Origin of the sequence: Kitasatospora sp. NPDC085879 (assembly GCF_040686255.1) — a bacterium.
In the GTDB taxonomy this organism is placed as follows: Bacteria; Actinomycetota; Actinomycetes; order Streptomycetales; family Streptomycetaceae; genus Kitasatospora.
The window spans coordinates 1-57671 of the sequence record NZ_JBFBJZ010000025.1; the positions used below are offsets into that span (position 1 = coordinate 1).

A 57671-nucleotide genomic window follows, 5' to 3' on the forward strand; every position below is an offset into this window, starting at 1 on the left:
CCGCCGGTGGGGGGGGGCCCACCACCGGGGGGGGGCGCCGGAATCCGTGGATTCCGGCGCCCCACTGCTGCTCGGGCACGTCACGGTGCGTCGGCGAACCTCCCCCGAGGACACGGCCGCCGCCCGCCACGCCCCGGACAGGAGGCCGGGGCGCACGTGCGATGTGGACGATGTGGTGGAACGGCCTACTTCGGCGGCTTCTTGCCCGCGACGCCCATGTAGACCTGAAGAGCGAGGTTGGGCCTGAGGTCCTTGACCTTCACGCCCCAGGAGGTGAAGGCCTTCTGGTGTTCGGCCGCGGACGCGAGCAGGGAGACCAGCGAGCCCGCCACAGCGGCCGGGTCGATCGTCTTGTCGGTCTTGCCCTGGTTCGTTCGAACGGCCTCGGTGAGCGGAGCGACCACCGAGTTGAGTACCTTCATCCGGATCTTGAAGAACCGTTTGTCCCCCTCGGCAGCACCGAGAGTGACCACGCGAAGAATGGCATCGTTCTTGCGCCAGAAGGTGAGGAAACCGTCCACCAGTTCTTCCGAAGTGGTGGCGCCGGTCTTTCCTGCCCAGGACTTTCCTTCGACGAGCTCTTTGAGCCCGCCGCTGTCCTCGGCCATTTCCTCTGCGATCTCGAGGACAGCGCCCTCGACATCCGGGAAGTACTGGTAGAAGGTCGCGGGGGAGGTACCCGCCATACGGGCGACGTCGATGACCTTGACGTCCCGGTAAGGCGACGTGCTGAGCATCTCGCGGAGGCAGTCGAGCAGCTTCTGCCGCGTCTCCTGTCCGCGTCGCCCGGCGACGCGACCGTCGACGGTGCGAACTTGTCCTGTCATGCCGTCAGCTTACCGTGGCACGATCTTGGCGCGATTCGGTGATGCGACAATTAGGCCGCTCGTGGTGGTAATGGAGGGCTCGGACGGATATTCAGCGCTCCCGTTGTAGCCCCCCCGTGCACTGATGACCCCACAGCGTGACGGCCGGTCTGCTGAGGGGTGGTCGGATGACAGGCAGTGATCGCCGGAAGCGGTCGGCGGTCGGCCCGGCCGGGGTCGCGAGCGGGTCGCGTCGGGTCGCGTTCGGGCCCCGCCCCGGCGGCGCCGGGCGCGTATTCGGGGACCGGACGCGGCTCGTCCGGAACGGCCCGCCCGCGCGCCGCGGGCGGGGGAGATTGGCTCCCGGGGGGCAGGCATTGGAGAATCGGGTGCGCACCCCGGACGGGGGGCGGCACAACGGGGAGGTGGCAGCTCAGTGGACCAGCTGACGGCGCACGATCCGAGGCGGATCGGGCCCTTCGAGGTGCTGGGACGGCTCGGCGCTGGCGGGATGGGCCTGGTCTACCTGGCGCGCTCCGCATCGGGCCGGCGGGTCGCCATCAAGACCGTGCGCACCGAGCTGGCCGAGGACGACCTGTTCAGGGTCCGCTTCGCCCGCGAGATCGCCGCGGCCAAGACGGTCGGCGGCTTCTACACCGCCGCCGTGGTCGACGCCGACGCCGATGCCCGGGTGCCCTGGCTCGCCACCGCGTACGTGCCGGCGCCCTCGCTGGAGGACCTGGTCAACCACTGCGGCCCGCTCCCGGTGGACGCGGTGCGCTGGCTGGTCGCCGGCATCGCCGAGGCGCTCCAGTCGATCCACGCGGCCGGCCTGGTCCACCGCGACCTCAAGCCGTCCAACGTCCTGGTGGTCGAGGACGGCCCCCGGGTGATCGACTTCGGCATCGCGGCCGGCGTCTCGCACACCCGGCTCACGATGACCAACGTCGCCGTCGGCACCCCGGCCTACATGTCGCCCGAGCAGGCCCGTGACAGCCGCAGCGTCACCGGGGCCAGCGACGTCTTCTCGCTCGGCTCGCTGCTGGTCTTCTGTGCCACCGGCCACCCGCCGTACCGCGGCGCCAACCCGGTCGAGACGGTCTTCCAGCTGCTGCGCGATCAGCCGGACCTCTCCGGGCTGCCGCTCGAGCTGGTCGACCTCGTCCGGGCCTGCATGCGGCCCGCGCCGGAGCACCGGCCGACACCCGCGCAGATCCAGGCCGAGCTCGCCCCGCACCTGTTCTCCCGCGACGACGCCCTCGGCGACGCCGGGGACTGGCTGCCGAACAGCGGCCTGGAGCTGATCGAGCAGAAGCGCGGCCGCCGCCCGGTCGCGGCCCCGGTCGCCCAGCCGCCCGCACCGCCCGTCGTGCCGCCGCAGCCGGCCGCGCCTCCCGCGGACAGCCGGGGCAGCGGCTCGCTCGGCGGCGAGGCCGCCACCGAGCGGATCGCGCCCCGCCGCAGGCCCGCCGGGGAGGAGGAGGTCCGGCTCTCCGGCGGCCCCGTCCGGATAGGGCCGGGCCCGCGGGCCGACCTGTCCGCGGCCGGGCAGCCCGTCGCCGGGCCGGCCGCGCCCGCCGCCACGGACTGGGTGCGCCGCGCCGCGGTGCCGCCGCCCGCACCGGCGCCCCGCTGGCGGCCCTGGCGGTTCCGGATGTCCAACGACGTCTGGGGCACCCCGGTGGTCGCCGACGGCACGCTCTTCGTCTCCAGCTTCGAGGTGCACGCCCTGGACATCGCCTCCGGCGAGCGCCGCTGGAAGACCCGCGACGTCGCCTGGGCACTCGCGGTGGCCGACGGCCGGGTGCACGCCGCCGACGGCCCGCACCTCTACACGGTGGACGTCGCCGACGGCACCGAGCGCTGGCGCAACTCCCTCGACGGCTGGGTCTACTCGCTGGACGCCGCCGACGGGGTGCTCTGCTGCGGCATCAGGGGCGGCGGCGTCCAGCTGCGTTCGGCCGCCAACGGCGCGGAGCTGTGGCGCGCCGACGACGCCCAGCAGGACTACGAGAACCCGCAGTCCGGCCCCGCCCTGATCGGCGGCGCCGCCTACTACTACGGCGGCGGACGGCTGCGCTGCGTCGACCCGCGCGGCGGCGGGCTGCGCTGGTCCTTCCCGGTCGGCGAGGACGTGCCCTCCCGCCCGGTCGAGCGCAGCGGTGTGCTCTACGTCACCTCGGGCTCCCGGGTGCACGCCCTGGACGCCGCGACCGGCGCCGAACGCTGGCGCTTCGACGCGCCCGTGGTGCTCTTCACCCCGCCCGCGCTGGACGCCGGCGCCGCGTACGTCGCCGACTACCTCGGCACGCTCTACGCCGTCGACCTCGCCACGGGGCGGGAGCGCTGGCGCGGGCGGACGGGCAGCCGGCAGGGCGCCGAGCCGGCGGTGGTCGCGGACAACGCGGTGCTGCTCGGCTCGGGGGAGACCCTGTACGCCTTCGACACCGCGACCGGGCGGGAGCGCTGGCGGTACGCCGCCCGCGGCGAGATCGTCGGGTCCCCGGCCGTCGCCGACGGCCTGGTCCACCTCGGCAGCCGGGACCACTCGCTGCACACCATCGACCTCGCCACCGGTCGGCTCCGCTGGGAGCTCGGCACCAAGGGCGAGCTCACCGGCTCGCCGGTGGCCGTCGCCGGCCGGGTGTTCGCGGGCAGCAAGGACCGCTGCGTGTACGCACTGGACTCCTACTACGGCACCGCGGTGCCGCAGTAGGAGCAGCCGGGGGAGCGGCCCGTCACAGCCCGGGGTGGCGGGCCCGCCAGCCCGCCCAGGCGGACTCGATCATCTCCTCGACGCCGTGCCGGGCCGACCAGTCGAGCTCCTTGCGGATGAGGTCGGCCGCGGCCACCACCCGGGCCGGGTCGCCCGGGCGGCGCGGGGTGACCTCGGGCTCCACCGCGCGGCCGGTGATCCGGGCGATCGCGTCCAGCATGCCGCGGACGGAGACGCCCTCGCCGCGGCCGATGTTCAGGGTGAGGCTGACCGGCTCCCCGGCCGTGTCCAGCCGGCGGACGGCCGCCAGGTGCGCGGCCGCCACGTCCTCCACGTGGATGTAGTCGCGCACGCAGGTGCCGTCCGGTGTCGGGTAGTCGTCGCCGAAGACCAGCGGCGGCAGGCCGTCGGTGAGCCGCTGGAAGACCATCGGCACCAGGTTGGTCACCCCGTCGTCGGCCAGCTCGGGGGAGGCCGAGCCGGCCACGTTGAAGTACCGCAGCGAGACCGTCGACAGGCCGTAGGCCTTCGCCGCCGCGGCGAGCAGCCACTCGCCGACCAGCTTGGTCTCGCCGTACGGGTTGATCGGCGCGCACGGGGTGGCCTCGGTCACCAGGTCGGTGTCCGGCATCCCGTAGACCGCGGCCGACGAGGAGAACAGCACCTTGCGGACGCCGCCCGCGACGGCCGCGTCCAGCACCGTCCGCAGGCCCTCGACGTTCTCCCGGTAGTAGAGCAGCGGCTCCGCCACGGACTCGCCGACCTGCTTCTTGGCCGCGATGTGCAGCACCCCGGTGACGCCGTGCTCGGCGATCGCGCCGTCCAGCAGGTCCCGGTCGAGGGTGGAGCCGACCACCAGCGGTACCCCGGCGGGCAGCCGGCCGGCCGAACCCGAGCTCAGGTCGTCCAGGACGACGACCCGCTCACCGGCCTCCGCCAGCTGCCGCACGACATGTCCGCCGATGTAGCCGGCGCCGCCCGTGATCAACCAAGTCATGCCCGAGATCCTATGCGGCACCCGTTCGAAGCCGCGGTGATCGGCGGCCCGTGCGCGTCGGGCGTGTTCGAGTCGAGTTGTCCGACACCCCGATAAGTACGGTCCGGTACGATCGCAGGCGGTTATCGTCAGCGGGAGGAGCAGGTCGCGGGATGACCGCCAGCACTCCCGGCACGGCGCCCACCGCGTCACCCCAGGTCAGCGTCGTGGTGATCGTCTTCGACGATGCCGCGCACATCACCGACGCGGTGCGTTCGGCGCTCGCCCAGGGGGACTCCGTCGCCGAGGTGATCGTGGTCGACGACGCCTCCACCGATGCCACACCCGAACGCCTGACCAGGCTCGCCGCCGCCGACCCGCGCGTGAGAGTGATCACGCGCACCGAGAACAGCGGCGGCTGCGGCACCCCCCGCAACCAGGGCCTGGCCGCCGCCCGCTCGTCCTACGTCATGCTGCTCGACAGCGACGACGTGCTCGCCCCCGACGCCGTCCGGACCCTGCTGGAGACCGCCGTCGCCGAGCAGGCCGAGGTGGTCGCCGGGGTCTGCGTGCGCCGCGAACTGCCGGCCGGCACCGACACCCCCTGGCAGCGCGACCTCTTCCCCGCGGCCGGCGCCCCGCCCCGCCGCTACGAGGGCATCGGCGAGCGGCCCGAGTTCCTCCGCGACACCCTCTGCGTCAACAAGCTCTACCAGCGGGACTTCCTGGACAAGCACCAGGTGCGGTTCGCCGAGGGCCCGGTGCACTACGAGGACTTCGTCTTCACCGCCCGGCTCTACGCGGCCCGCCCCCGGCTGGTGGCGGTCGGCGACACCGTCTACCTGTGGCACGTCCGCCGGGAGGCCGGCCGCCAGTCGATCTCGCTCCGCCGCGACGAGGTCCGCAACTGGCAGGACCGGGTGGACGCGCACGCCGACGCGGTGCGGATCCTCGCCGAGGCCGGCGAACCGGCCCTCGCGGACGCCGCCCGCACCAAGTTCATCGACCACGACCTGCGGATGTACATCCGCGAGCTGCGGCAGAAGCCGGCCGCCTACCGCGCCGCCTGGTGGGCGATCGCCCGCACCCACCTCGCCGGCTTCGGACCCGCCCCGCTGCTCGGCGCCACCCCCGCCGGCCGCTGGCTGAGCGAGCTGCTGCTGGCCCGCCCCGAACCGGTCGACGGCAGCGACCTGGCCCGCGCCTGCGAGCTCGCCGCCGCCCCGCCCCGGCTCGCCCCGCCCTACCTCACCGACGACGACGGCCGGCCCGTCCTGGTCGACGGCGTGCCGCTCACCGGCCTCGACGCCCTGCGCCCGGCCCGGCTGCCGCTCGCCGTCGACGGCACCGTCCGGCTCGGCCCGGTCTGCACCGTCCGGCTGCGGCTGCACGACCCGTACGGGCTGGCCTCCGCCGCCCGCCCGGTCGGGGCGTACCTGGAGCTGCGCACCCGGCTCGGCCCGCCGCTGGTCGTCCGCCGCCCGCTGGAGCTCGCCCCGCACCCCGACGGCGGCTGGACCGCGGAGACCGCCGTGGACGCCTTCGAACTGCGCGACGTCGGCGAGATGACCGCCTGGTCGCTCCAGGTCCGGCTGGACTTCGAGAACGGCGACCGCGCCGTCACCGCCGTCCGCGCGCCCGGCCTCGGCAAGCGGCACGCGGTCGTTCACAAGCCGCTGCTGCGGCTCGCCCTCGTGCAGGCGTACGGGACCACCAACGGGGAGCTCGGGATGCGCGTCGCCGACGGCGTGCGCGGCGGCTGGGAGGTCGTCCGGGCCCGGCTGCGGCGGGTGCTGGCCCGACTCGGCTGAGGACGAACGGCCCGCCCGGGCCGGGGCGCACCGCCGCCGGGAGGGCGCCCGCGGAACGGGCACTCCCCGCGCGGTGGGAGAATTCATCCGATTCCCATGATGCCGTGGCTCAATCGGCAGAGCCGCCGCGGCAGCGTCGGAGACCCTCAGCACGCACCCTCACGCACCACCCGACGACAAGGACCCCCGCTCCATGCCCTCCAGTCAGGCGCAGCCGCTGGTCAGCGTCATCGTGATCGTCTACAACGACGCCGCCCGGCTGCCCCGGGCGGTGGCCTCCGCCCTCGGGCAGTCGCTGCGCGGCCTGGAGGTGCTGATCGTCGACGACTGCTCGACCGACGACAGCTTCGCCGTGGCCCGGCGGCTGGAGCAGGAGAACCCGGGCCGCGTGCGGGCCCTGCGACTGCCGGCCAACAGCGGCGGCTGCGGCGCCCCGCGCAACCACGGCGTCGCCGAGGCCCGCGGCGAGTACGTGATGTTCCTCGACAGCGACGACGAGCTCGCCGAGCACGCCGCCCGCAACCTGTACGAGGCGGGCACCCGCACCGGCGCCGACCTGGTCTCCGGGCTCAGCGTGCGGCGCTTCCTCGGCAGCCGGCACGGCAAGACCGACGCCTGGTACCCGTGGATCTACTCGCGCACCCGCACCCTGGACTCGATCGCGGAGCTGCCCGACCTGCTGGTCTGGGACACCCTGTCCACCAACAAGGCCTACCGCCGGACCTTCCTCGCCGAACACGCGCTGACCTTCCCGGTCGGCATCCTCTACGAGGACCTGCTCTTCTCCTCGCAGGCGTACCTCGCCGCCGAGCGGATCACCCTGATCCCCAACCGGGTCTACTGGTGGGACGTCGCCCCGCCGAGCAAGGGCGAGCGCTCGCTCTCCAACCGCCGGCACGAGATCCGCAACTTCACCGACCGGCTGGAGATCCACCGCCGGATCGACGCGATGCTCGCCGAGCGCGGCATGGCCGAGCTCAGGTACCGCAAGGACGTCAAGTTCCTCAAGCACGACCTGGTGCTGCACCTGCGCGACCTGCCCTTCCTGCCGGAGGACTTCCGCAAGGAGTTCGCCGAGCACGCCCGCGGCTACCTGGCCGGCCTGGCCCCCGAGGCGTACGAGGAGGTCGGCAGCCCGCAGCGGATCTGCGCCTACCTGCTCGAGCAGGGCGACTGGGACAACCTGCTGCCCGCCGTCGACACCCTGATCAACCGGGACAAGCTCGCCGCCCCGCTCACCGAGCAGGACGGCCGGGTGTACTTCTGCGCCGAGCACCTCGACGACCCCGAGGGCCGCACGGTGCTCGACGTCACGGCGCACGGCTACCACGCGGCCCCGCTGCGCAAGCTCTTCCTGCGCAACCGGCTCACGCACTGCGCGGCCGGCCCGCAGGGCGTCGAGCTGGCCGGCCGGATCGTCAACCCGCTGGGCCGGATCCCGGCCGACGCCAAGCTCGCCGCCCGGCTGGACTTCACGCCGCGCCGCAAGGGCCTGAAGTCGTTCTCCTTCCCCGTCGCCGAGGTCCGGCACGACGGTGACGGCATCAGCTGGCGGGCCGGCGCCGACCTCGCCCGGAAGCTGCGGCCGCTCGGCGTGCTCGACGCGGTCTGGGACGTCCGCTGCGTGCTGACCGCCAACGGCGAGCGCACCACCACCAGGCTCACCGTCGGCGACCTCGACCTCGCGGCGGCCGGCTCCGCCCCGGTGCGGCCCCGGCTGACCCGGCTCACCGGCGACCGGCTCACCCCGCACGCCACCGCCCGCGGCCACCTGGCCTTCGAGCTGACCGCCGAGGGCGCCGCCGCCCGGCGCGGCACCGACCTCGTCGAGCGGGCGCTGCGCGGCGAGGCCTCGGCGCTCGCCAACACGGCCGCCGACCGGGCCCGGCGCACCGTCCGCGGTGCGCTGCAACTGCGGCGCACCCTCAACAGCGGCGACACCAAGCTGAAGGTCTACCACCGGCTGCTGCAGCGGATGCCCGTGGTCAAGGGCCAGGTGGTCTTCGAGAGCCAGCAGGGCCGGCAGTTCAGCGACAGCCCGCGCGCGGTGTACGAGGAGCTGGTGCGCCGCGGCGCGCCGATGAAGCCCGTCTGGTCGTACGCCAAGTCGACCGAAGGCTTCCCGTCCGGCGCGAAGCTGGTGCGCCGCTGGTCGTGGCCGTACCTGCGGGCCCTGGCGCAGGCCGAGTTCTGGGTCGACAACCAGGGCTTCCCGTACCGGCTGCGCAAGCGCCCGGAGACCACCTACATCCAGACCTGGCACGGCTCGGCGCTGAAGAAGATGGGCTTCGACCTGGCCTCGCTGAAGCGGCAGACGCCCGTCCAGCAGGCCGAGTTCCTGGCCGGGCTGAACCGCTTCGACCACTTCGTGGTCCGCTCCGAGCACGACGTGCGCACCCTGGCGCCCGCCTACCGGATCGGCGAGGAGCGGCTGCTGCGGGCCGGCTACCCGCGCAACGACGTGCTGCTGCGCGAGGACGCCGGCAAGGACCGGCAGCTGGCCGGCGAGCTCGGCATCGACCTGTCCAAGCCGGTGGTGCTGTACGCGCCGACCTTCCGCGCGGACGCCCGCGGCACGGTGCGCGCCTTCGAGCTGCCCTTCGACGTCGAGCAGTTCGCCGAGCGGTTCGGCGACCGGATGACGCTGCTGGTGCGCTGCCACTACCTGAACCGGGTGGTGCTGCCGCCGTCCGTCCGGGGCCGGGTGGTGGACGTCTCCGAGGTGCAGGACGTCACCCCGCTGTACCTGCTGGCGGACGCGCTGATCACCGACTACTCGTCCCTGATGTTCGACTACGCGCTGCTCGACCGGCCGATGCTGTTCTTCGCGTACGACTGGGAGGAGTACGCCGAGGACGTCCGCGGCACCTACTTCGACCTGCTGCGCGAGGCCCCGGGCCCGGTGCTGCGGGACGCCGGGGAGCTGTACGCGGCGCTGGACGACCTGGAGGCCGGCGGCAAGGAGTACGCCGACCGGCGGCGGGAGTTCGCCGAGGCGTACGGCGAGTACGACCGGGGCGACGCCGCGGCCCGGATCGCCGACCTGATGTTCGGCCCGGCGGGCCGCGGCGGGCAGCAGGACGGCCAGGACCAGCAGGAGCAGGAGGCCGGCCGGTGAGCCGCGACATCTTCATCGTCAGCAACAGCGTCGACGAGCTGGGCGGCGTCGCCAGCTGGTCGCACCGGATGGCCGAGCTGCTGACCGGCCGCGGCCACCGGGTCGAACTGATCGGCATCTGCCCGGCCGTGCTGCACAAGGACTTCGGCGACGGCCTGCCGTACGGCATGACCACCCTGTACGACGCCCAGCCGCCGGCCGCCTGGACGCCCGCCTACCCGTGGCAGCGGCTGGACGTCGCCGCCCGGCGGCGGCAGGCCGCCCGCGCGGCCGGGATGCGGGAGGCCGCCGAGCGGATGAGCGCGATGTTCCGCGCCGCCCGCCCGGGCGCCGTGGTGATCGTCACCCAGGTGTGGGCGATGGAGTGGGTGGCGCTCGCCGACCTGAAGGGCCTTCAGGTCGTCGGCATGAGCCACGAGTCCTTCGACACCTGCCGCGCCTCCTCCCGCTTCGCCCGGGTGCAGCGCCACTACGCGGACGTGGACCGCCTGGTGGTGCTCACCGAGGAGGACGCGGACGCCTGGATCCGGCAGGGCATGAACTCCACCTGCGGCATCCCCAACCCGCTGCCCTTCCCGGTGCCCGAGGCGGTGGCCCCGGCCGAGCGCACGGTGGTCTCGATCGGCCGGCTCGCCCAGGAGAAGGGCGTCGACCTGCTGCTGGAGACCTGGGCCGAGGCCGTCCGCGGCCGCGAGGGCTGGCGGCTGAAGATCTACGGCCTGGGCGAGGAGGAGGACGCGCTGCGCGCCCAGTGCACCGAGCTGGGTCTGGACGGCTCGGTCGAGTTCTGCGGCCGGACGGACGACGTGCCGGGGGCGCTCTCCGGCGCCGGGGTCTTCGTGCTCTCCTCGCGCGGCGAGGGCTTCCCGATCTCGCTCATGGAGGCGATGGCCTGCGGCGTCCCCTGCGTGGCCTTCGACTGCGCGCCGGGCGTGCACGAGATCGTCCGGGACGGCGAGGACGGGCTGCTCGCCCCGGTCGGCAACACCTCCGCGCTGGCCCGCCAGCTCGGCCGGCTGATGGACGACCGGGAGCTGCGCGACACCATGGGGGAGCGGGCCAGGGAGGCGATCGTCCGGTACGCGCCGGACCGGGTGCTCGACCGCTGGGAGGAGCTGTTCGCCCTGCTGGAGGCGTGAGCCCGGCAGTCGCGAAGTCTCCGGGCGTGCCGTGACGGCGATTCGGACATACAGCTGAAATGCTGACAAAGTCGGCCTGTCCATCGCGCCCGCGCACAGCCTCGGGAGGAGCCCCGGTGCGCCCCAAGAAAGAACCCACCCGCCCGTCCCCGGCCGGCCCTCGCCCCACCGGGCCGAGGCTCCGGGTGCCGTCCGGCGGCTGACCCCCGCCACCGAGGCCGGGCCCGGCGGCCGCACCGCGCAAGGGAGGCGGCCGCCGGGCCCTCCAACGCCCGCAGCCGCCGGACGGAGGCGGGTCAGACCCGGGCGGCCCGGGTACGCCAGGGCAGCTCGACCGTCACCGAGGTCGGGCCGCCGGCCGGGCTCTCCACCAGGAACACCCCGTCCACCGCGCCCACCCGCTCGGTCAGCCCCGCCAGGCCGGTGCCCCGCAGCGGGTCGGCGCCGCCCCGGCCGTCGTCCCGCACCGTCAGCATCAGCCGGTCGCCCGAACGCCAGACGTCCACCGTCGCCGTCCGGGCACCGGCGTGCTTGGAGACATTGGTCAGCAGCTCGCTGACCGTGAAGTAGGCGATCCCCTCCACCGCCGCGTCCGGCCGCTCGGAGCCCTTCAGGTCGACGTTGACCTTCACCCCTCCGGGCACGGTGCAGCGGGCCGCCACGGACGAGAGCGCCGCGTCCAGGCCCCGGTCGGTGAGCACCGCCGGGTGGATGCCCCGGGCGAGGTTCCGCAGCTCCTGCAGGGCGATCTTCACCTCGCCGTGCGCCGCGTCCACCATCCGCGCGGCACCGGCCACGTCCTCCGGTGTCCGGCTCTCGTACAGGTGCTCCTTGGCCAGGCCCAGGTCCATGGCGAGGGCCACCAGCCGCGCCTGCGCGCCGTCGTGCAGGTCCCGCTCGATCCGGCGCAGGTCCGCCGCCGCGGTGTCGACCACCGCGCCGCGGTCCTCCTCCAGCTCCCGCACCCGCTCGGTCAGCGCGTTCGGGCAGAGCAGGGCGCCCACCAGCATCCGCTCGACCGCCGCCAGACCGCGCATCGCCCACGGCAGCACCGGCCAGCCCACCACCACCAGCACCAGCGTGAGGGTGAAGCCGATGATCCCCCAGGGCAGCAGCAGCACCCCGTACAGCACCGAGCGCCAGCTCAGCCCGTCCGTCAGGCAAGCCACCACCCAGCCCGCCACCCCCGGCCGGACGGGCGTCAGCGGGCCCGCCTCCGGCACCTCCGAGCCCAGCGCGGCGCGGGCCCGCCGCCGGGCCAGCGCCCCCAACCACCGGCCGCCCGCCAGGCCGACCGCCAGCAACGGCAGGCCGAGCACCGTCACCGCCAGGCCCAGGCCGACGCTCAGCGTCACCACGGTGAAGACGAACCCGGCGATGCCCAGCGGCAGGTTGAGCAGCATGTGCTGCACCTGCAGCCACAGCTGCCGCCCGTACAGGGAGGGCCGGGCCGCCTTCTCCCCGCGGTCGACCTGGTCCTTCATGCGTGCACCGCCCTCCCGACGGACCTCGTCCCCGTCGCCGACCAGCGAGTGGGCGCCCCTGCGGCACCCCGACACCCGCTGCCCGACCAGCATCGCCGGTCGCGGCAGCCCGCCGCCATGGGGTTGGACGCCCTCCCCGGACGGGGGTTATCCCCACCCCCGGGGCTGGCGGGACACCCGGGGCCGCCGGGGCCGGTGTCCAGCATGCGTCTTGCGGATCGGGCGGGTTCAGGAGTAGACGAGCAGTGCACTTAGACTCACGCCTGAGCAATGGTTATGGGCGCGTAAAGAGATCGGATCCCGCCGCCCGGCGGGTCCGGCCGATGTGGAGGCGAACGCATGAAGGGGCAGCTGGCTGCTGCCGGCGCTGCCGCGGGCAGCGGCTACTTCGACGCGTACGCGGCGGTGGGGCTGCTCGCCGTCGTCGGCGTGCTGTTCGTCGCGGTGTCGTTCACCGCCAACCGGCTGCTGCGGCCGGTGGTGTACTCGCCGGAGAAGCTGCTGGCGTACGAGTGCGGAGTGGACCCGGTCGGTGAGGGGTGGGCGCACACCCACATCCGGTACTACGTCTATGCCTTCCTTTACGTGATCTTCGCGGTCGACGCGATCTACCTCTTCCCGTGGGCGACGGTCTTCGCCGCCGCGGGCTACGGGGCGGCGACGCTGGTGGAGATGTTCGTCTTCATCGGCTTCCTCGCGGTCGGACTGCTCTACGCCTGGAAGAAGGGCGTTCTGGAATGGACGTGACCCACGCCCACGCGCACGGCGGCGACGGCCCCGTGCCGCTCGGCATCCCCGACCCGGCCCGCCCCGGCGCCGTCGAACCGCGCCGGCTGGGCCCGCTGGCCCGGCTCGCGCCGGACCCGGTCAAGGTGGTCCTCAACTGGGGCCGCCGCTACAGCCTCTGGTGCTTCAACTTCGGCCTCGCCTGCTGCGCGATCGAGTTCATCGCCGCGTCGATGGCCAAGCACGACTTCATCCGGATGGGAGTCATCCCGTTCGCGCCCGGCCCCCGCCAGGCCGACCTGATGATCGTCTCCGGCACCGTCACCGACAAGATGGCCCCGGCCGTCAAGCGTCTGTACGAGCAGATGCCGGAGCCGAAGTACGTGATCTCCTTCGGCGCCTGCTCCAACTCCGGCGGCCCGTACTGGGACTCCTACTCCGTCACCAAGGGCGTGGACCAGATCATCCCGGTCGACGTCTACGTGCCGGGCTGCCCGCCGCGGCCCGAGGCACTGCTCCAGGGCATCCTCAAGCTCCAGGAGAAGATCGCCGCCGAATCGCTCCCGCAGCGCTACGCTGCGCCCGCCGCCGCGCTCCGCCGCGGACTGGTCGCCGGACCGGAGGGCGCGAAGTGACCACCCCCGAGCAGCCGGGCACCGAGCCGGTGCCGGGCGCCGAGTCCGTGCCCGAGGCCGCCGCGCAGCCTGCCGCCGAGCCGACCCCGGCCGAGCGGACGGCCGCCGCGATCGGCCCCTGGGCCACCGCCGCCGAGGCCTACGACCTGCTGACGGTCGACGTCCCGGCCGAGCACTGGATCGAGGCGCTCACCGCCGCCCGCGACGGCCTCGGCCTCAGCTACTTCGACTGGCTGAGCGCCGTCGACGAACTCGCCGAGGGCTTCTCCGTCGCCGCCCACCTCGCCGACATCGCCACCCCCGGCGCCGTCCGCCATCTGCTGGTGCGCACCCGGGTGCCGCGCGAGAAGGCCGCCCTGCCCACCGCCGTCGGCGTGTACGCCGGCGCGGGCTGGCACGAGCGGGAGACCCACGAGATGTTCGGCATCGACTTCGCCGACCACCCGCACCTGGTCACCCTGCTGCTGCCGGACGGCTTCGAGGGCCACCCGCTGCGCAAGGACTTCGTGCTCGCCGCCCGGGTCGCCAAGGCCTGGCCGGGCGCCAAGGAGCCCGGCGAGTCCGACCACGGCGACGGCCCGGCGCGGCGCAAGATGCAGCCCCCCGGCGTGCCCGACCCCAACGAGTGGGGCCCGCTCAAGGGCACCCTGCCCCCCGTCGCCGAGCGCCCGGCCCGTGCCGCGCGCACCCCGCGGGCGGCCGGAGCGGGACCGCGGGCCGCGGCTGCTGCGGCCGGCGCCGGACCCGGTGCGGCTGCTGCGGCCGGGGCCGAGGGCGCTCCCGTCCGGGCCGACCGGCCCCGGCGGACCCGTTCGATCAGCGAGGGCTCGGTCAGCCAGGCCGCCGCCCCGGCGGCCCCCGCCGAGCCCGGCACCCCGGTCGAGCCCCCCGAGGAGCGGCCGCGCCGCACCGCCCGGACGCAGTCCTCGGACGCCCCCTGGCACGCACCCGTCCCGGCCCACGACGAAACCCCGGCCCAGCCCGAGCCCGCCGCTCCCGCGGAGCCGGCGAAGCCGGAACCGGCCGAGCCCGCCGCGAAGCCCGAACCCGCGGCAGAACCCGCGGCGCCCGCCGAGCCCGCGGCCCCGCAGGACCCCGACAGCCCGCAGACCCCCGGCCAGGACGGAGACGGAGCGTGAACCTCCTCGACACGCTGCTGCGCTGCGTCGCCACCCTGGTGGTCTTCCTGGTGCTGCCGCTGGTGATCGGCCAGACCGAGCACAAGGTGATGGCGCACATGCAGGGCCGCCTCGGCCCGATGTACGCCGGCGGCTTCCACGGCTGGGCGCAGCTGGTCGCCGACGGCGTCAAGTTCGCGCAGAAGGAGGACGTCGTCCCGGCCGGTGCCGACCGGCGGATCTTCCAGCTGGCGCCCGCCGTCGCGCTGCTGCCGTACCTGCTGGTGCTGCTGGCGATCCCGATCGGCCCGGGCGGCTTCGTCGGCCAGGCGATCGACGCCGGCATCTTCTTCGTGCTCGCCGTCATGGGCATCGGCGTGCTCGGCTCGCTGATGGCCGGGTGGGCTTCCGCCAACAAGTTCTCGCTGCTCGGTGGTCTGCGCACGGCCGCCCAGCTGATGTCGTACGAGCTGCCGATGCTGCTCGCGGCCGCCTCGGTGGCGATGGCCGCCGGCACGGTGGCGCTGCCCGGGATCGTGGACGCCTTCCACTGGTGGTGGATCCCGTGGCAGGCGATCGGCGCGTTCGTCTTCTTCACCGCGGGTCTCGCCGAGCTCCAGCGGCCGCCGTTCGACATGCCGATCGCCGACTCGGAGATCATCTTCGGTGCGTACACCGAGTACACCGGTCTGCGCTTCGCGCTGTTCCTGCTCTCCGAGTACGCGGGCATCGTGGTGGTCGCCGGCCTGACCACGGTGCTCTTCCTCGGCGGCTGGCACGGCCCGTTCTCGGACTCGCTCGGCTGGCTGTGGACCCTGCTCAAGACCTTCGCGCTGGCCTTCGTGGTGATCTGGCTCCGGGTCACCTACCCGCGGCTGCGCGAGGACCAGCTGATGCGCTTCGCGTGGACGGTGCTCATCCCGCTCGCGCTCGTCCAGCTGGCCCTCACCGGCATCGTCAAGGTGGCGATCTCCTGATGGCTCTGAACATCCCCGGCACCGGCCTGGCCAAGGGCCTGGCCGTCACCCTGCGGACCATGACGCGCAAGAGCGTCACCGCGCAGTACCCCGAGGTGCAGCCCGTGCTGCCGCCGCGCTCCCGCGGCGTCATCGCGCTGCTGGAGGAGAACTGCACGGTCTGCATGCTCTGCGCCCGCGAGTGCCCCGACTGGTGCATCTACATCGACTCCCACAAGGAGACGCTGCCCGCCGCCGACCCGAACGCCCGCGCCCGCACCCGCAACGTGCTCGACCGCTTCGCGATCGACTTCTCGCTCTGCATGTACTGCGGCATCTGCATCGAGGTCTGCCCCTTCGACGCGCTGTTCTGGTCGCCGGAGTTCGAGTACGCGGAGACCGACATCCTGGAGCTCACCCACGAGCGGGAGCGGCTGCGCGAGTGGATGTGGACGGTGCCCGCACCGCCCGCCCTCGACCCGGGCGCCGAGGAGCCCAAGGAGATCGCGACCGCCCGCAAGGCGGCCGAGAAGCTGGCCGCCGCGGCCGCCCAGGAGGGTGAGGACGCATGAGCACGCTGCTCGCCGCCACCGGCTCGCTGGAGCCCGCCGCCCGGTCCTTCCTCTCCCCGACCGGGGTGGAGATCGTCTTCCTGCTCGTCGGCCTGGCCGTGCTCGGCGCGGCCGTCGTCTCGGTGACCACCAAGCAGCTGGTGCACGCCGCGCTCTGGCTGGTCGTCGCGCTCGGCGGCCTCGCCGTGGAGTTCCTGCTGCTCACCGCCGAGTTCATCGCCTGGGTGCAGGTGCTGATCTACCTCGGCTCGGTGGTCGTCCTGGTGCTGTTCGGCCTGATGCTGACCCGGGCGCCGATCGGCCGCTCGCCGGACGCCGACTCCGGCAACCGCTGGGCCGCGCTGCTGGTGGCGCTGGCCGCCGCCGGCACCCTGGTGACCCTGGTCACCGACGCCTTCCGCAGCAGCTGGATCGACCTCACGGCGGGCGGCGGTTCCACCCGCGCCACCGGCGAGTACCTGTTCCGCCACTGGGTGCTGCCCTTCGAGGCGCTGTCGGTGCTGCTGCTGGCCGCCCTCGTCGGCGCGATCGTGCTCTCCCGCAGCACCTCCGGCACGCTGCCCCGGCCGCGCGCCGGCAAGCTGCGCGCCGGCAAACCCATCGGCAGCCAGGCGCGGCCCGCCCGGCCCGCCCAGCCCGTTCCGCCGACCGCCCCGACCGCCCCCGCGCAGGAGCGCTGACGCCGATGCACCTCGCCTACCCAGCCGTCCTCGCCTCGCTGCTGTTCTGCGTCGGCGTGTACGGCGTGCTCGCCCGGCGCAATGTCGTCCTGGTGCTGATGTCGGTCGAGCTGATGCTCAACGCCGTCAACCTCAACCTGGTCGCCTTCGACGCCTGGCTGCGCGACGCCGTGCACGCCGGACAGGCACTCACCCTCTTCACCATCACGGTCGCCGCGGCCGAGATCGGCCTCGGCCTCGCCATCGTGCTGCTGGTCTTCCGCACCCGCCGCACCGCCGACGTCGACCGGCTCACCCTGCTCGGCGACCCGTCCGAGGCAGCCCCGGAGGCTGCCGCCGCCGAGCCGGAGGGCCAGGCCGCATGAACCTCGCCCTGCCGATCCTCGTCCCCACGCTGCCCGCACTCGGCGCGGCCGCCGGCCTCGCCACCGGCAAGAAGTTCCCCGGCCTCGCCCGGCCGCTGGCCGTCCTGCCGGTCGCCGTCTCCGCGGTGCTCGCCGTGGTCGTCGCCGTACAGCTCGGCACCGGGCAGAGCCTGGACGCCGCCACCCGGCTCACCCCGACCGGCGGCCCCGACGTCTCGCTCGCGCTCCACCTGGACGGCTTCTCCGTCCTGATCTCGCTGCTGGTCGGCCTGGTCGCCACCCTGGTGCAGATCTACTCCACCGCGTACCTCAAGGACGACCCCCGCTACCCCTCGTACGCGGCGCTGGTCTCGCTGTTCACCGCGGCGATGTTCCTGGTCGTGTACTCCGGCGACCTGATCGTGCTGCTGGTCGGCTGGGAGGTCATGGGCATCTGCTCGTACTTCCTGATCGGCCACCACTGGGAGACCGAGGACGCCCGTTCCGCCTCGCTCAAGGCCTTCCTGGTCACCAAGCTCGGCGACGTGCCGTTCCTGTTCGGCATCTTCGTGCTCGGCGCGGACGCCGGCAGCTTCCGGATCACCGACGTGCTGGCCGCCGCGACCGAGGGGCGCCTCGGCCACCCCACGCTGATCGCGCTGCTGCTGCTCGGCGGCGTGGCAGGCAAGAGCGCCCAGTTCCCGCTGCACACCTGGCTCCCGGACGCGATGGCCGGCCCCACCCCGGTCTCCGCGCTGATCCACGCGGCGACCATGGTCGCGGCCGGCATCTACCTGGTCGCCCGGCTGATGCCGGTCTTCCTGCTCTCCTCCGCCGCCCTGGTGGTGCTCGCCGTGATGGCCGCCGTCACCATGGTCGGCTCGGCGCTCTGCGCCCTCGCCCAGGACGACCTCAAGCGGGTGCTCGCCTACTCGACCGTCGGCCAGCTCGGCTACATGGCCGGCGCCCTGGCCTCCGGCGACCGCGACTCCGCCGTCTTCTACCTGGTCGGCCACGGCGTCTTCAAGGCCCTGCTCTTCCTCACCGCCGGCGTCGTCATCCACGCCGCGCACACCAACTCGATCTCCGCCATGTCCCGGATGCCCGACCTGCGCAAGCGGGTGCCCGACGCCTACTGGGCGATGGGCATCGGCCTGGTCGCCCTGATGGGCCTGCCGCCGTTCACCGGCTTCTTCTCCAAGGAGTCGGTGTTCACCGCCGCCGAGCACGCCGCCCACGGCGAGGCGCTCACCCGCGGCGCCGGCCCGGCCGCCGCGGTGCCCGAGGCGGCCGGCTGGATCGTCCTGGTCGCCGCCGGCCTGACCGCGCTGCTCACCGCCGCCTACTCCACCCGGCTCTGGCTGACCGCCTTCCACGGCCGCACCGCCGGGGCGCCCGCCGCCGCGCCCGCCGCCGGGGCCCCGTACTCGCCCGAGATCGACGAGGCCGACCCGGCCACCGCCGAGCCCGCCGCGATGCGCTGGCCGCTCTGGGTGCTCGCCGTCCCGACCATGGCCTTCGGCCTGCTCGGACTGCGCGACTCGTGGCTGCCCTCGCTGCTCGACGGCGGCTCGCTGCGCCCGACCCTCGCCACCTCGGTCCTCGGCACCGGCCTCGCCGTGGCCGGCATCCTGATCAGCTACGCCGCCTGGCGTGCGGCCTCGGCCCGGCAGGCCGCCGCCGGGGCGGCGCCCGCCGACCCCGGCCGGCTGCTGCTCGGCCCGGTGTACCGCTTCGCCCAGCACGGCTTCGGCGTGGACCGGCTGTACAGCGCCCTGTTCGTCCGCCCGACCGCGGCCGCCGCCCGGCTGGTGAACTTCCTCGACCGCGAGGTCGTCGAGACGTACGTCCGCGGCGCCGGCAACGGTGCCAACGCGCTCGGCTGGCTCGTCCGCCGCGCCCAGACCGGCAACGCCCAGAGCTACCTCAACGCGCTGCTCGCCGGGGCCGTCCTGCTCGCCGTCCTGGTGGCGGTCGGCACATGAGCCACACCCCGACCCCGACCCGACCCGCCGCAGCACGAACCTGGAGCCCCCGATGAACGCAGTCCTCATCGCCCTCCTGCTGCTGCCGCTGGCCGGCGCCGCCGCGACCCTCGTCCCGCTCGGCCGGGACCGCGCGGCCGCCGACCGCCGCGCCCTGTGGCTCGGCACCGGCGTCACCGGCGCGACCCTGGCGCTCGCCGTCGCCCTCGCGATCGGCTTCGACCAGGACCGCCCGGCCGTGATGCAGGGCGTCACCGACGTCGCCTGGATCCCGGCGATCGACGTCCGGCTGCACCTCGGCGTGGACGGCATCTCGCTGCCGCTGCTCGTCCTCACCGCGCTGCTGACCTTCCTCTGCGCGCTGTACTCCACCCGCCGGCTGCCCGCCGGCGAGGGCGTGCCCTCCGCGCAGTCCTTCACCGGCCTGCTGCTCCTGCTGGAGGTCGGCATGCTGGCGACCTTCGCGGTGCTCGACCTGGTGCTGTTCTTCGTGGCGTTCGAGGTCGTGCTGATCCCGATGTACTTCCTGATCGCCCGCTGGGGCAGCGGCGCCAAGGTGCCGGCCGCCAACCGGTTCATCCTGTACACGCTGCTCGGCTCCGCCGTGATGCTGCTCGGCTTCCTGCTGATCGGCTTCAAGGCCGGCACCTTCGACATGACCCGGCTGGCCGCCGCCCACGGCGAGGGCTTGAGCCACACCACCCAGCTCGTCGCCGCCCTGGCGATCCTGCTCGGCCTCGCCGTGAAGGCCCCCGCCTGGCCGCTGCACAGCTGGCTGCCGGACGCGCACACCGCCGCGCCCACCGTCGGCTCGGTGCTGCTGGCCGGCGTGCTGCTGAAGATGGGCACCTACGGCCTCGTCCGGGTGCTGCTGCCGATCGTCCCGGACGGCGCCTCGACCTTCGCCCCCTACCTGGGCGCGTTCGCCGCCGTCGGCATCGTCTACGGGTCGCTGGCCTGCCTCGCGCTGGCCCGGCAGGGCGCCAAGGGCGACCTCAAGCGCCTGATCGCCTACTCCTCGGTCGGCCACATGGGCTTCGTGCTGCTCGGCATCGCCTCGCTCACCCCGGCCGGCGTGAACGGCGCGCTGTTCGGCAACATCGCGCACGGCCTGATCACCGGCCTGCTGTTCTTCCTCGTCGGCGCGGTCAAGGACCGCTACGGCACCTCGGACCTGGACACCCTGGCCGGCGCCACCGGCGCGGCCCTGTACGGCCGGGCCCCGCGGATCGGCGCCCTGCTCGCCTTCGCCGCCGTCGCCAGCCTCGGCCTGCCCGGCCTGGCCGGCTTCTGGGGCGAGCTGCTCGCCATGTTCGGTGCCTTCGACCCGGCGGCCGGTCTCTCCCGGCCCGCCTTCGTCACCTACATGGTGCTGGCCGGCCTCGGCACCCTGCTGACCGCCGGCTACCTGCTGGTCGTCGTCCGCCGGGTCTGCATGGGCGACCCGAAGCAGCCCGCCCTGGTCACCGACCTGCCCGACATCAAGGCGTACGAGGCGGCCAGCTGGACGCCGCTGGCCGCGCTCACCCTGGTCGCCGGCCTCTGGCCCGCCCTGCTGCTCAGCCTCTCCGACCCGGCCGTCAAGCACCTGCTCGGGGGTGGCTGAGCCGTGACCAGCACCCCGCTCGGACCTCCTCTCCTGGGGCAGCCCGCCATGAACCTGATCGCCGTCGCCGACCCGGGCGGCCTCATCCAGTCCGTGGACTGGGTCGCCGTCGCGCCGCCGCTGATCGCGGCGCTCGCCGCGCTCGCCGTGCTGGTCGCGGACCTCTTCCTGCCGGCCGGCCGCAAGCGCCTCCTCGGCTGGGCCTCGGCGGCCGGCCTGCTGGGCGCGCTGGCCGCGCTGCTGCCACTCGTCCGCGGCGACGCCCGCTCCACCTTCTGCCTGAAGGCCGCCGGCGGGGCGTGCAGCTACACCGCCGACCACTTCGCGCTCGCCTTCCAGCTGATCGCGCTCGGCGGCGCCCTGATCGCCGTCCTGCTCTCGCTGCACACCGTGGACGAGGAGAAGCTGCCCGGCGGCGAGTACTGGTTCCTGCTGCTCTCCAGCGCCTCCGGCGCCGCACTGCTGCCCGCGTCCCGCGACCTGGCGACGCTGATCATCGCCCTGGAGGTCGCCTCGCTGCCGGCCTTCGCGCTGGTCGCACTGCGCCGGGACGGCCGGGGCGCCGAGGGCGCGCTCAAGTTCTTCCTCTCCTCGGTCACCGCCACCGCCGTCATGCTGCTCGGCGTCGGCTTCGTGTACGCCGCGACCGGCTCGATCCACCTCGGCCCGATCGCCGACGGGCTGGCCCACGTGCCGGGGCAGCTGAAGCCGCTGGCCGAGGCCGGCGCCGTGCTCACCCTGGTCGGCTTCGCCTTCAAGGGCGCCGTGGTGCCGTTCCACTTCTGGCTGCCGGACACCTACACCGCCGCGCCGATCCCGGTGGCCGGCTACCTGTCGGTGGTCGGCAAGGCGGCGGGCCTGGCCGGGCTCGCCCTCGTCACCACGATCGCCTTCCACCCGTACGGGCACACCTGGGGTCTGGTGCTGGCGGTGCTGGCCGCGCTCACCATGACGGTCGGCAACGTGGCCGCGCTCCGGCAGCGCGGCGACACCCCGCACAGCGCGGTGCGGCTGCTCGCCTGGTCCTCCATCGGCCAGGCCGGCTACCTGCTCGTCCCGCTGGCCGCGGCCGGCTACCGGGGGACCCCGCACCCGCTGGGCGCGACCGTCGCCTACGCGCTGATCTACGGCGTGGTCAACCTGGGCGCCTTCGGCGTGGCCGCCGTGGTGGCCAGGACGGCCGGCACCCGGCTGGACGACCACCGGGGGCTGTTCGCCCGCGGCCACTGGAGCGCCCTCGCGATGGCCTTCTTCCTGCTCTGCCTGGCCGGCCTGCCGCCCGGCGTGATCGGCCTGTTCGGCAAGGTCGTGGTCTTCCAGGCCGCCGTCGACGCGAAGCTCGGCTGGCTGGCCGTGGTGATGGCGGTCAACGTGGTGATCGCCCTCTACTACTACCTGCTGTGGACGGCCCGGCTGTTCGCGCCCGCCGGGGTCGGAGCCGAGGTCCGCGCGGCCCGCACCCCCGGCCCGCTGGCCGCCGCGCTGGCGCTCACCGCCGGCGGCGCGGTGGTGCTCTCGGTGGCTCCGCAGCTGGTCCTGCAGGTGGTCGGGGGCACTCTCTTCTGACCGCCCGGGGTGCACCCGGGCGGCCCGCCCGGGGTGCGCCGGGGAACGAACGAGCGGCATCCTTCCGTTGATTCCCACGAGGGCGCCGCCACCGGGCGCCCCGTCGCACCACCTCGGAGGGCCAGCCGTGCACCGCCAGCACAACGGGTTGAGGACGGCCGTACTGCTCGGCGGCCTGTCGGCGCTGATCCTGCTGATCGGCAGCTTCTTCGGCCGCACCGGACTGCTGGTCGCCCTGGTGATCGCGATCGCCACCAACGCCTACGCGTACTGGAACAGCGACAAGCTGGCGCTGCGGGCGATGCGCGCCCGCCCGGTCAGCGAGATCGAGGCCCCGCAGCTGTACCGGATCGTCCGGGAGCTCTCCACCTCGGCCCGGCAGCCGATGCCCCGGCTGTACATCTCGCCGACCCCCGCGCCGAACGCCTTCGCCACCGGCCGCAACCCGCGCAACGCCGCGGTGTGCTGCACCGACGGCATCCTGCAGCTGCTCGACGAGCGCGAGCTGCGCGGCGTCATCGGGCACGAGCTCAGCCACGTCTACAACCGGGACATCCTGATCTCCTCAGTGGCCGGGGCGCTCGCCTCGGTGGTGATGTTCCTGGTGAACTTCGCCTGGCTGATCCCGATCGGCCGCAGTGACGACGACGAGGGCCCCGGGCTGTTCGGGCTGTTGCTGATCATGATCCTCGGGCCGATCGCCGCCGCGCTGATCCAGCTCGCGGTCAGCCGCTCCCGCGAGTACCAGGCCGACGCCGACGGCGCCCGGATCACCGGCGACCCGCTTGCCCTGGCGAGCGCGCTGCGCAAGCTGGAGGCCGGCACCCAGCGGCTCCCGCTGCCACCCGAGCCGCAGCTGCAGACCGCCAGCCACATGATGATCGCCAACCCGTTCCGGCCCGGCGAGGTCGGCGCCAAGCTCTTCTCCACCCACCCGCCGATGCCCGAGCGGATCGCCCGCCTGGAACGCATGGCCGGCCGCTAGGTGAATTGACCACGGTCAGTCCTTCCCGTTCCCCCGTTCGGCAGAGCGGGTGACACCCCTTCGTCGCCCCGGCGAGCCTCCGCGTGCCCGCGGGCCGGCCTGGTACTGATGGGCCGGTTACCCGTTGGACAGCCGGTGGGCCTGGCGCGGAGGAGTGATGCAGTGACGATTCTCCCGACCGACACCGAGCACCGGCCCCCGCCGCGCGAGCCCCGGAAGGGCTTCGGCGCGGCCCGCAGGGGAGGCCGCGGCCGCGCACTGGTGGGCTGGCTCACCACCACCGATCACAAGAAGATCGGCACGCTGTACATGACCACCTCGTTCGCCTTCTTCCTGATCGGCGGCGTGATGGCCCTGGTCATGCGGGCCGAGCTGGCCGAGCCGGGAACCCAGATCGTCTCCAACGAGCAGTACAACCAGCTGTTCACCCTGCACGGCACGATCATGCTGCTGATGTTCGCCACGCCGCTCTTCGCCGGCTTCGCGAACTGGATCATGCCGCTGCAGATCGGTTCCCCGGACGTCGCCTTCCCCCGGCTCAACGCCCTCGCCTACTGGCTGTACCTGCTGGGCTCGATCATCGTCATCGGCAGCTTCCTCACGCCCGACGGCGCCGCCGACTTCGGCTGGTTCGCCTACACGCCGCTCTCCGGCGAGATCCACTCGCCCGGCATCGGCGGCGACATGTGGATCATGGGCCTGGCGCTCTCCGGCTTCGGCACCATCCTCGGCTCGGTCAACTTCATCACCACCATCGCCTGCCTGCGGGCGCCCGGGATGACCGTCTTCCGGATGTCGATCTTCGTCTGGAACGTCCTCTTCACCAGCATCCTGGTGCTCTTCGCGTTCCCGGTGCTGGCCGCCACCCTGCTCGCCCTGGAGGCCGACCGGAAGTTCGGCGCCCACGTCTTCGACCCGGCCAACGGCGGGGCGATCCTCTGGCAGCACCTCTTCTGGTTCTTCGGCCATCCCGAGGTCTACATCATCGCGCTGCCGTTCTTCGGCATCGTCACCGAGGTCATCCCGGTCTTCAGCCGCAAACCGATCTTCGGCTACTCCGGCCTGATCGCCGCCACCATCGCCATCACCGGCCTGTCGGTCACCGTCTGGGCGCACCACATGTTCGTCACCGGGCAGGTGCTGCTGCCGTTCTTCTCCTTCATGACGCTGCTGATCGCCGTCCCGACCGGGGTGAAGTTCTTCAACTGGATCGGCACCATGTGGCGCGGCTCGCTCAGCTTCGAGACACCGATGCTGTGGACGATCGGCTTCCTCGTCACGTTCCTCTTCGGCGGACTCACCGGCGTGCTGCTCGCCTCCCCGCCGATCGACTTCCACGTCTCGGACTCGTACTTCGTCGTCGCCCACTTCCACTACGTGGTCTTCGGCACCGTCGTCTTCGCGATGTTCGCCGGCTTCCACTTCTGGTGGCCGAAGATGACCGGCAAGATGCTCGACGAACGGCTCGGGAAGATCACCTTCTGGACGCTGTTCATCGGCTTCCACACCACCTTCCTCGTCCAGCACTGGCTCGGCGCCGAGGGCATGCCCCGCCGCTACGCCGACTACCTGGCCTCCGACGGCTTCACCACGCTCAACAGCGTCTCCACCGTCGGCTCCTTCCTGCTGGGGCTGTCCATGCTGCCCTTCCTCTACAACGTCTGGAAGACCGCCAAGTACGGGCAGAAGGTCACCGTGGACGACCCGTGGGGCTACGGCCGCTCGCTGGAGTGGGCGACCTCCTGCCCGCCGCCGCGGCACAACTTCGCCGCACTGCCGCGGATCCGCTCGGAGAGCCCCGCCTTCGACCTGCACCACCCCGACATCGCCGAATGGGACCGTCTCCAGAACGCCGTCGAACCCCGCCGCGAGCACCACTGAGCGGCCCGCCCGGACATCCGCGGAAGAAATCTCCGCGGCCGTGTCGATCCGGGCCCGCCCCGTTCGACGCACAGATGGAAGCCGGCACGACCGGCGCCCGGCCCGCACCGAGCGGAGCCCGACACCGAGAGAGGCACCACGATGCGATTCATGCTGATCGTCAAGGCCAACGAGGACTCCGAGGCCGGCGTGATGCCGACCAAGGAGGCCATGGACGCGATGAGCCGCTACAACGACGAGCTGATCAAGGCCGGCATCATGCTCGCCGCCGACGGCCTGCAGCCCAGCTCCAACGGTGCCCGGCTGACCTTCAAGGACGGCAGGGCCACCGTCACCGACGGGCCGTTCGCCGAGAGCAAGGAGCTCATCGCCGGGTACTGGGTGCTCGACGTCAGCTCCCGCGAGGAGGCCCTGGAGTGGGCGGGCCGCGCCCCGTTCGAGGACGGCGCCGTGCTGGAGCTGCGCAAGGTCTTCGAGGCCTCCGACTTCCCTCCCGAGCTCGTCAGCCCCGAGGACGCCGCCAAGGAGCAGGCCTGGCGGGACGAGCACCAGAAGCCGATCACCGGCTGACCGGCCCGCGGGCCGCGCCGCACTGGCCGCGGGGGCCGTCCGGCTGCTCTGATGGGGAGCTGTGGCGGCACCCGACACCCATCGTGCGATCGAGGCGGTCTGGCGGATCGAGTCGGCCCGGATCATCGCCGGGCTGGCCCGGCTGGTCCGCGACGTCGGCCTCGCTGAGGAACTCGCCCAGGACGCGCTGGTCGCCGCCCTGGAGCAGTGGCCCGCGACCGGCGTGCCGGACAACCCCGGTGCCTGGCTCACCGTCACCGCCCGGCGGCGCGCCGTCGACCGGATCCGCCGCGAGGCCGGGCTCGCGGCGAAGCTCCGCCTGGTCGCCCACGAACTGGAGACGGACCCGCCGCAGGGCCCGCAGCCGGAGCAGGTCGTCCTCGCCGACGAGATCGAGGACGACCTGCTCCGGCTTGTCTTCACCGCCTGCCACCCGGTGCTCTCCACCGAGGCCCGGGTGGCGCTCACCCTGCGGCTGCTCGGCGGCCTGTCCACCGAGGAGATCGCCCGCGCCTTCCTGACCGCCGAGCCGACCGTCGCCCAGCGGATCGTCCGCGCCAAGCGCACCCTCGCCGGGGCCGAGGTGCCCTTCGAGGTGCCGCAGGGCGAGGAGCTCGCCCCGCGCCTCGCCTCCGTCCTCGAAGTCGTCTACCTGGTCTTCAACGAGGGCTACGCGGCCACCGCCGGCGACGACTGGATGCGGCCCGCGCTCTGCGAGGAGGCGATGCGGCTCGGCCGGGTGCTCACCGGCCTGATGCCCCGCGAACCCGAGGTGCACGGCCTGATCGCGCTGCTGGAGATCCAGGCCTCCCGCACCCCCGCCCGCACCGGCCCGGACGGCGCCCCCGTCCTGCTGCTCGACCAGGACCGCGGCCGCTGGGACCGGCTGCTGATCCACCGCGGCCTCGCCGCACTCGACCGCGCCGAGGCGCTGGCCGCCGCGCAGGGCGCCCCGCCCGGCCCGTACGCCCTGCAGGCCGCCATCGCCGCCTGCCACGCCCGGGCCGGCACCGCCGAGCAGACCGACTGGGTGCGGATCGCCGCGCTCTACACCGCGCTGGCCGCGCGCAGCCCCTCCCCGGTGGTGGAACTCAACCGGGCGGTCGCCCTCGGCATGGCCTTCGGCCCGGAGACCGGCCTGGCCCTGGTCGACTCCCTGGCCGGCGAGCCCGCCCTGCGCGGCTACCACCTGCTGCCCGGCGTCCGCGGCGACCTGCTCGCCCGCCTCGGCCGGCACACCGAGGCCGCCGCCGAGTTCACCCGCGCCGCCGGCCTCACCCGCAACGCCCGCGAACGCGCCGTGCTGCTCGCCCGCGCGGAGGAGAGCACCCGTACGGCCGGGTGAACCCTGTGCGGGCGGGCCGCTCGGGCAGACTGGATCGGACGTCGGGCGGCCGAGGGGGAGCGGGACATGGGGGTGCGCGACAGCGCGCAGAACGTCGGGCGCCGGGCCGGGGAGGCGCTCGGCACGGCCGCCCGGACGGGCCGGGCCAAGGCCCGCAACGTGGTCGGCGAGGGCGACTGGGTGCGTCGGGCGGTGGCCGCGCTGCCGCCGCCGGAGGCGCCCGCCGCCGAGCACTGGGAGGTGTCGATCGCCGCCCTGATCGGCCGCCATCCGCGCGTCCCCGGGCCCGCGGTGTGGCTGCTGCACCAGCTCGACGGGCTCGGCCAGGTCGCCTTCGGCCCGGAGAAGGTCGGCTTCGACGGCGAGGACGTCCCCTGGGAGAAGGTGCAGGAGCTGCGGCTGCACTCCACGCTCGACCTGCTGCCCGACGTCGTCCTCGACAAGGAGGTCGACCGGATCAGGGAGTTCCTGCCGCCGGTGCCCGGCCGCAAGTGGGTCGTGGCCCGCGCCGCCGAGGGCCTGCTGACCCTGGTGCTGGCCGCCGCGGAGGCGGCCGAGGCCGCCGGGCGGGAGGAGCGGCTGCTGCCCTGCGAGATCGTCCACCGCGGCCTGCTGGGACGGCCCCGGCGGCTCGGCGGCGGCCTGTTCGCCGCCGCCGCGCTCGCCGCCCTGCCGGCCGCCGCGGACAGCCTGGTGGCCACCGCGAAGTCCCGCGGGATCCCGGTGGTCCCGGTCGAGCCGACCGGGACCAGGGCCGACCGCGCCGAACGCCTGCGGGCCGCCTCCGGCCGGCTGAGGGAGCGCCTGCGGACCCTCCTCGCGGAGGCGCCGGACGGCCCGGAGCTGCCCCCGGCCGAGGCGGCGCGGCAGCTCTCCGGGGCGCCGGGCCCCGAGCTGCCGCACCCGGCCGGGCCGCCGGCGTCGGAGCGGACGGCGGGCGAACCGGAGCCGCACTGAGGCGGCCCCGGCCGCGGCCCGTCAGGACGGGGTGCGGGCGACCGCCGACCCGCCGTCCGCCGCGGCGGCGTCCACGCCGCCCGTCGGCCCTGCCGCACCGCGCTGCCGGACGGGCACCCACCGCCGGGTCCGCAGCGCGGCCAGCCGCCCGGCCGCGGGCTCCGTCCAACGGGCCGCGAGCGGGCCGACGAGCACCAGGATCAGCACGTACGCGGTGGCCAGCGGGCCGAGGTCCGGCTCGATGCCCGCGGTCACCGCCAGGCCGGCGATGACGATGGAGAACTCGCCCCGGGCGACCAGCGCGCCGCCCGCCCGCCAGCGTCCGCGCGGACCGATACCGGCCCGGCGGGCCGCCCAGTAGCCGGTGGCGATCTTCGTGAGCGCGGTGACGACCGCCAGTGCGAGCGCGGGCAGCAGCACCGGCGGGATGGAGGTCGGATCGGTGCTCAGGCCGAAGAAGACGAAGAACACCGCCGCGAAGAGGTCCCGCAGCGGGCTCAGCAGGGTGTGCGCACCCTCGGCGGCCTCACCGGAGAGCGCGATGCCGACCAGGAACGCGCCGACCGCCGCCGACACCTGCAGCTTCTGGGCGATCCCGGCCACCAGCAGCGTCAGCCCGAACACCACCAGCAGCAGCTTCTCCGGGTCGTCGTGCGAGACGAACTTCGAGATCAGCCGCCCGTAGCGGAGCGCGACGAACAGCACCGCACCCGCGGTGGCCAGCGCGATCGCCAGTGTGATGCTGCCGGCGAGCAGGCCGGCCCCGGCCAGCAGCGCGGTGAGGATCGGCAGGTAGAGGGCCATCGACAGGTCCTCCAGCACCAGCACGCTGAGGATCACCGGGGTCTCCCGGTTGCCGAGCCGCCCGAGGTCGCCCAGCACCTTGGCGATCACCCCGGAGGAGGAGATCCAGGTGACTCCGGCCAGCACCACGGCGGCCACCGGGCCCCAGCCCAGCAGCAGGCCGGCCGCCGCGCCCGGCAGCGCGTTGAGGACGAAGTCGACGGCGCCGGCCGGGTACTGCTGCTTGAGGTTGGTCACCAGGTCGGCCGCGGTGTACTCCAGGCCGAGCATCAGCAGCAACAGGACGACGCCGATCTCCGCGCCGGTGGCGACGAACTCCTCGCTGGAGCTGAGCGGCAGCAGCCCGCCGTGGCCGAAGGCCAGGCCGCCGAGCAGGTAGAGGGGTATCGGGGACTGCCCGTAGCGGCTCGCGAGCCGGCCGAGCAGACCGAGGACGAGGACGACGGCGCCGAGTTCGACGAAGACGGTGGCGGTGTGCACCCGATCACTCCCGTCCGAGGATCGCGGCGGCGGCGTCCACACCTTCGCGGGTGCCGATGACGATCAGCGTGTCCCCGCCGGCCAGCCGGAAGTCCGGGCCGGGGGAGGGCACCGCGCCGGTGCGGCGGAGCACCGCGACGATGGAGACGCCGGTGGCCGTCCGCATCCTGGTGTCGCCGAGCAGTCGGCCGTTCCAGTGCGAGGTGCCGCCGAGCGGGACGCGCTCGGCGACCAGGCCGAGGTCGGTGGTGTGCAGCACGCCGGGGCTGTGGTGAGCCGGCATCAGCGCGTCCACCAGGGCGGTCGACTCGTCCGCCGTCAGGTGCAGGGCCTGCGCGCAGGCGTCCGGGTCGTCGGCCCGGTAGACGTTGAGGCTGCGGGTGCCGTCGCGGTGGGCGATGACGGAGAGGTGGCGGTGTTCTCGGGTCGTCAGGTCGTACTGGACACCCACACCGGGCAGGCTGGTCGTCCGGACTCGCGGAACGGGCACGGCGTCTGTCCTCTCGTCAGCGGATCCGGGCAGCGCGCGCACAGCGGACGGCCGTCGGCACGGTGCCGGAATGCGGAAGCGGCCGTCCTATAGTAATGAAACAGTAAAGTCCCTTGTCCGGGTGGGGTCGTCGGCGTCTCGATGGCCGCCGCGACCGGCGCATGCCACGCTGGACCGTATGAAGGTGATCGAACTCATCCTCAACGTCCTGTGGCTGCTGTTCTGCGGCATCTGGATGGCGATCGGCTATGCGATCGCCGGGATCATCTGCTTCATCCTGATCATCACGATCCCGTTCGGCATCGCCGCGTTCCGGATCGCCGGCTACGTCCTGTGGCCGTTCGGACGCACCACGGTCGAGAAGCCGGACGCCGGGGCGCCCTCCTGCGTCGGCAACGTGATCTGGCTGATCTTCGCAGGCTGGTGGCTCGCCATCGCGCACTTCCTGACGAGCATCCCGCTGTTCCTGTCGATCATCGGCATCCCGTTCGGCTGGGCGAACCTCAAGATGATCCCGATCTCGCTCGCCCCGCTCGGCCGCGAGGTCGTCAGCACCGACGAGCGGTTCGCCGGCTGGTGAACCACCGGCCGTGACTCCCCGCGCCCCCGGGCCCATCCGACCCGCCCGATACGGTGGGCCGGACCGCCCGTCCCGCCGCCGAGGAGACCCGTGCCCAGCTGGCGCGCCACCCTGACCGCCGCCACCGTCACCGACCCGCCGCTGCGCGCCGACCACACCGCCGCCGCCCGGCGCGTCCTCCGCCGCGAACAGGCCCCCTACCTGGCCCTGCGCCTGCTCGCCGCCCCGCCCCTGGTGCCGTACCTGGTGGCCGGGCTCGCCTTCATGAACCTCGTCGACGACACCGCCGAGAACGGCACACCCCGGGAGCGGGCCGACGGACTCAAGGACCTGGCCGAGCGGACCGCCGAAGCACTCGACGCCCCCGCCCGCAGCCACGACCCGGTCCTGCGGGCCTACGCGCACGCGGTCCGCACCCGAGGCCTGCCCGAGTACTGGGTGCACGCCTTCCTCACCGGCGCCGCCACCGCCGAGGCCGAGTTCACCGGCTTCGGCACGGAACAGGACTACCAGGAGTACCTCGACACCTACGCCCTGCCCGGCATCCTGGTCTTCACCGGCCTCCAGTACCGCGGCGGCCCCGACGAGGCGCAGACCCGGGCCTGGCGCCGCTTCGTCGACGCCGCGCAGCGCGTGGACTTCCTCGCCGACCTCGCAAGCGACCTCGCCGCCGGACGCCTCTGCATCCCCCGCGAACACCTCGCCGAACACGGCGTCACCCCCGACGACCTCGCCCGGGCCCGCGACACCCCCGCCGTCCGCGACCTGCTCGCCGACCAGTGCCGCCGGGCCCGCACCGCCCTGGACGCCGCCGCGGACGTGGTCGACCACGCCGACCCCGGCCTGCGCGCCGTCGGCACCACCATGACCGATCTGATGGCCCACCAACTCGCCGCCGTCGAAAGGGCCGGCGTCCGAGCCCTCCGCCGCGACATCGGCTACGGCCTCCTCGCCCCCCTCCGCATCCTCGCCCGAGCCCACCGCACCACCCGCCCCTGAACCGAGGCAGTCCACGGCAAGCTGCGCTGCGGGGTGCACCGATTGAGCGGCGCGGGGAACTGCGCGCGGCGGCAGGGCGCGGCCCTGCGGTCCCGTCCCCGCCGTTCCGCCGCGGGCGGTCGGGTGGTCTCCTCGTGCTGCGGGGTGCACCGATCGAGGGGCGCGGGGAACTGCGCGCGGCGGCAGGGCGCGGCCCTGCGGTCCCGTCCCCGCCGTTCCGCCGCGGGCGGTCGGGCTTCCTCCGCAGGCGTGAATCCGTTGGACAACCGCCCCGCCCGCGGAGCACCCTTGCGGATCCGTCCGAATCGGCGCAGCCCCCGCGTGAGGATCCCCATGACCGCGACCCCGTCCGCAGCCGCCCCCGCCGACCTGCCCGAGCGCAGCCTCCCGGTCGCCGAGGCCTTCGACGCCGCGGGCGTCCCGGCCCGGATCCGCGTCCTGCCGGACTCCGCCCGGACGGCCGCCGAGGCCGCCGCCGCCCTCGGCTGCGAGGTCGGCGCGATCGCGAACAGCCTGGTGTTCGTCTGCGACGGCGCGCCGCTGCTGGTGATGACCAGCGGCGCCCACCGGGTGGACACGGCCTTCCTCGCCGACCGCCTGGGCGCCGGCCCGATCACCCGGGCCACCGCGCAGCAGGTCCGCGCCGCCACCGGCCAGGCGATCGGCGGCGTCGCCCCGGTCGGCCACCCGGCCCCGCTCCGCACGGTCGTGGACACCGCACTCGAGGCGCACCCGGTGCTGTGGGCGGCGGCCGGCCACCCGCACACCGTCGTCCCGCTGAGCTACGCCGAACTGCTGCACCTGACCGGCGGCGAGCCCGCCCCCGTCACCGCGGACTGACCGGCCTGCCGCGCCTCATACCCGGACCAGCGTCTTGCCGACGGTGTCCCCCCGCAGCATGGCGAGGAACGCCGCCACGATCCGGTCGAAGCCGTCCACCACCGTCTCGTCCGACCGCATGCGGCCGCTGCGCAGGTGCGGCACCAAGGCCGCGTACAGCTCGTCGCGCACCGCCAGGTGGTTGCGGACCAGGAAGCCCTCCAGCCGCAGGCTCTTGCCGACGACGTCGTAGAGGTTGCGCGGCGCGGCCGGGGGTTCGGCGCTGTTGTACTGGGCGACGGCCCCGCACCAGGCGATCCGGCCGCCGTCGCGGAGCACCTCGATCGCGCCCTCCAGGTGGCTGCCGCCGACGTTGTCGAAGTAGACGTCGATGCCGCCGGGGGCGGCCTTGCGCAGCAGGTCGCCGATCGGGCCGTCGTGGTGGTCGAAGGCCGCGTCGAAGCCGAGCCGGTCGGTGAGGTGGGCGACCTTGGCAGGCGAGCCGGTGCTGCCGACGAGCCGCCGGACGCCGAGCAGCCGGGCGATCCGGCCGACGGCGCTGCCCACCCCGCCCGCCGCCGAGGACACGTACAGGTCCTCGCCGGGCTGCAGCCGGGCGATCCGGGTCAGGCCGACGTACGCGCTGAGGCCGGTGCCGCCGAGCAGCCCCAGGTGTGCGGCGAGCGGCACGCCGGGCAGGTCGGGCAGCACCCGGGCGGCGTCCGGGGCGACCAGGGCGTGCGTCCGCCAGCCCTGCCGGTGGAAGACCAGGTCGCCGACGGCCAGCGCCGGGGTGCGGGACTGCACGACCCGGCCGATCGCCCGACCCTCCAGCGGGGCGTTCAGCGCCCAGCCGCCGTCCATCTCCTCCCGCATGTACGGGTCGACGGAGAGCAGCAGGTTCTCGACCAGTGCCTCGCCCTCCCCGGGCGGGGGCAGTTCGCCGCTGACGAAGGCGAAGTCGTCGGGCGTCGGCGGGCCGTCCGGCCGCGCGACCTGGTGGACGGCGGTGAAGGCGGTGGCGGTACGGGACACGGCGGTGCTCCTGACACGGTCTCGGGGTCGGCGTCGACCGTAGGCCGGGCAGCGGGCTGCCGGGCAGGGGTCGCCGTCGATGGGACACCGGTCTTCCATGAATCCGGTTCATGGAAGACCGCTAGGGTGGACCGATGACCGACGGAACCCCGCGCCGGGACACCGACCTCGCCCCGCACGAGCTGCGCATCCTGGCCGCCGTCGACCGGGAGGGCAGCTTCACCGCCGCGGCCTCCGCACTCGGGCTCACCCAGTCCGCGGTCTCGCACGCCGTCCGCACCCTGGAGGGCAAGCTCGGCGCGGTGCTGTTCGACCGGGGACGGCACGGCGCCCGGGCCACCCCGGCCGGCGAACGGGCCGCCGCGCACGCCCGCCAGGTGCTGCGCCTGCTGGCCGCGATGCCAGCCGAGGTCCGCGAGGCGTCCACCGGCGAACTCGCCGGACGCCCGGTGGTGGTGGCGTTCCGCAGCGCGGCCGCCCACCTGCTGCCGGCCGTGCTGGCCCGGGTCACCGCCCGGCACCCCGGGCTGGCCCCGCAGGTACGGATCGTGCGGGAGCTGGGGCGCGGCACCGCCGGCGAGGTCGCGGACGGCCGCGCCGACCTCGGCATCGCCACCGTCGACCCGGCCGCCGAGACCCCGCCCGGACTGGTGGTGGTGCCGCTCTTCGAGGAGGCCTACGCCCTCGCCCACCCGGCCGGCCACGCCCGCCCGAAGGATCTGCCACTGGTCGACTGGGACGAGAACTGTAGCTCCTACACCAGGAGTTGGTGGTCCGAGCAGGACTGGCTGCCGCCCGCCACGATCCGCGTCGAGGACGACACCGTGATGCTCTCGCTCGTCGCCCGGGGCATCGGCATGGCCGTGGTGCCCGCCCTCAGCCTGCTCGGCGCACCTCCCGGCCTCGCCGTCACCGACCTCGGCCCGCGGCCACCGCGCCGCCAGGTCGGGTACGTCACCACACCCGCGCTGGCCCGGACGGCGGCCGTCCGCACGCTCGTCCGCGAGCTGCGGTCCGTCCCGCTGCCGGCCGGGCTGACGCCCGTTCAGCGACCCTCTCGCGCCTCCTCGCCCGGCTTGCCCTCCTCGCCCGCCTCTCCCGCCTCGTAGGACTCGACGGCCTCGCGCAGGCGGCGGAACTCGGCGGCGATCCCGTCCGGGGTGTAGTGCGCGTTGAGCCCGCTCGGGTTCGGCAGAACCCACACCTCGGTCGCCCCGATGCCCTCCGACTGCGGCCCGACCCCGGCCTTCGGCCGCCCGAACGCCGTCCGGTACGCGCCGATCCCGAGCACCGCCAGGACCCGCGGCCGCAGCCGCGCCACCCGCTCGACCAGGGCGGCCCCGCCCTCCCGGTACTCGTCGGCGGTCAACTCGTCCGCCCTGGCCGTGGTGCGCGCCACCACGTTGGTGATGCCCAGCCCGAACCCGAGCAACTCGGCCTGCTCGTCCGGCCGGAGCTGCCGCGGAGTGAAGCCGGAGCGGTACAGCGCCGGCCAGAACCGGTTGCCGGGGCGGGCGAAGTGCCGGCCCGTCGCGCCGGACCACAGACCGGGGTTGATCCCGCAGAACAGCACCCGCAGGCCGGGCGCCGCCACGTCCGGGATCGTCGCGCCGTGCGCGGCCGCCAGCTCCTCGGCCGTCGGCCGCCGGAAGGGAGTCGTCATACCCCCATCCTGAACGATGGATAGTCAGTTCGAATATTCGGCTGACCCGGTGGCGCTGAGCAGCGCAGAATGACGGAATGTCATACGAACTCAACGCTCTGCTCGCCACCGCGGACCTGCTCGACGTGGTGGCGGCCGAAGTGCCGGTCGCGCAGGTGGCGCGCCTGGCGCAGGGCCTGGCGCTGATCCCGATGACCGAGCGGCTGCACGGCGTCCTGAACGTTCCCGGTGACCGGACCGAGCCCGGCTTCACGCGCTTCCCGGCCGGCTTCGGCCGCAGGCTGGAGGCCTGGTCCCAGGCCGGCCCGATCGCCTACGTCGAAGCCGACTTCTTCGGTGGCGCCGGCACCCAGCAGGCCGCCGTCTGGCTGCACGGCCGGATCGAGCTCGGCCCGCTCCGCACCGAGGAGGGCGAACCCTCGCCCGACGAGGGGACGCCCATCTCGCAGGCGCTGCGCCGGCTGGGCGCGACGGTCGCGCAGGGACGCTTCGACGAGTTCGACGCGATCGGGCTCGGTGCGCAGCGCCGCTCGGCCGACTGGCTCCGCGGCTGACCCGGCCGGCCGGAGGCCGATCGGGGCGTTCCCGGCGGGGGTTCCGTCGCACCGTCACCCGACGGGCTGCCGTCGGCTGACGGTGCCTCGGCCCCGCCGGGGGCCCGGGGCCTGCGCCGTTCGGCGTTCGACCGGTGGCCGCAGCCCTCGGCATCACCGTGGTGACCGTGGCGGCCGCCGCCCTCGCGGCCGCGATCAACCCCCACGCCGTACTGCTCCACTACCGCGGCCGCCCCGCTGTCTCCGCTCCCGTCCCCGTCGCCCCGGCCGACGACCCCGCGGTGCCGTCACTCCCGTCGCCGTCCTCGCTTCCTTCGCTTCCTTCTGTGTCCGCGCTGCCCTCGCTGCCGGCGGTGCCCGACCTGTCCCCGGTGCTCGGCTCGCTCGACGGCGTCCTCGGGCTCGTCGACGGCGTGGTCGTGCTGACCTCGCCGCTCACCGGCGGACTCGATCTCGCCGCCCTGCAGCAGAAGATCGACGAACTGAAGGCCACGGTCATGGCCCTGCTCGGCGACCTGCCCGTCCAAGTCCCGGCGGCCCGCCCGCACGGCGGCTGGGCAGCCGGTCATGCGAACGCCGCCGGGGCCCCGGACAGTGCACGGTCCGGGGCCCCGACGGCGGTCACGCGGCGGGCGGCTCGGCGGCCGCCCGGTCGCGGCAGGATCAGCGGTAGTTCACGAACTGGATCGCGAAGTCGAGGTCCTTGCCCTTGAGCAGGGCCTGGACGGCCTGCAGGTCGTCCCGGCTCTTCGAGCTGACCCGCAGCTCGTCGCCCTGGACCTGCGCCTTGACGCCCTTGGGGCCCTCGTCGCGGATGATCTTGGCGACCTTCTTGGCGTCGTCGGTGGTGATGCCCTCCTTGACGTCCGCGAAGATCTTGTACTCCTTGCCGGACAGCTGAGGGTCGGCGGCGTCCAGGGCCTTCAGCGAGAGCCCGCGCTTGATGAACTTGCTCTGCAGGACGTCCAGGATCGCCTTGACCCGCTCCTCGCCGTTGGCCTTCATCTCGATCTTCTCGCCCGAGCGGCTGATCTCGGCGCCGACGTTCTTGAAGTCGAAGCGCGTGGCGATCTCGCGGGAGGTCTGGTTGATCGCGTTGTCGACCTCCTGCCACTCGACCTTCGAGACGATGTCGAAACTGGAGTCGGCCATGGGTGTTGGTCTCCTTGAATACTGGCTGCACGGTCACCGCCCGGCCTTACGACACGGGCATCGCCCCAGCCTATCCAGCGCGGCCCCGCCCCGCCCCCGTCCGCCGCGGCCGGCACCGTGATCACGCCCGGCAACCGAGTGGCGAACCACCCCCATCCATCAGGTATTGTTTACCGCGTCGAACGGGGCAGCGCCCCGGGGGACAACATCCTGGCTGGTTGCCCGAGCGGCCAAAGGGAGCAGACTGTAAATCTGTCGCGCAAGCTACGCAGGTTCGAACCCTGCACCAGCCACAGGATAGAGAGAAGGGCCTTGATCGGCGGAGACGCTGATCAGGGCCCTTCTTCGTGTTCCGGGCGGGCGGGCCGCCCCGGGTGACAGCGCGTCATGCCGGTCGGTCCGGTGCTGCTGCCCGTCGTCGGGGCGGAGCACCGCTGTGAGATCGACGGTGCCGTCGGCCGAGGGCGGGGTGAGGTCCACCGGCCACCCGTAGTGGCGGAACAGCCAGACCTGGGGTTCGCCGTTCGGGCCCGAGGTGGTGCGGGTGATGTGCGGGTGGTGGGTGGCGGCGATCTCCAGGGTCGAGCCGTCGGCGCCGGTGAAGGAGACCGTCCGGACGCCGCCGGCTTCGGTGCTGCTTTGCACGGTCAGGTCGGCGGTGCCGGTGTCGCCGGCGATGGCCGCCCGGGCGGCGAGGCAGAAGATGCCCAGTGAGGCGAAGGGCTCGGCCGTGGCGGGTCCGCCGACGTAGCGGTCCTTGGTCAGGGCCGCGGTGCGGGCGCCCCAGAGGTGTTCGTCGCCCTTGATCCAGGCGCGAGTCCCGTCCGCGAGGATCCGCACGCTGCCCAGCTTCGCCGCCTCGATGGTCCCGACGCAGTCGCCGTCCCGGTCCACCGTGACCGTCCCGCGGGTCGGCTGCCCCATGACCAGGGCGTGGAAGCCGGCCGTGACGGAGCCTGCGGTGCGCCCGTTCTCGGCGGCGGTGTCGACGAGAGCGCGGGCGGCGGTCGAGTCCGTGGAGCCGGGCCCGGCCGCGGTGTCCGGTGCGGGCCGCGCATGCGGGCCCTGGCATGCGCAGGCCCCGAGGATCGCGGCGGCGATCGCAGCCTTGTACGCCCTCATGACTCTCCCCCTGTTCGACCTGCGGCACGGCACGCGCCGGCCGCCTCGGCGCCGTCTCCCCGTAGCGGCCCGATGGTTTTGAACTCGTTCAACTTACACTGGCAGGGGCGGTTCGGCCATGGCGGGAGGCCGGTGCCCCCGGGGTGGGGGCGCCGGCCTCGTGGCGTCGCGGGTGAGACGGGGATCAGGCGGCGAGTTCGGGTTCGTCGGCCGGGGTGGTGGTCGGCTCGGGCTTGGTGTCGCGCATGACGAGGGTGGCGAGGAGGGCGGCGGCCAGGACGCCGATCGCGCTCAGGGTGAAGGTGGTCGACATCGAGGTGGTGAAGGCCTCGCGGGCGGTGTGGACGAGGCCGCTGTCGCCGCCGGCCGAGGCCAGTGCCCCGGCGATCGAGTGCCTGGCGGCCTCGGGGACGTCGGTCGGCATCTCGCGGGCGAAGCCGCTGCTGAGCAGTGAGCCGAGGATGGCGATGCCGAGGGCGGTGCCGGCCTGCTGGATGGTGTCGTTCAGCGCCGAGCCGACGCCCGCCTGCTCCGCGGGGATCGTCCCCATCAGCGCGCCCACCGCGGCCGGCATGGCCAGTCCCGCGCCGAGGCCGAGCAGACCGAGCGCGACCGCCGGGACGGTGGAGCCGGTGTCGGCGTCGACGGTGGCCAGCAGGGCGAAGGAGACGGCCATCACCAGCATCCCGGCGAGCACCAGGTAGCGGTTGCCGATCATCGCGGCGAGCTTGGCCCCGGCGGCGTTGCCGATCAGTGCGGTGACCGCCAGCGGCAGGAAGGCGAGGCCGGCTTCGACCGGCGAGTACCCGAGGACGAACTGCAGGTACTGGGTGAGCACCAGCAGCAGGCCGCCGTTGCCGATCTGCAGCAGCGTCAGGGACAGCGAACCGCCGCTGAAGTTGCGGTGCTTGAAGAGGGCCATCGGCACCATCGGCGAGGCGGTGGTGTTCTCCCAGGCCACGAAGGCGCCGAGGGCGAGCACCGCGACGGCCAGGGTGACCGCGGACCCGCCGCCGAAGGCGCCGTGCTGCGGCAGCTCGATGATCCACCAGATCAGTGCCGTCATGCCGGCCGCGGAGAGCACCGCGCCCAGCGGGTCGGGCTTGCGCCACGGGCCCTTCGACTCCGGCATGAGGGTCAGGCCGGCTAGGACGGCCAGTGCGACGACCGGGACGTTGATGAAGAAGATCGAGTGCCAGGAGAAGTGGTCGATCAGCACGCCGCCGAGGACGGGGCTGCCGACCAGGGCGAGCATCGACACCGAGCCCCAGGCCGCCATCGCCTTGCCGCGCTCCTCGTCGTCGAAGACGGTGATGAGGATCGACAGCGTCGAGGGCATGATCAGCGCGCCGCCGACGCCCATCGCGACCCGTGCGGCGATCACCTCGCCGGGGCTGGTGCAGTAGGTGGCGGCCAGCGAGGCGGCGCCGAAGAGCAGCAGGCCGATGATCATGACCTTCCGGCGGCCGAACCGGTCGCCGAGGCTGCCCGAGGTGAGCAGGAGCCCGGCGAAGACCAGGACGTAGGAGTCGAGGATCCACTGGGTGTCCTGGGCGGTGGCGCCGATGTCCTCGGTCATCGAGGGCACCGCGACGGTCAGCGCCATGCTGTCGACCACCAGGACCAGCGTGCTAAGGCACAGCACGACGAGGATCCACCAGCGGCGTGGATTGCGGGCTTCCATGGGATTTCCCTTCAGGCTTGCGCACACCGTTCCGGCGATGCGCACACCGTACGCACGGGCGCACGGTGTGCGCAAGTCCTAATCCTGTACGCTGGATGCGATCGGTGTACGCAGGCAGTGTGTCGCCGGGCCGGGACCGCCGGGCCGGGAGGCCGCAGAAGGAGTGCCATGGCCGCGAAGTCGAACCCGATCCCCTCCGTGTGGGCGCGGCAGCAGCGCGAGCCCGACCAGCCCGCGCTGAGCAGGGCCGCGATCGTGCGCGAGGCGATGGCCGTCCTGGACGCCGAAGGGGTCGAGGCGCTCAGCATGCGCAAGCTCGGCGCCCGACTTAACGCCGGCGCCACCTCTCTCTACCGGCACGTCGCCACCAAGGACGAGCTGATGGAGCTCGCCGTGGACGAGGTCGCGGCCGAGATCCACGTGCCGGCGGCGGACAGCCCGGACTGGCGCGCCGCCGCCACCGAGGCCGCCCGGTCCTTCCGGGGCGCCTGCCTGCGCCACCCGTGGGTCGCCTCGGTGCTCGGCCAGGCGGGCCTCGCCTATCTGGGCCCCAACCTGATGTCCTTCTCGGAGCGGCTGGCCGCCCTGTTCACCGCCGCAGGCTTCCCCGAACCGTCCCGGGCGATCGACACCGTCCTCAGCTACGTCATCGGCATGAGCACCACCGAGGCGGCCTGGCTCACCACCGTCGCCCGCTCCGGCGAGAGCGAGCACGACTTCATCGCCCGGCTGATGCCCGCGGCCCAGCAGGCCGCGGCCGGCCTCGACCACCTCGGCCCCGCCTACACCGCCACCGACGTCGCCGACCCGGTCGCGATCCGCGACGCCAAGTTCGCGTACGGCCTGGAGGTCGTCCTCGACGGGCTGGCGATGCGCCTGCCGCACTGACGGCTCTGACCCGCTCTGACCCGCACCGACCCGCGCTACGACCCGGCACACCCGGCGTCAAGTGCGTGCTCAGCCGACACCGATCCGGTGTTTATCGGCGGCCCGCAGAGTGGTTGTCGGGCCGCGGGGCAGTCCCGCGGCCGGACCACACGGGGGGATCACGATGGGCACAGCACGCAGAATCGGAGCGGCCGCTCTCGCACTGGCCGCGGCAGGGGCACTGTCCGTGGGAGCGGCCGGCACGGCCTCGGCCGCCGAGCCGGTGAAGGGGACCGCCGCCGCGCCGGCCCTGGCCTCGGCCGCCCGCAGCGTGAACGTGACCTTCAACAACTGGACCGGCTGCACCCTCACCCGCGAGGAGTGGGGCCTCAGCCACGGCATCTGGACACAGGAGCCGCCCGTCCGGATCTACGACCAGGGCATCGGCACCTGGGCCTCGGAGTCGAACGGCTTCGCCACCGGCACCGAGGGCTACGCCCGGTTCTTCTCGGAGAACTGCGCGAACCCGGTGCTGAACGGCCGCCTGGTGCGGGTGCACTGGAACGACCCGTACGCCGGCTCCAACTCCTACGACTCCTCGGGGACGGACCTGAAGTTCTACGTCTCCCGCAGCGGCGGCTCGGGCAACAACGCGAGCGTCCAGTTCTCGGCCTGGGGCCGCTGACACGACCTCACCGCCGGGACGGGCACGGGAACACGGGGGGTGCCCGCCCCGGCGGTGAGCACATGGGGGACAGGGCGGGCCGGCCACGGGGGACGGCCCGGCCTGTCCTGTCCCGCCAGCCCTGTCCCGCCGGCCCTGGCCGGGGCCGGGCTGTCAGTCCTCCGGCAGGGTCTGTCGGGGCAGCGCCAGGGCCACGGTGTCGGCGAACTCCCGTACCGCGCTGGTGCGGGAGACCACCCGGCCGCCGTGCACCACCAGCCGGCTGTGCCCGCCGGCCAGTACCCCGGCCAGGCTGTCGCCGCGCACGGCCAGCAGTTCGGCGGGGAATCCCGCGTCCACCCGCACCGGCGGCAGGCCGAGCGCGATCCGTGCCTGGTTGGCCACCGCGTCGTACGCCTCCTCCGGGTCGAGCACCCCTGAGGACGCCAGCAGGAAGGCCGCCTCCAGCGGATCGGCCCGGCCGACCGGGGCCGCGAGGTCGCGCAGCGCCCCGCCGCCGGCCGCCAGCGGCACCCCTGCCTGCAGCAACTCCCGAACCACGGAAGGCTGCAGGCCGCCGGGCGGGCGTTCGCCGCCGGCGCAGCCGCCGGGCTGGGGCAGGCAGACCACCCGGACACCCGCGCCGGCCAGCACGGTGGCCGCGCCCGGGGCCAGCGCGTCGCAGGGCCCCACCGTCACCCGTGGCCGCAGTGGCGCCAACACGCCCACCATGCGCGCGAGTCGGCCCGGGTCGGCGCCCGAGCAGTGCAGGTCGACCGGACGGTCCGCCTCGCGGGCGGCCTCCAGCAGCACCTGCGCATAGCCCACCGGGTCGGGATCGAGCTCCGGGCGGCCGCCGACGGCGGCGGCTCCGAGCCGCAGCGCCTCGCGCAGCTGGGCCCGCCCGTCCGCGCCGGCCCGGCCGGTGAGCAGGCGGGGCATCGCCACCGCCTGGAGGTCGGCCAGTCCGCGCAGCGCCCGCGCGGCGGTGAGCACCGCCTCCAGCCGGCCGAGTCCGTGCACGTCACCGATCCGGACGTGGGTGCGCTGGGCGGTGGCGCCGTAGGCGAGTGCGGTGAGGGCGGCCTCGATGACCCGGCGGACGAGTTCGGGCGCGCCGTCCGGCGGCGGGCCGGGCAGCGCGGCGGAGAAGGCGGTGTCGTGGTGGGCGTGCGGCTCGGCGGGGGCGGGCAGCAGCAGGTACCCGGTGAGGTCGATCCGGGTGGTGGCGGCACCGGCCGCCGGACCGGCGGGCGGGTGTCCGGCAGTCGGGTGCCCGGCGGGCGGGTGCTGGCTGCCGAGGCCGCCCGGGGTGCCGACCGCCTGGATGCGGTCGCCGGCGATCCGGACGTCCACCGTCCGGCCGTCGCCGAGCCGGGCGCCGGTGAGCAGCAGGGCGGGCTCCCGGCCGGGCGCGCCGTCGGCGGCCGTGTCTGCCCCGGTCATCGGCGCTCCTTCGGATCGACTCGCCCGCGGCCCGTCGTCCGGCCGGGCCGCGGGGCACCGGGCGGGCGCGCCGCCACCGGGTGTCCGGGACGGCAGGGTCCTGCTGCTGGTCGAGCCTAGGACGCAGGCGTACGGCCGCCGCGGAGGCGGGGAAAGTCGTATCGGTCGGGCCGCCGGGATGCGCGCCGCCTCGAACGGCCGTACTGCCGCCGGGCTGCCGTGCGGCCCGCCCCACCTGGGATCTTCCGTGTCGGATACGGATTTCACCTCTGGCCCGGAACCGTGTAATCTCTTCCTCGTTCGCCCCTATAGCTCAGTCGGTAGAGCGTCTCCATGGTAAGGAGAAGGTCTGCGGTTCGATTCCGCATGGGGGCTCTGGTGAAAGACCCTCCGCTTCGGCGGGCGGCCGATCATCAAAGCGGTGTAGCTCAGTTGGTAGAGCAAGCGGCTCATAATCGCTGTGTCACCGGTTCAAGTCCGGTCACCGCTACCCCGCGTAGTCGATCGGGGGGTCATCCTCCCGATCGGCTACACTTGTCTGTGTTCTTATTCGTTGTCCCAGGAAGGCACTCCCGTGGCTGCCACCGACGTCCGCCCGAAGATCACGCTGGCCTGCGTGGAGTGCAAGGAGCGGAACTACATCACCAAGAAGAACCGGCGCAACGACCCGGACCGTCTTGAGATGAAGAAGCACTGCCCGCGTTGCAACGCCCACACGGCGCACCGCGAGACCCGCTGACTTTGCCTCGACTCCAGGCCGCTCCCCCTTGCGGGGCGCGGCCTGGAGTCATTTCTGCATGTCTGCATGACGGTTGATCAGAGGAGTTGCCCATGCCGCTCGACCCCTCCTTCATCGGGCGGACCTACCCGCCCACCGCGCCGTACGAGGTCGGCCGGGAGAAGATCCGCGAGTTCGCCGTCGCCGTCGGTGACGCCAATCCCGCGTACACCGACCCGGAGGCCGCCAAGGCGTTCGGCCACCCGGATGTCATCGCGCCGCCGACCTTTCCGTTCGTCATCACCTACTCCGCCGCCGCGCAGGTCGTCACCGACCCGGAGCTCGGCCTGGACTACAGCCGGGTGGTGCACGGCGATCAGAAGTTCGCGTACACCCGCCCGGTGCGGGCCGGCGACCGGCTGACCGTCACCGTGACCATCGACTCGATCAAGTCGCTGGCCGGCAATGACGTCCTGTCGGTCCGCGGCGAGGTGAACGACGAGTCCGGCGAGCACGTGGTGACGTCGGTCATGACACTGGTCGCGCGCGCGGCCGACGAGGCGGGGGAGTGAGCCCGATGGCGATCAGCTTCGACGAGGTCGAGGTCGGCACCGAGCTGCCGGCGCAGTCCTTCCCCGTGACGCGCGCCACGCTGGTGCAGTACGCGGGCGCCTCCGGTGACTTCAACCCGATCCACTGGAACGAGAAGTTCGCCCTGGAGGTCGGCCTGCCGGACGTCATCGCGCACGGCATGTTCACCATGGCCGAGGCGATCCGGGTGGTCACCGACTGGGTCGGGGACCCGGCCGCGGTGGTCGAGTACGGCGTGCGGTTCACCAAGCCGGTGCCGGTGCCGAACGACGGCGTCGGCGCGGTGATCGAGGTGTCCGGCAAGGTCGCCGCCCTGCTGGACGACCGCAGGGTGCGGGTCGACCTGCTGGCGACCAGCGGCGGCCAGAAGGTGCTCGGCATGTCGCGCGCCGTGGTGCAGCTGGGCTGACGTTGTCTTCGAGGGGCGGGCCTGCCGGGCGGCGGGTCCGCCCCTCGGCCTTTGCCGCCACGCCACGGGCGTTCGGGCTTCGGGCCGGGCCCCTCCGTCGGCGGCCTTCTGCGGTGCCGGTCCGCGGACACGGTGTCCTCGATCCCCCTCGGCGCGGTGGTCGGCGAGCGCCGCGGGGCCGGCCCGCGGCGCGCTGACGTGACCATAACCAGCGGGCCGAACGGGCGGCAAGGGGTCGTTGAAGTCTTGACCATGCCGGCCCCGGCGGCAGGCGGGGCGGCGGCCCGTCCCCCGGTCAGACGCGACAAGGCGCGTGCGTATTCGAAGCAGGCCTGGCGGTGCGTCAATTTTATTTTTCCGGTCGAGTTTCGGAAGGATATTCCGTCCGGTCAGTACATTTCTTCGGCGTTGCAGGCGCGTTGATTTACGCGGAGTTGGTTGCACGCTCGAATGCCACTCGCGTACGGTCCTGACCCGGGACGCGGCAAAACTGCCGTTGCGCCCGACGTCACCGCTCACCCACTGAACGATCGTCCGCCGTACCGGAGTTGTCGCAGGCCAGTGGCCTGCTGTCAGCCGGTTGCGGCCGGTCGCGCCATCGTGTGAAGAGCCCGAATCCCGTGTCTACCGTGCGCTGCGAGCGCGTGATTCCGGCTGCCTTCCCGCAGTCTCGGCTTTGCCGCCGATTTACCTGCGGGTGGTTCTCGGAAATGTTCCGACCGGACGAAATCACCGTACCTTGGGGAAGGACCGACCGTGCCTGTCGTGACCGCCGTTGAGGCCCAGCAGTGGCTGATCGAGAAGATCGCCCACCGGCTCGGAGTGCCGACGGACGAAGTTCCGCCGGAGCAGTACTTCGACGAGCTCGACCTCGACTCGACCGAGGCGCTCATCCTCGCCGGGGAGATGGAGAGCTGGCTCGGCTTCGAGCTCGGGACCACCACGCTCTGGTACCACCCGAGCATCAAGGACCTGGCCGAGTACATCGCGGAGGAGTCCGCCGCACGAGCCGGGGAGAGCCATGCGGCCTCGGCGTGACGCCGGCCCGGCCGTCGTCCACCGGCTGGCCGAGGCCGGCGGACGCGGCACGGTCCTCCTCGTCCACCCGGGCGCACTCGCGGCCGGCGTCCACCGCACCCTCGCCGAGGCACTGCCGCCCGGCACCGGACTGACCGTCCTCGACCTGTCGGGGCTTCCCGCCTACTGGGAGGCCGCACTCACCGGCGGCCGCGCCGACACCACCGTCGAGGAACTCGCCGACCGCATCGGCCAGGAGCTCGCCGCCCTCGACGACGGCGGGCCGCGGACCCTGGCCGGCTGGTCCTTCGGCGGCGTGGTGGCCCAGGCCCTGGTCGAGCGGATGCCGGCCGGACGGCGGCCCGACCGCCTCGTCCTGCTGGACAGCATCGCGCCCACCCCCGAGTACCAGCAGCCCGACGACGCGCTCGAACCCCCGCTGCTGCTCGGCTGGTTCGCGATGTACCTGGGCGCCAAACGCGGCCGCCCGGTCGACGTCGACGGGGAGCTGCTCGCCGGCGGCGGCACCGAGGACGGCCTGCGCCACGTCCTCGCGGCCGCCGCGGCCGGCGGCGCACTGCCCGCCGACACCCCGCCGGCAGGCCTGCGCAAGCTCTACGACACGTACGTGGACGGGCTGTTGCGCAACAACCGGCTCACCGCCCCGTACACCGCCCGACCCTCCACCGTGCCGCTCGTCCTGGTCACCGCCGAACGCAGCCTGCTGCCGGGGGACCGCACGCTCGGCTGGGGGCCGCTCGCCCCGCACGGCCTGGAGGTCCACCGCTGCCCCGGCGACCACTACACCATGCTCAGCAGGCCGGACGCCGCCGCCGTGATCGCGCGCCTGGTCCGCCCCGCCGCCCCAGTGCGGCGCGCACCCGCAACGAAGGTCTGACGCAGGCCCGTCCGTACGGGCCCGGCCGCCCACACGCCCCGGCCGGCGCCCGGCCCTCCGAGTCCGAGAGAGCCCTGCCGTGAACACCTCGAAGCCCACCAGCCCCCTGCCCGACGCGGAACTCGGCCGCCGGCTCGCGGACGAGCCGGTCGCCATCGTCGGCCTCTCCGCGCTCTTCCCCAAGTCCCGCGATCTGCGGGAGTTCTGGGGCAACGTGATGTCCGCCGCCGACTGCATCGAGGACGTGCCGAGCACCCACTGGGACGTCGCCGAGCACTACGACCCGGATCCCTCCGCGCCCGACAAGACGTACGCCAGACGCGGCGGCTTCATGCCCACCGTCCCGTTCAACCCGATGGAGTTCGGGCTGCCGCCCACCACCCTGGAGGTCACCGACGTCCTCCAGCTGCTCAGCCTCGTCGTCGCCCGTGACGTGCTGCGCGACGCCGGCGCCGACCGGCCCTGGTACCGCCCCGACCGCACCGGCGTCGTCCTCGGCGTCACCGGCGCCAACCAGCTCACCCAGCCGCTCTCCGCCCGGCTGCAGACCCCCGTGCTCAAGGAGGTCGTCCGCAGCTGCGGCCTCAGTGAGCGGGACGCCGAGGAGATCGCCGAGAAGTTCAAACTCGCCTTCGCCCCCTGGGAGGAGAACTCCTTCCCCGGCATGCTCGGCAACGTCGTCGCCGGCCGGATCGCCAACCGGCTCGACCTCGGCGGCACCAACATGACCATCGACGCCGCCTGTGCCAGCTCGCTCGCCGCCACCAAGGCCGCCGTCAGCGAACTGCTGGAGCACCGCGCCGACACGATGATCGCAGGCGGCTGCGACGCCGAGAACACGATCTTCATGTACCTCTGCTTCAGCAAGACCCCCGCCTTCTCCAAGGCCGGCCGGATCCGCCCCTTCGACAAGGACGCCGACGGCACCCTCATCGGCGAGGGCATCGGCATGTTCGCGCTGCGCCGGCTCGCCGACGCCGAACGCGACGGCAACGAGATCTACGCGGTCATCCGCGGCATCGGCTCCTCCAGCGACGGCCGCTTCAAGTCCATCTACGCCCCCCGCAAGGAGGGCCAGATGGTCGCCCTGCACCGCGCGTACGAGGACGCCCGCTGCACCCCCGACAGCGTCGAACTCTTCGAGGCGCACGGCACCGGCACCGCCGTCGGCGACGCCACCGAGCTCTCCGCCCTCGCCGCCGTCGTCTCCGACACCACCGAGGAACGGCAGTACGCCGCCGTCGGCAGCGTGAAGTCCCAGATCGGCCACACCAAGGCCGCCGCCGGCGCGGCCGGAATGATCAAGCTGGCGCTGGCCCTGCACCACAAGGTGCTGCCGCCCACCATCAACGTCGACGAACCCAACCCGGCCATCGACTTCGCCGCCGGCCCGTTCTACGTCAACACCGAGAGCCGGCCCTGGATCAAGGACCCGCGGCGCACCGACCGCCGCGCCGCCATCTCCTCCTTCGGCTTCGGCGGCACCAACTTCCACTTCGTGCTCCAGGAACACGGCGACGGCGACGACCTCAAGGTGATGTTCCCGGTCGCCGAGGTCCACCTCTGGCACGCCGCCGACCCGGCAGCCCTCGCCGCCCGGCTCGCCGACGGCGCCCCCGCCGCCCAGGGCCCCGCCCCCGCCGACCACGCCCGACTCGCCCTCGCCACCCGTGACGCCGCCGAACTCGCCGACCTGCGCGCCCTCGCCGCCGCCGAACTCCGCGCCAAGCCGGACGCCGCCGCATGGGCCCACCCCCGCGGCCTCTGGTACCGCAGCCGGGCCGCCGACCCCGGCAAGGTCGGAGCCCTCTTCGCCGGCCAGGGCAGCCAGTACGTCAACCCCGGCCACCGCGCCGTCCTCGCCCTGCCGCCGCTGCGCGCCGCCTTCGACCGCGCCAACCGCGAGTTCGACGGCGCCGAACTGCTCTCCCGGGTCGCCTTCCCGCCGCCCGCCTTCTCCGCCGCGGCCCGCACCGCCCAGGAGGAGGCGCTGCGCCGCACCGAGTACGCCCAGCCCGCGATCGGCGCACTCGCCGCCGGCCAGTACCGCTACCTGGGCGAACTCGGCTTCACCGCCGACGGGCACCTCGGCCACAGCTTCGGCGAGCTGACCGCGCTCTGGGCGGCCGGATCCCTCACCGACGACGCCTACTTCGCGCTCGCCCGGGCCCGCGGCGCCGCCATGGCCCCGCCCGCCGACCCGGACTTCGACGCCGGTGCGATGGCCGCCGTCAGCGCACCTGAGGACAAGGTCGCCGCCCTGCTCGCCGACCACCCCGAGCTGGTCGTGTGCAACCGCAACGCGGCCGACCAGATCGTCGTCGGCGGGCCGACCGCGGCCGTCGAGCGCCTGGTCGCCGCGGCCGGCGGGACCGGGCTGCGGATCTCCCGGCTGCCCGTCTCCGCCGCCTTCCACACCCCGTTCGTCGGCCACGCCGTCGAGGCCTTCCGCGCCGCCGTCGACCGGGTGGAGGTCCGCCCGCCGCTGCGGCCCGTCTACGCCAACACCCCCGGCGGCCGGTACGGCGACGACCTCGCGGGCAACGCGACGCTGCTCGCCGAACAGCTCCTCAACCCGGTGCACTTCGCCGACCGGGTCGAGGAGATGTACGCGGCCGGCTTCCGCACCTTCGTCGAGTTCGGCCCCAAGGGCGTGCTCACCCAGCTGGTCTCCCGCATCCTCGGCGACCGCCCGCACCACACCGTCCGGCTGGACGGCGGACCCGGCACCGACGCCGACCTCGCCCTCAAGCGGGCCGTCGCCCAACTCGCCGTCCTCGGGCTCCCGCTGGAGACCTCCGACCGCTACGTCGCGGCCCCGCCGGAGACCGTCGCAGGCAAGGGCATGACGGTGCCGCTGAACGGCATCAACCACGTCTCCGACGCCCGCAAGGCCGCCTACCGCGACGCGCTGGAGAACGGCTACCGGATCACACCGCCGACCGCGCCGGCACCCGCTCCTGCCGTGTCGGTGGCGGAGCCCGCCGTCCCGGCACCGGCGGCCGAGGCACCGCCCGCCCCCGTACCGCCGCCGGCCGCCCCGGCGCCCGCACCCGTCCCGCTCCAAGCGAGGACCGTCGTTCAGGAGAACGAACCCGTGGACCACGACCTCGCCGCCGCCGCGGCGTCCGACCGACTGCCCGAGCTGATCGCCGACCACCTCGCGCTCCACGACGACTACCTCAACGGCCAGCTGCAGAGCGCCCAGCGCCTCGCCGGGCTGCTGGAGAACGCGGCCGGACAGGGCAGGGTCGACGACGTGCTGGCCGGCGTCACCGCCGTCAAGGAGCACGGCCTGGCCATCGGCCGCACCCACCTGCGGGCCAACGAGATCCTCCGCGACCTCGCCGCCCTGGAACTCGCCGCCCCCGGCACACCCGACCGGCCCCAGGCACTCGCCCCGGCCCCGGCCGCCGCCCCGGCGCTGCCGCCGGTCGCCCCGGTCGCCGAGTTCGTCCCGGTGCAGGCGCAGCCGCTGCCCGCACCGGCCGAACTCCCGGCCGCCGCCGCCCCCGCCGTCCCGGCCCTGCCGCCGGCCCCCGCCCCGGCACCGGCGGCTCCTGCCGCGCCGGTGGCCGCCGTGAGCGGGGGGGAGGTGGCTGCTGCGCTGCTGGAGGTGGTGGCGCAGAAGACCGGTTACCCGGCGGAGATGCTCGAGTTGGGTATGGATGTGGAGGCGGATCTGGGGATCGACTCGATCAAGCGGGTCGAGATCCTGGGTGTCCTCTCCGAGCGGTTCCCGAGTGATGTCGCGGTCGGGCCCGAGCAGCTCGGTGAGCTGCGGACGCTGGGGCAGATCGTGGAGTTCATGGCGGGTGTGGCCGCCGCTCCTGCCGTCGCTCCTGGTGCAGCGCCGTCGTCCGGGTCGTCGTTCGGTGCGGGGGAGGTGGCTGCGGCGCTGCTGGAGGTGGTGGCGCAGAAGACCGGTTACCCGGCGGAGATGCTGGAACTGGGTATGGATGTGGAGGCGGATCTGGGGATCGACTCGATCAAGCGGGTCGAGATCCTGGGTGTCCTCTCCGAGCGCTTCCCGAGCGATGTCGCGGTAGGGCCCGAGCAGCTCGGTGAGCTGCGGACACTGGGCCAGATCGTCGACTTCATGACCGGCGCGGTCGGCGCTCCTGCCGCGCCGGTGGCCGCCGTGAGCGCGGGGGAGGTGGCTGCGGCGCTGCTGGAGGTGGTGGCGCAGAAGACCGGTTACCCGGCGGAGATGCTGGAACTGGGTATGGATGTGGAGGCGGATCTGGGGATCGACTCGATCAAGCGGGTCGAGATCCTGGGTGTCCTCTCCGAGCGCTTCCCGAGCGATGTCGCGGTCGGGCCGGAGCAGTTGGGTGAGCTGCGGACACTGGGCCAGATCGTCGACTTCATGACCGGCGCGGTCGGCGGCACCGCGGAGGCTGCCGCGGCTCCGGCCCCGGCGGAGGAGCCGGCCGCCACCGCCGCCCGACCGGAGCCGGCGGTGCCCGCCGGAGCGATAGGCCGGGCGCAGGCCGCGCTCGTCGAACTGCCCTCCCCGGACGTCCTGGTGGACGCCTACCCGCAGGGTTCCGCGGTGCTGCTGGTCGACGACGGCGGAGCGCTGGTGCCGCCGGTCGCCGAGCGGCTGCTGGCGCAGGGCCGGCCCGTCCGGGTCCTGCGGCTGCCGTCCGTCACCCGCCGGATCGACGGGGTCGAGGACCACGCGCTCTCCGGCTGGGGTCCGACCGAACTCGCCGAGCGCGCGGAGCAGTTGCTGGACCGGTCGGCCGCGCTGGCCGTGCTCTTCGACACCCGCCGGGACACCGAGTGGGCGGACGGCGTCCGGCGCCTCTCGCACGCGCTGCTGGTCGCCAAGCACCTGGTGGAGCCGCTGACCCGGGCCGCCTCCGCAGGCCGGGCCGGCTTCGTCACGGTGACCCGGCTGGACGGGGCCTTCGGCCTCACCGGGGTCACCGAGGACATCGTCCCCGCCGGCGGCTACGGCGGCCTGGTGAAGACGCTGGCCGTCGAGGCGCCCGAACTGTTCTGCCGGGCCGTCGACCTGGCACCTGGCGTCGCCGACCGTACGGCGGCCGAGCTGCTGCTCGCCGAGCTCGCCGACGCCTCCGCCGAGCCCGTCCAGGTGGGCCTGGACGGCCGCCGGAGGGTCGCCCTGACCCTCGGCGAGCGGCCCACCGGCCTCGCCGCCGAGCCGGGCTCCGCGTCCGCGGCCGAGGTCGGCCCCGAGGACCTGCTGGTGGTCACCGGCGGCGGACGCGGCATCACCGCCCGCTGCATCGTCGACCTGGCCCGCGTCCACCGTCCCGGCCTGCTGCTGCTCGGCCGGACGGCGCTCGGCGAGGAGCCGGCCTGGGCCGCCGGGGTGACCGGCACCGCCGAGCTGAAGGCGGCCGCCGTCGCCCACCTCAAGGCCGAGGGGGAGAAGCCCACCCCGAAGCGGGTGGAGCAGCTGTACCGGGCGGTGGTCGGCGAGCGGGAGGTCCGCGAGACCCTCGCCGAGCTGAGGGCCGCCGGGTCCGAGGCCGAGTACCTGGCCGTGGACATCACCGACGCCGCGGCGACCGCCGCCGCCCTCGCGCCGTACGCGGGCCGGGTGACCGGCCTGGTCCACGGGGCCGGCGTGCTGGCCGACCAGCTGATCGCCAACAAGCGGGCCTCCGAGGTCGAGCGGGTCTTCGCGCCGAAGCTCGGCGGGCTGCGCGCCGTGGTGGAGGCGCTGCCGGCCGACCGGCTGCGGCACGTGGTGCTCTTCTCCTCGGTGGCCGGGTTCTTCGGCAACCAGGGGCAGTCCGACTACGCGATGGCCAACGAGGTGCTGAACGCCTGGGCGAGCTCCTTCCGGCGGCGGCACCCCGCCGCCAGGGTCAGCTCGCTCAACTGGGGCGCCTGGGACAGTGGCATGGTCTCCCCGCAGATCAAGGCGGTCTTCCAGGAACGCGGCATCACGCTGATCCCGGTGGAGACCGGAACGGCCCTGTTCACCGGCCAGTTCGCGGCCGGGCGGGCCGAGGACACTGTCACGGTGCTCGGCCCGACCACCCCGCTGTCGGTGCGGGAGAGCGCCGCGCCGAGCGCCGCGCTGGTGCTGGAGCGCCCGGCGGCCGCGCTCGCCGCGGAGCCGATCGTCGCCGACCACGTCATCGGCGGGGTGCCGGTGCTGCCCGCGGCGCTGGCGCTCGGCTGGGCGGTCGGCGCGGTGGAGCGGCTCAGCGGCGGAACCGTCCGCCAGGTGCGGGACTTCGCGGTGCACAAGGGTGTCCTCTTCGACGAGACGCTGCCGGAGCGGCTGCAGCTGGCGGCCACCCCGGCGGGCGACCGGGCCAGCACCGAGGTGGTGATCCGCTCGGTCGCGGCGGACGGCACCGTCCGGCCGCACTACGCGGCGACCGTGGTGCTCGGCAACGACCCGGCCACCGAGCTCAACCACCCGACCCTGGCCGGGCTGCCGGCCGCGGGCGGCGGACGCGACGCCGGCGGCCTCTACACCGACGGCACGCTCTTCCACGGCGCCGCCCTGCAGGGCGTCCGCCGGGTGCTGGCCGAGGACGAGTCCCGGCTGGTCCTGGAGTGCGCGCTGCCCGAACCGCCCGCCGCCGGCGGGGCGTTCGCCGGACAGCTGTACCGGCCCGGCACCACCGACCTGCTGCTGCAGGCGGGCCTGGTCTGGATGCGGCTGTTCCGCGCCACCGCGAGCCTGCCGCTCTCGGTCGCCCGCGCCGAACTGCACCGGGCGCCGGCCGACGGCGAGACCTTCCTCGCGGTGGTCGAACCGGCCTCGGTGAACGGCACCTCGGCGAGCCTGACGGTCACCGCCGTCGGCCACGGCGGGCGGGTCCTCGCCCGGCTGAGCGGCGTCAGCCTCGTGTCGACCCCGCAGCTGGCCGCGAAGTTCGCCCGTAGCTGACGCACCCGACCCGGCAGGTCCGGCCGGCCGCGCCCCAGACGGCCGGCCGGACCGCCGCACGGACCGGAGGGACCACCGCTTCCATGAGCACCTACGCCATCGTCGGCCTGTCCTGCCTGTTCCCCGGCGCCGACACCCCGGACCGGTTCTGGCAGAACCTCGTCACCGGGACGGACAGCCGGGGCGAGGGCGGGCCGGAGGTCTTCGGACCGCCCGCCGACCCCCGCGACCTCGACCCGCAGCACCGCATCACCTGCACCCGCGGCGGCTTCGTCCGCGACTTCGCCTTCGACCCGACCGGCTACCGGATCGCCGCCGAGCGCCTGGCCGGCCTGGACCGGGTCTTCCACTGGTCGCTGCACACCGCCCGCGAGGCGCTGCGCACCGGCGGCCACCTGGACCGGCCCGAGCTGCTCGCCCGGACCGGCCTGGTGCTCGGCAACTACTCGTTCCCGACGCCCGGTTCGGCCGAACTCAGCCTGCCGCTTGTCGACCAGGCCGTCCGCACCGGGCTGCGCCGGGCCGGCCTCGACCTGCCGCCGTCCGCCGCCGCCCCGCTCCGCGACCCGGCCGACGCCCGGGTCAGCGGCGCCCCCGCGCGGATCGTCGGCGCCGCCCTCGGGCTCGGCGGCCCCCGGTACGCGCTGGACGCCGCCTGCTCCTCCGCGCTGTACGCGCTGAAGCTGGCCTGCGACCACCTCGCCACCGGCCAGGCCGACCTGGTGCTCGCCGGCGGTGTCTGCGCCCCCGACCCGACCCTGATCCACCTCTGCTTCTCCGACCTGCACGCCTACCCCGAGGACGGCTTCAGCCAGCCCTTCGACGCCCGCTCGGCGGGCATCCTCACCGGCCAGGGCGCCGGCATGGTCGCCGTCCGGCGGCTGGCCGACGCGCTGCGCGACGGCGACCGCATCCACGCCGTCATCGACGGCATCGGCCTGACCAACGACGGCGGCGGCCGCCACCTGCTGGTGCCCGACGAGGCCGGCCAGCACCGCGCCTACGAGCTGGCGTACCGGGCGGCCGGCGTCTCGCCCGCCGAGGTCGACTACCTGGAGTGCCACGCCACCGGCACCCCGATCGGCGACACCACCGAGGCCGCCTCGGTCGCCGGCTTCTTCGGCGCCCGCGGCGAACTGCCGCTGCTGGGCTCGGTGAAGGGCAACATCGGGCACCTGCTGACGGTCGCGGGCCTGAGCAGCCTGCTCAAGGTCGTGCTCGCCATGGAGCACGGCCAGCTGCCGCCCACCATCGGCGTCACCGAGCCCGTCCCCGGGCCGGACGGCACGGCCGCCGCTGCCCTGGTGCGCACCGGACGGGCGTGGCCCGCCGCCGCGGGCGCCCGCCACGCCGCCGTCTCCGCCTTCGGCTTCGGCGGCACCAACGCCCATGTGGTGCTCTCCGACGCCGTCCCGGCCCAGGCCGCCGACCGGCCGGCCACCGCCCTGCCCGCGCCCGAGATCGTGGGCCTCGGCGCCCACTTCGGCGCCTTCGACTCGGCGGCCGCCTTCGAGCGGGCCGTCCACGACGGACTGGACTCCTTCCGCCCGCTGCCCGAACGGCGCTGGCGCGGCCTGGAGGAGAGCACCGGGGGCGACCTCGCCGCGGCCGGTGTCGAACCCGGCACCCCGCCGGTCGGCGCCTTCGTGGACACCGTCGGCCTGGACCCGGTCGACCACCGCATCCCGCCCGCCGACCTGCGCAACTACAACCTGCAGCACGCCCTGATGTCCAAGGTCGCCGACGAGGCGCTCACCGACGCCGGCTACAGCCGGGCCCCCGCCCCCGGCGCCTCCGCGCCCGAGGCCCGCCGGATCGCGGTCGTCGTCGCCATGGAGATCGAGCCCTCCGCCCACCTGCACCTGGCCCGCCACCGGATCGGCGCCCAGCTGCGCGAACTGCTCGCCGGCACCGACCTGACGCCGGAGCAGCGCGAGAAGCTCACCGCGATCGCCCGCGACGGCGTGCACGAGCCGATCGTCGCCAACGAGGTGCTCAGCTACATCGGCAACATCATGGCCAGCAGGATCTCCTCGCTGTGGAACCTCACCGGCCCGTCCTTCACCGTCTCCGCCGAGGGTGCCGGCACCGCACAGGCCCTGGAGACGGCCAGGCTGCTGCTGCTCGACGAGACCGTGGAGGCCGTGCTGGTCGGCGCCGTCGACCTGGCAGGCTCGCCCGAGAACCTCGTCCGGCGCACCGCCGCCCACGGCGCCCCCGCCACCGGCCCCGGCCTCGCCTTCGGCGAGGGCACCGGCGGCTGGCGGATCGGCGAGGGCGCGGGCGCGGTCGTCCTCACCCGCCCCGGCGAGGGCCGCCGCCCCGCCTACGCCCGGCTCGACGCCGTCGCCGTCCGGCACGCCGAACCCGTCGACGGCCGGCTGCCCGACGCCGACGCCGGCGCGCTCACCGAGGCCGCGGCCCTGGCGCACCGGGCCGCCGGGATCACCGCCGCCGACATCGGCTACCTGGAGGCGCACGCGGCCGGCACCGCCGCCGAGGACGGGGCAGAACTCGCCGCCCTCGCCGCCGTCCACCCGGCCGGGAGCCCGGGCCCCGCGCTCGGCAGCGCCCGCGCCCAGATCGGCGACGCCCAGGGCGCCGCCGCGATGGCCGGCCTGCTGCGGGCCGTCCTCGCCGTCCACCACGGCTACCTGCCCGGCGTCCCGGGCTGGCAGCGGCCCGCCGCCGAACTCGCCGACCGGCTCGCCGCCACCGGCTGCCACCTCGCCGACACCTCCCGACCCTGGCTGCGCACCGAGCGGACCGGCCGGCGGCACGCCGCGGTCTCCTTCATCGCCGAGGGCGGTGCCCACGGCCACCTGGTGGTCTCCGCCGCGGCGACCAGCGGCGCCGTCGAGGAACGGGCCTGGCAGCGGGCCGGCGGCCCCGTCCTGCTCGCCCTCGGCGCGGACGACCCGGCCGGGATGCTGGCCGCCGTCGAGCGCCACCGCGGCCTGCTCGCCGACGGCGCCGACCCGTACGCGCTCGCCCGGGCCGCCGCCGACGTCCTGCCCGCCGGCACCCCGCGGGTCGTGCTGGTCGGCCGGGACACCGACGAGCTGGGGCGGCAACTCGCCCTGGCCGCCCGGGACCTGCCCGGCGCGTGGCAGCGCGGCGAGGAGTGGGCGACCCCGGCCGGCAGCTGCTTCACCCCGCGGCCGATCGGCCCGGACGGCAAGGTGGCGCTGGTCTACCCCGGCGCCGTCAACACCTACCCGGGGCTGGGCCGGGACCTCTTCCGGGCCTTCCCCGGCCTGCTGGAGCGCTTCGAGTCCGAGGTGGAGCGGCCGGACGAGACCTTCCGCGCCGCCCGGCTGCACCCGCGCACCCAGACCACCCCCGGCCGCCGCGAACTGATGGCACTGGAAGCCGAGTTGGGCGACGATCTGCCGTTCATGCTGGCCACCGGCACCACCTTCGCCATCCTCTACACCGACCTGGTGCGGGACCTGCTGGGCGTCCGCGCGGACGGCGCCTTCGGCTACAGCCTCGGCGAGTCCAGCATGCTGTTCGCCACCGGCGGCTGGCAGCGCGGCGCCCGCCGCGACGACCGGATCGGCGCCACGCCGATCTTCCGGCACCGGCTGAACGGGCGGCGCACCGCCGTCCGCGAGCAGTGGGGCCTCGCCGACTCCGTCCCGGACGCCGAGGTCTGGGCCGGGCACGTGCTGCTCGCCGACGCCGAACGCGTCCGGGCCGCCCTCACCCGCTACGACCGGGTCTACCTCACCCACGTCAACACCCCCGGAGAGCTGGTGATCGCCGGCGATCCGGCCCAGTGCCGGGCGCTGATCGAGGAGTTGGGCTGCCCGGCCGCCCGGTCCCCGGTCAACGGCGTGATGCACTGCCCGGTCGTCGACCCCGAGATCGACGGCCTCGCCGAACTCAACGACCACCCGATGGGCTCCGCCGGCGGCCTGGAACTGCTCAGCGCCTACGACTACGGGCCCGTCCCCGACCTCGACCGGGCCGAGACCGCCCGCCGGATCGCCCGGACACTGCGCTCCACCATCGACTTCCCGCGCCTGGTCCGGGCGGCGTACGACCGGGGCTTCCGCTACTTCGTCGAGGTCGGCCCGGGCGCCACCTGCACCCGCTGGGTGCGCGACACGCTCGGCGACACCCCGCACGTCGCGGTGTCGGTGGACCGGCGCGGCGTGCCGACCGCCCGCACCGTCGCCCAACTGGCCGCCCGGCTCGTCGCGCACGGCGTACCGCTGGACCTCGCCGGACTTCTCGGGCCCGCCCCGGCCGTCCCCGCCCGGCGGCGGGTGCTCTTCCCGGTCGGCGGCGGCGCGTCCGTCCCCGCCCGGGTCGCCGCCGCGGCCGCCGAACTGCTCGCCGCACCCGCGGCCGACCGCGCACCCGGCCACGCGGCGGAGACCGCACCGGAGCCCGTCCTGGCCGCGGTCGCGGCCGCCGGCGCCGCGACCGCCCGTGCCGCCGTTCCCGCCGTCCGCCCCGGCCCGGCAGCGGGCGGCGGCGACCCCCACCGCCCGCTGCCGGCCGGCCCGTCCGGACCGTTCCCCTTCTCCCCGGAGGAGCAGATGCCCGCCGATCCGACCCTCGCCGACCCCGAGGTCATCGCCTTCGACGGCGAGCCGATCTCCTTCCTGCCGTGGAGCGAGCCGACCGCCGACACCCCGACCGCCGACGCACCGGCCACTCTGCCCGCCGAACCTGCTGCGCCCGCCGTGCCCGGCCGTCCGCGGAGCACCGCGGCCCCGGCCGCCGGGGCGGGCCAGTACGGCGCCCAGGACCTGGTCCGCGAACTGCGCGAACAGCTCATGGCAACCCACTCGGTGGTGATGGAG

Annotated in this window: 45 protein-coding genes and 3 tRNA genes (1 of these 48 running past the window's edge); 37 read left to right on the forward strand and 11 right to left on the reverse strand. The window is 74.2% G+C overall.

Annotated elements, in window-relative coordinates:
* Positions 1-185: 185 nt before the first annotated feature.
* Entirely contained in the window at positions 186-827 is a 642-nt protein-coding gene (locus tag AB0P35_RS20145) for a TetR family transcriptional regulator (protein WP_095874360.1), read from the reverse strand.
* Between the two features lie 415 nt (positions 828-1242).
* On the opposite strand from AB0P35_RS20145, the gene AB0P35_RS20150 reads away from it, so the two are divergent.
* Positions 1243-3522, forward strand: a complete 2280-nt coding sequence (locus AB0P35_RS20150) for a serine/threonine-protein kinase (protein WP_363512326.1) — start codon at positions 1243-1245, stop codon at positions 3520-3522.
* Between the two features lie 22 nt (positions 3523-3544).
* On the opposite strand, the gene galE is transcribed toward AB0P35_RS20150, so the two are convergent.
* Positions 3545-4519, reverse strand: a complete 975-nt coding sequence (gene galE / locus AB0P35_RS20155; RefSeq protein ID WP_363512328.1) for a UDP-glucose 4-epimerase GalE — start codon at positions 4517-4519, stop codon at positions 3545-3547.
* Between the two features lie 152 nt (positions 4520-4671).
* Here galE and AB0P35_RS20160 point away from each other — a divergent pair, with 152 nt between their 5' ends.
* The 3 genes from AB0P35_RS20160 (at position 4672) to AB0P35_RS20170 (ending at position 10566) form a co-directional block, all read left to right on the forward strand.
* Positions 4672-6309, forward strand: a complete 1638-nt coding sequence (locus AB0P35_RS20160) for a glycosyltransferase family 2 protein (RefSeq protein WP_363512331.1) — start codon at positions 4672-4674, stop codon at positions 6307-6309.
* Positions 6310-6502: 193 nt separating this feature from the next.
* A complete protein-coding gene (locus tag AB0P35_RS20165; protein ID WP_363512333.1) occupies positions 6503-9427 on the forward strand; it encodes a bifunctional glycosyltransferase family 2 protein/CDP-glycerol:glycerophosphate glycerophosphotransferase in 2925 nt (974 codons plus the stop codon).
* Positions 9424-10566: a glycosyltransferase gene (locus AB0P35_RS20170; RefSeq protein WP_257019157.1), complete on the forward strand. Its 1143-nt coding sequence runs from the start codon at positions 9424-9426 to the stop codon at positions 10564-10566. The genes AB0P35_RS20165 and AB0P35_RS20170 overlap by 4 nt, the downstream gene beginning before the upstream one ends.
* Before the next feature lie 296 nt (positions 10567-10862).
* On the opposite strand, the gene AB0P35_RS20175 is transcribed toward AB0P35_RS20170, so the two are convergent.
* Positions 10863-12050, reverse strand: a complete 1188-nt coding sequence (locus tag AB0P35_RS20175) for a sensor domain-containing protein (RefSeq protein ID WP_363512335.1) — start codon at positions 12048-12050, stop codon at positions 10863-10865.
* A 339-nt stretch (positions 12051-12389) separates the two neighbouring features.
* On the opposite strand from AB0P35_RS20175, the gene AB0P35_RS20180 reads away from it, so the two are divergent.
* The 15 genes from AB0P35_RS20180 (at position 12390) to AB0P35_RS20250 (ending at position 27976) form a co-directional block, all read left to right on the forward strand.
* Positions 12390-12797, forward strand: coding sequence for an NADH-quinone oxidoreductase subunit A (locus AB0P35_RS20180; RefSeq protein ID WP_095874366.1), 408 nt, complete (start codon positions 12390-12392; stop codon positions 12795-12797).
* Positions 12788-13411 carry an NADH-quinone oxidoreductase subunit B family protein gene (locus AB0P35_RS20185; RefSeq protein WP_363512337.1) on the forward strand — a complete coding sequence of 208 codons (624 nt, stop codon included), beginning with the start codon at positions 12788-12790 and terminating at the stop codon, positions 13409-13411. The genes AB0P35_RS20180 and AB0P35_RS20185 overlap by 10 nt, the downstream gene beginning before the upstream one ends.
* Before the next feature lie 110 nt (positions 13412-13521).
* On the forward strand, positions 13522-14550 hold the full coding sequence (locus tag AB0P35_RS20190; RefSeq protein ID WP_363512449.1) for an NADH-quinone oxidoreductase subunit C: 1029 nt from the start codon (positions 13522-13524) through the stop codon (positions 14548-14550).
* Positions 14547-15506 (forward strand): NADH-quinone oxidoreductase subunit NuoH, encoded by a 960-nt coding sequence (nuoH, locus tag AB0P35_RS20195; RefSeq protein ID WP_095874368.1) that lies wholly within the window; start codon positions 14547-14549, stop codon positions 15504-15506. The genes AB0P35_RS20190 and nuoH overlap by 4 nt, the downstream gene beginning before the upstream one ends.
* On the forward strand, positions 15506-16057 hold the full coding sequence (locus AB0P35_RS20200; protein ID WP_363512339.1) for an NADH-quinone oxidoreductase subunit I: 552 nt from the start codon (positions 15506-15508) through the stop codon (positions 16055-16057). The genes nuoH and AB0P35_RS20200 overlap by 1 nt, the downstream gene beginning before the upstream one ends.
* A complete protein-coding gene (locus AB0P35_RS20205; protein WP_363512341.1) occupies positions 16054-16737 on the forward strand; it encodes an NADH-quinone oxidoreductase subunit J in 684 nt (227 codons plus the stop codon). Before AB0P35_RS20200 ends, AB0P35_RS20205 begins: the two co-directional genes overlap by 4 nt.
* Positions 16738-16742: 5 nt before the next feature.
* Positions 16743-17102, forward strand: coding sequence for an NADH-quinone oxidoreductase subunit NuoK (nuoK, locus tag AB0P35_RS20210; protein ID WP_363512343.1), 360 nt, complete (start codon positions 16743-16745; stop codon positions 17100-17102).
* Positions 17099-19066, forward strand: coding sequence for an NADH-quinone oxidoreductase subunit L (locus tag AB0P35_RS20215; protein WP_363512345.1), 1968 nt, complete (start codon positions 17099-17101; stop codon positions 19064-19066). The genes nuoK and AB0P35_RS20215 overlap by 4 nt, the downstream gene beginning before the upstream one ends.
* A gap of 52 nt (positions 19067-19118) precedes the next feature.
* Positions 19119-20672: an NADH-quinone oxidoreductase subunit M gene (locus AB0P35_RS20220; RefSeq protein ID WP_363512347.1), complete on the forward strand. Its 1554-nt coding sequence runs from the start codon at positions 19119-19121 to the stop codon at positions 20670-20672.
* Positions 20673-20720: 48 nt separating this feature from the next.
* A complete protein-coding gene (locus AB0P35_RS20225; protein WP_363512451.1) occupies positions 20721-22238 on the forward strand; it encodes an NADH-quinone oxidoreductase subunit N in 1518 nt (505 codons plus the stop codon).
* A gap of 127 nt (positions 22239-22365) precedes the next feature.
* A complete protein-coding gene (gene htpX / locus AB0P35_RS20230) occupies positions 22366-23223 on the forward strand; it encodes a zinc metalloprotease HtpX (RefSeq protein ID WP_095874375.1) in 858 nt (285 codons plus the stop codon).
* Positions 23224-23385: 162 nt separating this feature from the next.
* Positions 23386-25104 carry a cytochrome c oxidase subunit I gene (gene ctaD / locus AB0P35_RS20235; RefSeq protein ID WP_363512349.1) on the forward strand — a complete coding sequence of 573 codons (1719 nt, stop codon included), beginning with the start codon at positions 23386-23388 and terminating at the stop codon, positions 25102-25104.
* A gap of 150 nt (positions 25105-25254) precedes the next feature.
* Complete coding sequence (locus AB0P35_RS20240) at positions 25255-25674, forward strand: YciI family protein (protein WP_257019158.1); 420 nt, start codon at positions 25255-25257, stop codon at positions 25672-25674.
* 61 nt (positions 25675-25735) lie between these two features.
* Positions 25736-27019 (forward strand): RNA polymerase sigma factor, encoded by a 1284-nt coding sequence (locus AB0P35_RS20245; protein WP_363512351.1) that lies wholly within the window; start codon positions 25736-25738, stop codon positions 27017-27019.
* A gap of 66 nt (positions 27020-27085) precedes the next feature.
* Positions 27086-27976 carry a hypothetical protein gene (locus AB0P35_RS20250; RefSeq protein ID WP_363512353.1) on the forward strand — a complete coding sequence of 297 codons (891 nt, stop codon included), beginning with the start codon at positions 27086-27088 and terminating at the stop codon, positions 27974-27976.
* A 21-nt stretch (positions 27977-27997) separates the two neighbouring features.
* Here AB0P35_RS20250 and AB0P35_RS20255 read toward each other — a convergent pair whose 3' ends face one another.
* Positions 27998-29260, reverse strand: coding sequence for a cation:proton antiporter (locus AB0P35_RS20255; RefSeq protein WP_363512355.1), 1263 nt, complete (start codon positions 29258-29260; stop codon positions 27998-28000).
* Between the two features lie 4 nt (positions 29261-29264).
* Complete coding sequence (locus AB0P35_RS20260; protein ID WP_363512357.1) at positions 29265-29750, reverse strand: TrkA C-terminal domain-containing protein; 486 nt, start codon at positions 29748-29750, stop codon at positions 29265-29267.
* Positions 29751-29928: 178 nt separating this feature from the next.
* Here AB0P35_RS20260 and AB0P35_RS20265 point away from each other — a divergent pair, with 178 nt between their 5' ends.
* The 3 genes from AB0P35_RS20265 (at position 29929) to AB0P35_RS20275 (ending at position 32169) form a co-directional block, all read left to right on the forward strand.
* The gene (locus AB0P35_RS20265) at positions 29929-30330 is read left to right on the forward strand and encodes a YccF domain-containing protein (RefSeq protein WP_095874381.1); all 402 of its coding nucleotides are present in this window, start codon (positions 29929-29931) and stop codon (positions 30328-30330) included.
* 90 nt (positions 30331-30420) lie between these two features.
* The gene (locus AB0P35_RS20270) at positions 30421-31329 is read left to right on the forward strand and encodes a squalene/phytoene synthase family protein (protein WP_363512359.1); all 909 of its coding nucleotides are present in this window, start codon (positions 30421-30423) and stop codon (positions 31327-31329) included.
* 333 nt (positions 31330-31662) lie between these two features.
* Positions 31663-32169: a YbaK/EbsC family protein gene (locus AB0P35_RS20275; RefSeq protein ID WP_363512361.1), complete on the forward strand. Its 507-nt coding sequence runs from the start codon at positions 31663-31665 to the stop codon at positions 32167-32169.
* A 15-nt stretch (positions 32170-32184) separates the two neighbouring features.
* On the opposite strand, the gene AB0P35_RS20280 is transcribed toward AB0P35_RS20275, so the two are convergent.
* Positions 32185-33183 carry an NADP-dependent oxidoreductase gene (locus AB0P35_RS20280; RefSeq protein ID WP_363512363.1) on the reverse strand — a complete coding sequence of 333 codons (999 nt, stop codon included), beginning with the start codon at positions 33181-33183 and terminating at the stop codon, positions 32185-32187.
* A gap of 134 nt (positions 33184-33317) precedes the next feature.
* Here AB0P35_RS20280 and AB0P35_RS20285 point away from each other — a divergent pair, with 134 nt between their 5' ends.
* On the forward strand, positions 33318-34292 hold the full coding sequence (locus AB0P35_RS20285; RefSeq protein WP_363512364.1) for a LysR family transcriptional regulator: 975 nt from the start codon (positions 33318-33320) through the stop codon (positions 34290-34292).
* Here the strand turns inward: AB0P35_RS20285 and mug are convergent.
* Positions 34229-34846 carry a G/U mismatch-specific DNA glycosylase gene (gene mug / locus AB0P35_RS20290; protein ID WP_363512366.1) on the reverse strand — a complete coding sequence of 206 codons (618 nt, stop codon included), beginning with the start codon at positions 34844-34846 and terminating at the stop codon, positions 34229-34231. The two genes, AB0P35_RS20285 and mug, sit on opposite strands and share 64 nt — an antisense overlap.
* Before the next feature lie 77 nt (positions 34847-34923).
* Between mug and AB0P35_RS20295 the strand changes: the two genes are divergently transcribed.
* On the forward strand, positions 34924-35400 hold the full coding sequence (locus AB0P35_RS20295; RefSeq protein WP_363512368.1) for a hypothetical protein: 477 nt from the start codon (positions 34924-34926) through the stop codon (positions 35398-35400).
* A gap of 134 nt (positions 35401-35534) precedes the next feature.
* On the forward strand, positions 35535-36113 hold the full coding sequence (locus AB0P35_RS20300; protein WP_363512370.1) for a hypothetical protein: 579 nt from the start codon (positions 35535-35537) through the stop codon (positions 36111-36113).
* Here AB0P35_RS20300 and AB0P35_RS20305 read toward each other — a convergent pair.
* Positions 36064-36552, reverse strand: a complete 489-nt coding sequence (locus AB0P35_RS20305; RefSeq protein WP_095874389.1) for a YajQ family cyclic di-GMP-binding protein — start codon at positions 36550-36552, stop codon at positions 36064-36066. The genes AB0P35_RS20300 and AB0P35_RS20305 overlap by 50 nt on opposite strands.
* 212 nt (positions 36553-36764) lie before the next feature.
* On the opposite strand from AB0P35_RS20305, the gene AB0P35_RS20310 reads away from it, so the two are divergent.
* Positions 36765-36845, forward strand: a tRNA-Tyr gene (locus AB0P35_RS20310).
* Here AB0P35_RS20310 and AB0P35_RS20315 read toward each other — a convergent pair.
* Both AB0P35_RS20315 and AB0P35_RS20320 read right to left on the reverse strand, forming a co-directional pair.
* On the reverse strand, positions 36817-37674 hold the full coding sequence (locus AB0P35_RS20315; RefSeq protein ID WP_363512371.1) for a hypothetical protein: 858 nt from the start codon (positions 37672-37674) through the stop codon (positions 36817-36819). The two genes, AB0P35_RS20310 and AB0P35_RS20315, sit on opposite strands and share 29 nt — an antisense overlap.
* Before the next feature lie 184 nt (positions 37675-37858).
* Positions 37859-39358, reverse strand: a complete 1500-nt coding sequence (locus AB0P35_RS20320) for an MFS transporter (RefSeq protein ID WP_363512373.1) — start codon at positions 39356-39358, stop codon at positions 37859-37861.
* Between the two features lie 168 nt (positions 39359-39526).
* On the opposite strand from AB0P35_RS20320, the gene AB0P35_RS20325 reads away from it, so the two are divergent.
* Together AB0P35_RS20325 and AB0P35_RS20330 are read left to right on the forward strand one after the other, a co-directional pair.
* The gene (locus tag AB0P35_RS20325) at positions 39527-40246 is read left to right on the forward strand and encodes a TetR/AcrR family transcriptional regulator C-terminal domain-containing protein (protein ID WP_363512375.1); all 720 of its coding nucleotides are present in this window, start codon (positions 39527-39529) and stop codon (positions 40244-40246) included.
* 226 nt (positions 40247-40472) lie between these two features.
* Positions 40473-40910, forward strand: coding sequence for an aegerolysin family protein (locus AB0P35_RS20330; protein WP_363512376.1), 438 nt, complete (start codon positions 40473-40475; stop codon positions 40908-40910).
* 153 nt (positions 40911-41063) lie between these two features.
* On the opposite strand, the gene AB0P35_RS20335 is transcribed toward AB0P35_RS20330, so the two are convergent.
* Positions 41064-42335 carry a hydrolase gene (locus tag AB0P35_RS20335; RefSeq protein ID WP_363512378.1) on the reverse strand — a complete coding sequence of 424 codons (1272 nt, stop codon included), beginning with the start codon at positions 42333-42335 and terminating at the stop codon, positions 41064-41066.
* Between the two features lie 302 nt (positions 42336-42637).
* Between AB0P35_RS20335 and AB0P35_RS20340 the strand changes: the two genes are divergently transcribed.
* The 9 genes from AB0P35_RS20340 to AB0P35_RS20380 form a co-directional block, all read left to right on the forward strand.
* Positions 42638-42710, forward strand: a tRNA-Thr gene (locus AB0P35_RS20340).
* A 42-nt stretch (positions 42711-42752) separates the two neighbouring features.
* A tRNA-Met gene (locus AB0P35_RS20345) sits at positions 42753-42825 on the forward strand.
* Between the two features lie 84 nt (positions 42826-42909).
* Positions 42910-43074, forward strand: coding sequence for a 50S ribosomal protein L33 (rpmG, locus tag AB0P35_RS20350; protein ID WP_004571794.1), 165 nt, complete (start codon positions 42910-42912; stop codon positions 43072-43074).
* Positions 43075-43166: 92 nt separating this feature from the next.
* On the forward strand, positions 43167-43625 hold the full coding sequence (locus tag AB0P35_RS20355) for a MaoC family dehydratase N-terminal domain-containing protein (protein ID WP_363512380.1): 459 nt from the start codon (positions 43167-43169) through the stop codon (positions 43623-43625).
* Positions 43626-43630: 5 nt separating this feature from the next.
* The gene (locus AB0P35_RS20360) at positions 43631-44053 is read left to right on the forward strand and encodes a MaoC family dehydratase (protein WP_263104898.1); all 423 of its coding nucleotides are present in this window, start codon (positions 43631-43633) and stop codon (positions 44051-44053) included.
* Between the two features lie 765 nt (positions 44054-44818).
* Positions 44819-45091, forward strand: a complete 273-nt coding sequence (locus AB0P35_RS20365; protein WP_363512382.1) for an acyl carrier protein — start codon at positions 44819-44821, stop codon at positions 45089-45091.
* The gene (locus tag AB0P35_RS20370; protein ID WP_363512384.1) at positions 45075-45968 is read left to right on the forward strand and encodes an alpha/beta fold hydrolase; all 894 of its coding nucleotides are present in this window, start codon (positions 45075-45077) and stop codon (positions 45966-45968) included. The genes AB0P35_RS20365 and AB0P35_RS20370 overlap by 17 nt, the downstream gene beginning before the upstream one ends.
* Before the next feature lie 79 nt (positions 45969-46047).
* Entirely contained in the window at positions 46048-52854 is a 6807-nt protein-coding gene (locus AB0P35_RS20375; protein ID WP_363512385.1) for an SDR family NAD(P)-dependent oxidoreductase, read from the forward strand.
* 83 nt (positions 52855-52937) lie between these two features.
* Positions 52938-57671, forward strand: the 5' portion of a protein-coding gene (locus AB0P35_RS20380) for a beta-ketoacyl synthase N-terminal-like domain-containing protein (protein ID WP_363512386.1). 2604 nt of this gene lie beyond the right edge of the window; only the first 4734 of its 7338 coding nucleotides appear in the window; the start codon lies at positions 52938-52940; the stop codon falls past the right edge of the window.

What these genes read in the sequence shown, in the direction of transcription:
- galE (WP_363512328.1), bottom strand. Translation starts at nt 4,519, where the DNA reads ATGACTTGGTTGATCACGGGCGGCGCCGGCTACATCGGCGGACATGTC.
- AB0P35_RS20220 (WP_363512347.1), top strand. Translation starts at nt 19,119, where the DNA reads ATGAACGCAGTCCTCATCGCCCTCCTGCTGCTGCCGCTGGCCGGCGCC.
- AB0P35_RS20145 (WP_095874360.1), bottom strand. Translation starts at nt 827, where the DNA reads ATGACAGGACAAGTTCGCACCGTCGACGGTCGCGTCGCCGGGCGACGC.
- AB0P35_RS20370 (WP_363512384.1), top strand. Translation starts at nt 45,075, where the DNA reads ATGCGGCCTCGGCGTGACGCCGGCCCGGCCGTCGTCCACCGGCTGGCC.
- AB0P35_RS20360 (WP_263104898.1), top strand. Translation starts at nt 43,631, where the DNA reads ATGGCGATCAGCTTCGACGAGGTCGAGGTCGGCACCGAGCTGCCGGCG.
- AB0P35_RS20215 (WP_363512345.1), top strand. Translation starts at nt 17,099, where the DNA reads ATGAACCTCGCCCTGCCGATCCTCGTCCCCACGCTGCCCGCACTCGGC.
- AB0P35_RS20225 (WP_363512451.1), top strand. Translation starts at nt 20,721, where the DNA reads ATGAACCTGATCGCCGTCGCCGACCCGGGCGGCCTCATCCAGTCCGTG.
- nuoK (WP_363512343.1), top strand. Translation starts at nt 16,743, where the DNA reads ATGCACCTCGCCTACCCAGCCGTCCTCGCCTCGCTGCTGTTCTGCGTC.
- AB0P35_RS20185 (WP_363512337.1), top strand. Translation starts at nt 12,788, where the DNA reads ATGGACGTGACCCACGCCCACGCGCACGGCGGCGACGGCCCCGTGCCG.
- AB0P35_RS20165 (WP_363512333.1), top strand. Translation starts at nt 6,503, where the DNA reads ATGCCCTCCAGTCAGGCGCAGCCGCTGGTCAGCGTCATCGTGATCGTC.
- AB0P35_RS20265 (WP_095874381.1), top strand. Translation starts at nt 29,929, where the DNA reads ATGAAGGTGATCGAACTCATCCTCAACGTCCTGTGGCTGCTGTTCTGC.
- AB0P35_RS20355 (WP_363512380.1), top strand. Translation starts at nt 43,167, where the DNA reads ATGCCGCTCGACCCCTCCTTCATCGGGCGGACCTACCCGCCCACCGCG.
- AB0P35_RS20205 (WP_363512341.1), top strand. Translation starts at nt 16,054, where the DNA reads ATGAGCACGCTGCTCGCCGCCACCGGCTCGCTGGAGCCCGCCGCCCGG.
- AB0P35_RS20295 (WP_363512368.1), top strand. Translation starts at nt 34,924, where the DNA reads ATGTCATACGAACTCAACGCTCTGCTCGCCACCGCGGACCTGCTCGAC.
- AB0P35_RS20305 (WP_095874389.1), bottom strand. Translation starts at nt 36,552, where the DNA reads ATGGCCGACTCCAGTTTCGACATCGTCTCGAAGGTCGAGTGGCAGGAG.
- AB0P35_RS20180 (WP_095874366.1), top strand. Translation starts at nt 12,390, where the DNA reads ATGAAGGGGCAGCTGGCTGCTGCCGGCGCTGCCGCGGGCAGCGGCTAC.
- AB0P35_RS20285 (WP_363512364.1), top strand. Translation starts at nt 33,318, where the DNA reads ATGACCGACGGAACCCCGCGCCGGGACACCGACCTCGCCCCGCACGAG.
- AB0P35_RS20240 (WP_257019158.1), top strand. Translation starts at nt 25,255, where the DNA reads ATGCTGATCGTCAAGGCCAACGAGGACTCCGAGGCCGGCGTGATGCCG.
- AB0P35_RS20250 (WP_363512353.1), top strand. Translation starts at nt 27,086, where the DNA reads ATGGGGGTGCGCGACAGCGCGCAGAACGTCGGGCGCCGGGCCGGGGAG.
- mug (WP_363512366.1), bottom strand. Translation starts at nt 34,846, where the DNA reads ATGACGACTCCCTTCCGGCGGCCGACGGCCGAGGAGCTGGCGGCCGCG.
- AB0P35_RS20320 (WP_363512373.1), bottom strand. Translation starts at nt 39,358, where the DNA reads ATGGAAGCCCGCAATCCACGCCGCTGGTGGATCCTCGTCGTGCTGTGC.
- AB0P35_RS20335 (WP_363512378.1), bottom strand. Translation starts at nt 42,335, where the DNA reads ATGACCGGGGCAGACACGGCCGCCGACGGCGCGCCCGGCCGGGAGCCC.
- AB0P35_RS20175 (WP_363512335.1), bottom strand. Translation starts at nt 12,050, where the DNA reads ATGAAGGACCAGGTCGACCGCGGGGAGAAGGCGGCCCGGCCCTCCCTG.
- AB0P35_RS20200 (WP_363512339.1), top strand. Translation starts at nt 15,506, where the DNA reads ATGGCTCTGAACATCCCCGGCACCGGCCTGGCCAAGGGCCTGGCCGTC.
- AB0P35_RS20275 (WP_363512361.1), top strand. Translation starts at nt 31,663, where the DNA reads ATGACCGCGACCCCGTCCGCAGCCGCCCCCGCCGACCTGCCCGAGCGC.
- AB0P35_RS20315 (WP_363512371.1), bottom strand. Translation starts at nt 37,674, where the DNA reads ATGAGGGCGTACAAGGCTGCGATCGCCGCCGCGATCCTCGGGGCCTGC.
- AB0P35_RS20160 (WP_363512331.1), top strand. Translation starts at nt 4,672, where the DNA reads ATGACCGCCAGCACTCCCGGCACGGCGCCCACCGCGTCACCCCAGGTC.
- AB0P35_RS20325 (WP_363512375.1), top strand. Translation starts at nt 39,527, where the DNA reads ATGGCCGCGAAGTCGAACCCGATCCCCTCCGTGTGGGCGCGGCAGCAG.